At 59.9% G+C, this 44,606-nt stretch carries 49 protein-coding genes and 1 tRNA gene; 32 read left to right on the forward strand and 18 right to left on the reverse strand.

Annotation, left to right across the window (positions count from 1 at the left end; translation table 11 throughout):
* The coding region (araH, locus tag EJD88_RS11190) for an L-arabinose ABC transporter permease AraH (RefSeq protein ID WP_158877960.1) at nt 1-875 on the forward strand (875 nt) is incomplete at its 5' end.
* Nucleotides 876-940: 65 nt separating this feature from the next.
* A complete protein-coding gene (locus EJD88_RS11195; RefSeq protein WP_099582760.1) occupies nt 941-1,744 on the forward strand; it encodes an IclR family transcriptional regulator in 804 nt (267 codons plus the stop codon).
* Here the strand turns inward: EJD88_RS11195 and EJD88_RS11200 are convergent, their stop codons facing one another.
* A complete protein-coding gene (locus EJD88_RS11200; protein ID WP_099582759.1) occupies nt 1,745-2,797 on the reverse strand; it encodes an NAD(P)-dependent alcohol dehydrogenase in 1,053 nt (350 codons plus the stop codon).
* A 182-nt stretch (nt 2,798-2,979) separates the two neighbouring features.
* Here EJD88_RS11200 and EJD88_RS11205 point away from each other — a divergent pair, with 182 nt between their 5' ends.
* The gene (locus EJD88_RS11205; protein WP_099582758.1) at nt 2,980-3,873 is read left to right on the forward strand and encodes an AraC family transcriptional regulator; all 894 of its coding nucleotides are present in this window, start codon (nt 2,980-2,982) and stop codon (nt 3,871-3,873) included.
* Here EJD88_RS11205 and EJD88_RS11210 read toward each other — a convergent pair.
* Nucleotides 3,870-5,261, reverse strand: a complete 1,392-nt coding sequence (locus EJD88_RS11210; RefSeq protein ID WP_112196489.1) for a PLP-dependent aminotransferase family protein — start codon at nt 5,259-5,261, stop codon at nt 3,870-3,872. The genes EJD88_RS11205 and EJD88_RS11210 overlap by 4 nt on opposite strands.
* A gap of 348 nt (nt 5,262-5,609) precedes the next feature.
* Between EJD88_RS11210 and EJD88_RS11215 the strand changes: the two genes are divergently transcribed.
* The 5 genes from EJD88_RS11215 (at nt 5,610) to glyA (ending at nt 11,032) form a co-directional block, all read left to right on the forward strand.
* Complete coding sequence (locus EJD88_RS11215) at nt 5,610-6,815, forward strand: benzoate/H(+) symporter BenE family transporter (protein ID WP_158877961.1); 1,206 nt, start codon at nt 5,610-5,612, stop codon at nt 6,813-6,815.
* Entirely contained in the window at nt 6,812-7,984 is a 1,173-nt protein-coding gene (locus tag EJD88_RS11220) for an FAD-binding oxidoreductase (protein ID WP_158877962.1), read from the forward strand. The genes EJD88_RS11215 and EJD88_RS11220 overlap by 4 nt, the downstream gene beginning before the upstream one ends.
* 30 nt (nt 7,985-8,014) lie before the next feature.
* The gene (locus tag EJD88_RS11225) at nt 8,015-8,446 is read left to right on the forward strand and encodes a Rid family detoxifying hydrolase (protein WP_112196487.1); all 432 of its coding nucleotides are present in this window, start codon (nt 8,015-8,017) and stop codon (nt 8,444-8,446) included.
* Nucleotides 8,447-8,541: 95 nt separating this feature from the next.
* The gene (gene thrC, locus EJD88_RS11230) at nt 8,542-9,783 is read left to right on the forward strand and encodes a threonine synthase (protein ID WP_158877963.1); all 1,242 of its coding nucleotides are present in this window, start codon (nt 8,542-8,544) and stop codon (nt 9,781-9,783) included.
* A 10-nt stretch (nt 9,784-9,793) separates the two neighbouring features.
* Entirely contained in the window at nt 9,794-11,032 is a 1,239-nt protein-coding gene (gene glyA / locus EJD88_RS11235; protein WP_158877964.1) for a serine hydroxymethyltransferase, read from the forward strand.
* Nucleotides 11,033-11,090: 58 nt separating this feature from the next.
* Here the strand turns inward: glyA and EJD88_RS11240 are convergent, their stop codons facing one another.
* On the reverse strand, nt 11,091-12,755 hold the full coding sequence (locus tag EJD88_RS11240; protein ID WP_099582751.1) for an electron transfer flavoprotein-ubiquinone oxidoreductase: 1,665 nt from the start codon (nt 12,753-12,755) through the stop codon (nt 11,091-11,093).
* Nucleotides 12,756-13,261: 506 nt separating this feature from the next.
* Here EJD88_RS11240 and EJD88_RS11245 point away from each other — a divergent pair.
* From EJD88_RS11245 to EJD88_RS11310, 14 genes are all read left to right on the forward strand, one after another.
* Nucleotides 13,262-14,011, forward strand: coding sequence for an electron transfer flavoprotein subunit beta/FixA family protein (locus tag EJD88_RS11245; protein WP_099582750.1), 750 nt, complete (start codon nt 13,262-13,264; stop codon nt 14,009-14,011).
* Between the two features lie 2 nt (nt 14,012-14,013).
* On the forward strand, nt 14,014-14,943 hold the full coding sequence (locus EJD88_RS11250) for an electron transfer flavoprotein subunit alpha/FixB family protein (RefSeq protein ID WP_112196485.1): 930 nt from the start codon (nt 14,014-14,016) through the stop codon (nt 14,941-14,943).
* 84 nt (nt 14,944-15,027) lie between these two features.
* On the forward strand, nt 15,028-15,843 hold the full coding sequence (locus tag EJD88_RS11255; protein WP_158877965.1) for an ABC transporter substrate-binding protein: 816 nt from the start codon (nt 15,028-15,030) through the stop codon (nt 15,841-15,843).
* A 9-nt stretch (nt 15,844-15,852) separates the two neighbouring features.
* Nucleotides 15,853-16,215: a DUF4398 domain-containing protein gene (locus tag EJD88_RS11260; RefSeq protein ID WP_158877966.1), complete on the forward strand. Its 363-nt coding sequence runs from the start codon at nt 15,853-15,855 to the stop codon at nt 16,213-16,215.
* Nucleotides 16,212-17,027 (forward strand): OmpA family protein, encoded by an 816-nt coding sequence (locus EJD88_RS11265; RefSeq protein ID WP_099582746.1) that lies wholly within the window; start codon nt 16,212-16,214, stop codon nt 17,025-17,027. The genes EJD88_RS11260 and EJD88_RS11265 overlap by 4 nt, the downstream gene beginning before the upstream one ends.
* A 160-nt stretch (nt 17,028-17,187) precedes the next feature.
* A complete protein-coding gene (locus EJD88_RS11270; protein WP_158877967.1) occupies nt 17,188-18,627 on the forward strand; it encodes a PLP-dependent aminotransferase family protein in 1,440 nt (479 codons plus the stop codon).
* A 104-nt stretch (nt 18,628-18,731) separates the two neighbouring features.
* Nucleotides 18,732-19,223 carry a translation initiation factor 2 gene (locus EJD88_RS11275; RefSeq protein WP_158877968.1) on the forward strand — a complete coding sequence of 164 codons (492 nt, stop codon included), beginning with the start codon at nt 18,732-18,734 and terminating at the stop codon, nt 19,221-19,223.
* Nucleotides 19,224-19,385: 162 nt separating this feature from the next.
* The gene (locus tag EJD88_RS11280) at nt 19,386-19,640 is read left to right on the forward strand and encodes a YkgJ family cysteine cluster protein (protein WP_032887441.1); all 255 of its coding nucleotides are present in this window, start codon (nt 19,386-19,388) and stop codon (nt 19,638-19,640) included.
* A gap of 41 nt (nt 19,641-19,681) precedes the next feature.
* Nucleotides 19,682-20,287 (forward strand): START domain-containing protein, encoded by a 606-nt coding sequence (locus tag EJD88_RS11285; RefSeq protein WP_158877969.1) that lies wholly within the window; start codon nt 19,682-19,684, stop codon nt 20,285-20,287.
* Between the two features lie 103 nt (nt 20,288-20,390).
* The gene (locus EJD88_RS11290; protein WP_099582742.1) at nt 20,391-20,627 is read left to right on the forward strand and encodes a hypothetical protein; all 237 of its coding nucleotides are present in this window, start codon (nt 20,391-20,393) and stop codon (nt 20,625-20,627) included.
* A 216-nt stretch (nt 20,628-20,843) separates the two neighbouring features.
* Nucleotides 20,844-21,185 (forward strand): ribonuclease E inhibitor RraB, encoded by a 342-nt coding sequence (locus tag EJD88_RS11295; protein ID WP_015885395.1) that lies wholly within the window; start codon nt 20,844-20,846, stop codon nt 21,183-21,185.
* Between the two features lie 455 nt (nt 21,186-21,640).
* Nucleotides 21,641-23,050 carry a circularly permuted type 2 ATP-grasp protein gene (locus tag EJD88_RS11300; RefSeq protein ID WP_158877970.1) on the forward strand — a complete coding sequence of 470 codons (1,410 nt, stop codon included), beginning with the start codon at nt 21,641-21,643 and terminating at the stop codon, nt 23,048-23,050.
* A 5-nt stretch (nt 23,051-23,055) separates the two neighbouring features.
* Nucleotides 23,056-24,006: an alpha-E domain-containing protein gene (locus EJD88_RS11305; protein ID WP_065909369.1), complete on the forward strand. Its 951-nt coding sequence runs from the start codon at nt 23,056-23,058 to the stop codon at nt 24,004-24,006.
* Complete coding sequence (locus tag EJD88_RS11310; RefSeq protein ID WP_099582740.1) at nt 24,003-24,806, forward strand: transglutaminase family protein; 804 nt, start codon at nt 24,003-24,005, stop codon at nt 24,804-24,806. The genes EJD88_RS11305 and EJD88_RS11310 overlap by 4 nt, the downstream gene beginning before the upstream one ends.
* 234 nt (nt 24,807-25,040) lie before the next feature.
* On the opposite strand, the gene EJD88_RS11315 is transcribed toward EJD88_RS11310, so the two are convergent.
* Complete coding sequence (locus tag EJD88_RS11315; RefSeq protein ID WP_158877971.1) at nt 25,041-25,847, reverse strand: cytochrome c; 807 nt, start codon at nt 25,845-25,847, stop codon at nt 25,041-25,043.
* A 641-nt stretch (nt 25,848-26,488) separates the two neighbouring features.
* Here EJD88_RS11315 and EJD88_RS11320 point away from each other — a divergent pair.
* The 3 genes from EJD88_RS11320 to EJD88_RS11330 all read left to right on the forward strand — a co-directional run bounded on the left by EJD88_RS11320 (nt 26,489) and on the right by EJD88_RS11330 (nt 30,656).
* A complete protein-coding gene (locus EJD88_RS11320) occupies nt 26,489-27,694 on the forward strand; it encodes an acetyl-CoA C-acetyltransferase (RefSeq protein WP_158877972.1) in 1,206 nt (401 codons plus the stop codon).
* 16 nt (nt 27,695-27,710) lie between these two features.
* The gene (locus EJD88_RS11325; RefSeq protein WP_158877973.1) at nt 27,711-29,858 is read left to right on the forward strand and encodes a 3-hydroxyacyl-CoA dehydrogenase NAD-binding domain-containing protein; all 2,148 of its coding nucleotides are present in this window, start codon (nt 27,711-27,713) and stop codon (nt 29,856-29,858) included.
* An 84-nt stretch (nt 29,859-29,942) separates the two neighbouring features.
* Nucleotides 29,943-30,656: an amidotransferase gene (locus EJD88_RS11330; RefSeq protein ID WP_158877974.1), complete on the forward strand. Its 714-nt coding sequence runs from the start codon at nt 29,943-29,945 to the stop codon at nt 30,654-30,656.
* On the opposite strand, the gene EJD88_RS11335 is transcribed toward EJD88_RS11330, so the two are convergent.
* The 3 genes from EJD88_RS11335 to EJD88_RS11345 form a co-directional block, all read right to left on the reverse strand.
* Nucleotides 30,653-31,624 carry a magnesium and cobalt transport protein CorA gene (locus tag EJD88_RS11335; RefSeq protein WP_099582735.1) on the reverse strand — a complete coding sequence of 324 codons (972 nt, stop codon included), beginning with the start codon at nt 31,622-31,624 and terminating at the stop codon, nt 30,653-30,655. The two genes, EJD88_RS11330 and EJD88_RS11335, sit on opposite strands and share 4 nt — an antisense overlap.
* Before the next feature lie 141 nt (nt 31,625-31,765).
* Complete coding sequence (locus tag EJD88_RS11340) at nt 31,766-32,488, reverse strand: 1-acylglycerol-3-phosphate O-acyltransferase (protein WP_158877975.1); 723 nt, start codon at nt 32,486-32,488, stop codon at nt 31,766-31,768.
* Nucleotides 32,489-32,700: 212 nt separating this feature from the next.
* The gene (locus tag EJD88_RS11345) at nt 32,701-33,393 is read right to left on the reverse strand and encodes a crotonase/enoyl-CoA hydratase family protein (RefSeq protein WP_032887461.1); all 693 of its coding nucleotides are present in this window, start codon (nt 33,391-33,393) and stop codon (nt 32,701-32,703) included.
* A gap of 319 nt (nt 33,394-33,712) precedes the next feature.
* Between EJD88_RS11345 and EJD88_RS11350 the strand changes: the two genes are divergently transcribed.
* The 5 genes from EJD88_RS11350 (at nt 33,713) to EJD88_RS11370 (ending at nt 35,226) form a co-directional block, all read left to right on the forward strand.
* Nucleotides 33,713-33,802 (forward strand) — tRNA-Ser (locus tag EJD88_RS11350).
* Nucleotides 33,803-34,068: 266 nt separating this feature from the next.
* A complete protein-coding gene (locus EJD88_RS11355) occupies nt 34,069-34,230 on the forward strand; it encodes a hypothetical protein (RefSeq protein ID WP_158877976.1) in 162 nt (53 codons plus the stop codon).
* Nucleotides 34,231-34,331: 101 nt separating this feature from the next.
* Nucleotides 34,332-34,538, forward strand: a complete 207-nt coding sequence (locus EJD88_RS11360) for a hypothetical protein (RefSeq protein WP_158877977.1) — start codon at nt 34,332-34,334, stop codon at nt 34,536-34,538.
* Nucleotides 34,539-34,693: 155 nt separating this feature from the next.
* The gene (locus EJD88_RS11365) at nt 34,694-34,984 is read left to right on the forward strand and encodes a hypothetical protein (RefSeq protein WP_158877978.1); all 291 of its coding nucleotides are present in this window, start codon (nt 34,694-34,696) and stop codon (nt 34,982-34,984) included.
* A gap of 2 nt (nt 34,985-34,986) precedes the next feature.
* On the forward strand, nt 34,987-35,226 hold the full coding sequence (locus tag EJD88_RS11370) for a hypothetical protein (RefSeq protein ID WP_158877979.1): 240 nt from the start codon (nt 34,987-34,989) through the stop codon (nt 35,224-35,226).
* Here EJD88_RS11370 and EJD88_RS11375 read toward each other — a convergent pair.
* The 8 genes from EJD88_RS11375 to EJD88_RS11410 all read right to left on the reverse strand — a co-directional run bounded on the left by EJD88_RS11375 (nt 35,210) and on the right by EJD88_RS11410 (nt 41,482).
* A complete protein-coding gene (locus EJD88_RS11375; RefSeq protein ID WP_158877980.1) occupies nt 35,210-36,394 on the reverse strand; it encodes an Arm DNA-binding domain-containing protein in 1,185 nt (394 codons plus the stop codon). The genes EJD88_RS11370 and EJD88_RS11375 overlap by 17 nt on opposite strands.
* Before the next feature lie 257 nt (nt 36,395-36,651).
* Nucleotides 36,652-36,912 carry a hypothetical protein gene (locus EJD88_RS11380; protein WP_158877981.1) on the reverse strand — a complete coding sequence of 87 codons (261 nt, stop codon included), beginning with the start codon at nt 36,910-36,912 and terminating at the stop codon, nt 36,652-36,654.
* Between the two features lie 66 nt (nt 36,913-36,978).
* Nucleotides 36,979-37,272 (reverse strand): hypothetical protein, encoded by a 294-nt coding sequence (locus tag EJD88_RS11385; protein ID WP_158877982.1) that lies wholly within the window; start codon nt 37,270-37,272, stop codon nt 36,979-36,981.
* Between the two features lie 15 nt (nt 37,273-37,287).
* Nucleotides 37,288-40,086 carry a toprim domain-containing protein gene (locus EJD88_RS11390; RefSeq protein WP_158877983.1) on the reverse strand — a complete coding sequence of 933 codons (2,799 nt, stop codon included), beginning with the start codon at nt 40,084-40,086 and terminating at the stop codon, nt 37,288-37,290.
* Between the two features lie 4 nt (nt 40,087-40,090).
* Entirely contained in the window at nt 40,091-40,324 is a 234-nt protein-coding gene (locus EJD88_RS11395; RefSeq protein WP_158877984.1) for a hypothetical protein, read from the reverse strand.
* Nucleotides 40,325-40,398: 74 nt separating this feature from the next.
* Nucleotides 40,399-40,764: a hypothetical protein gene (locus EJD88_RS11400; protein WP_158877985.1), complete on the reverse strand. Its 366-nt coding sequence runs from the start codon at nt 40,762-40,764 to the stop codon at nt 40,399-40,401.
* Entirely contained in the window at nt 40,761-41,240 is a 480-nt protein-coding gene (locus EJD88_RS11405) for a YmfL family putative regulatory protein (protein ID WP_305982007.1), read from the reverse strand. Before EJD88_RS11405 ends, EJD88_RS11400 begins: the two co-directional genes overlap by 4 nt.
* Before the next feature lie 29 nt (nt 41,241-41,269).
* Complete coding sequence (locus tag EJD88_RS11410) at nt 41,270-41,482, reverse strand: DNA-binding protein (protein WP_158877987.1); 213 nt, start codon at nt 41,480-41,482, stop codon at nt 41,270-41,272.
* Nucleotides 41,483-41,566: 84 nt separating this feature from the next.
* Between EJD88_RS11410 and EJD88_RS11415 the strand changes: the two genes are divergently transcribed.
* Both EJD88_RS11415 and EJD88_RS11420 read left to right on the forward strand, forming a co-directional pair.
* Nucleotides 41,567-41,917 carry a helix-turn-helix domain-containing protein gene (locus EJD88_RS11415; protein WP_158877988.1) on the forward strand — a complete coding sequence of 117 codons (351 nt, stop codon included), beginning with the start codon at nt 41,567-41,569 and terminating at the stop codon, nt 41,915-41,917.
* 75 nt (nt 41,918-41,992) lie between these two features.
* Complete coding sequence (locus tag EJD88_RS11420) at nt 41,993-42,178, forward strand: hypothetical protein (RefSeq protein ID WP_065909405.1); 186 nt, start codon at nt 41,993-41,995, stop codon at nt 42,176-42,178.
* Between the two features lie 38 nt (nt 42,179-42,216).
* On the opposite strand, the gene EJD88_RS11425 is transcribed toward EJD88_RS11420, so the two are convergent.
* The 3 genes from EJD88_RS11425 to EJD88_RS27205 all read right to left on the reverse strand — a co-directional run.
* Entirely contained in the window at nt 42,217-42,474 is a 258-nt protein-coding gene (locus tag EJD88_RS11425) for an ogr/Delta-like zinc finger family protein (protein ID WP_083221499.1), read from the reverse strand.
* Nucleotides 42,475-42,548: 74 nt separating this feature from the next.
* Nucleotides 42,549-43,418, reverse strand: a complete 870-nt coding sequence (locus EJD88_RS11430; RefSeq protein ID WP_256674397.1) for a phage portal protein — start codon at nt 43,416-43,418, stop codon at nt 42,549-42,551.
* The coding region (locus EJD88_RS27205) for a terminase large subunit domain-containing protein (RefSeq protein WP_256673655.1) at nt 43,330-44,606 on the reverse strand (1,277 nt) is incomplete at its 5' end. The genes EJD88_RS27205 and EJD88_RS11430, both read right to left, overlap by 89 nt.

Raw genomic sequence — 44,606 nt, forward strand, 5'->3', positions numbered from 1 at the left:
GCATCTTTGTGCTGTGCGCCTTGCTGATCGACAACTTCCTCTCGCCGCTGAACATGCGCGGCCTGGGCCTGGCGATTTCCACCGTCGGCATCGCCGCCTGCACCATGCTGTTCTGCCTGGCGTCGGGTCACTTTGACTTGTCGGTGGGCTCGGTGATTGCCTGCGCAGGCGTGGTCGCAGCTATCGTCATGCGCGACACCGAGAGCGTGATGCTCGGCATCGGCGCCGCATTGCTGATGGGCCTGATCGTCGGGCTGATCAACGGCATCGTCATCGCCAAGCTGCGGGTCAACGCGCTGATCACCACCTTGGCCACCATGCAGATCGTGCGCGGCCTGGCCTACATCTTTGCCGACGGCAAGGCGGTCGGCGTGTCCCAGGAGCAGTTCTTTGTGTTTGGCAACGGCCAGTGGTTCGGCGTGCCGGTGCCGATCCTGATCACCATCGTGTGCTTCGTGTTTTTCGGTTGGCTGCTCAACTACACCACCTACGGGCGCAACACCATGGCCATCGGCGGCAACCCGGAAGCAGCGCTATTGGCCGGGGTGAACGTTGATCGCACCAAGATCCTGATCTTCGCCGTCCACGGCTTGATCGGCGCACTGGCCGGGGTAATCCTCGCCTCGCGCATGACCTCGGGCCAGCCCATGATCGGCCAGGGTTTTGAACTGACCGTGATCTCGGCATGTGTGCTGGGCGGGGTGTCATTGAGCGGCGGGATCGGCATGATCCGGCATGTGATTGCGGGGGTGCTGATTTTGGCGATCATCGAAAACGCGATGAACCTGAAGAACATCGACACGTTTTACCAGTACGTAATTCGCGGCTCGATCCTGCTGCTGGCCGTCGTCATCGACCGCATGAAACAACGCTGATTTGGATCTCCACTGCATTGAGGTTTTTGCCATAATGCCCGCGCTTTTTTACTTATAGGCCTGATATGCAACAACCTCCCGACAGCCCGAGCAAAGACACCGCCCCCACCGGCACCCAGACCCTGCTGCGTGGCCTTGGCGTGGTGCAGGCAGTGGCGGCCGGAGCACGGGATCTGAAAGAGATCGCCAAGCGCATCGGCACCACCCGCAGCACCACCCATCGCCTGGCCAGTTGCCTGGTGGACGAGCGTTATCTGCGCGTGGTGCCGCAAGTCGGTTACCTGCTGGGGCCGAAGTTGATCGAGCTGGGGTTCCAGGCCCGTGAAGAGCTGCCGTTGGTGAGCCTGGCGGTGCCGTACCTGGACGAGCTGTCGGCACTGACCGGCGACACCATCCACCTGGCGATTCGCGAATACGACGACGTGCTGTACCTGCACAAGAACCCTGGCCGTAACGGCCCGGAAATGCGCTCGCGGGTCGGCCATCGCATGCCGTTGGCGCGCACGGGCGTGGGCAAGGCGATGCTGCTGGATGACACGGTGCAAGAGTGGCAACGCTTGTACGAAACCAGCCTGCCGGCGGGCGGAAAAAACCTGCAGTGGCCGCAGCACCCGGAACAATCCTGGGCACAGTTCGAGCAGCGCATGCATGAATACGTGGTGGGCGGGTATGCGTTCGATCTGGAAGACAACGAACCGTCGATCCGTTGCGTCGCGGCACCGGTGCGCGATGCCAGCCGACGAATCGTCGCCGGCATCAGCATCGCCAGTACCGTGCCCTACATGCCGCTGGAGAAAATGGCCGAGCTGATCCCTGTGATCAAACAGGTCGCAGCGCGGCTGTCAGCGGAGTTGGGCGCGAAGGCCTGATCAGGCCTTCAGGGTCGCCATGTCGATGACAAAGCGGTACTTCACATCACCGGCGATCATGCGGGCGTAGGCCTCGTTGATCTGGCGGATGTCGAGCATTTCGATGTCGCAGGTGATGCCATGCTCGGCGCAGAAATCCAGGACTTCCTGGGTTTCGGCAATGCCACCGATCAGCGAGCCGGCCAGTACCTTACGGCCGAGCACCAGTTTGGCGGCGTTCACCGGCGGGTCTACCGGCTCGATCAAACCGACCAGGATGTGCACGCCATCAAAGCGCAGCACGTCGAGGTAGGGGTTGAGGTCGTGCTGTACCGGGATGGTGTCCAGCAGGAAATCGAAGTGCCCGGCAGCGGCTTTCATCTGCTCGGCGTCGGTGGACACGATCACATGATCGGCGCCCTGGCGACGGCCTTCTTCAGCTTTGCTCGCCGAGCGGGTGAACAGCGTGACTTCTGCGCCCATGGCCTTGGCGAACTTGATGCCCATGTGACCCAGGCCACCCATGCCCAGAATCCCGACTTTATCGCCGGCTTTTACGCCGTAGTGCTTGAGCGGCGAGTAAGTGGTGATGCCGGCGCACAGAATCGGCGCGGCGCTGGCCAGGTCGAGCTTGGCCGGGATCTTCACCACAAAGTGCTCGCTGACCACGATGCTGTCCGAATAGCCGCCCATGGTGTTGCTGCCGTCCACGCGGTCCGGGGTGGCGTAGGTCATGGTCGGGCCTTCGAGGCAGTACTGCTCCAGGTCCGATTGGCACGCTTCACAGTGACGGCACGAATCGACCATGCAGCCCACGCCGACCAGGTCGCCGACTTTATGCGCGGTGACGCTGGCGCCGACGGCAGTGACCTTGCCGACAATCTCGTGGCCCGGCATCAGTGGGTACACGGCAATGCCCCATTCGTTGCGTGCCTGGTGGATGTCGGAGTGGCAGACGCCGCAGTACATAATCTCGATCGCCACGTCATCGGCGCGCGGGCTGCGGCGTTCAAACGACATGGGGGCGAGGGGAGTGGTGGCCGACTGGGCGGCATAACCGATGGCGGTGTACATGATGAAACCTCGCAAAAAGCAGTGACAAGTGAGGCGGGCCATTCTCCCCATCGACCCTCGGGGCAGCCATGGCGATTGCTCCGAGTCTCATGCCTATTCGTCCGGGAGTGCCCCTTGTTTGGATTTATGTGTCGCCAGACCTGCGATGATGTTCACATCCCTTTTTCGCGAAGTTTTTTGCCATGTTGTTGACCCGCCATCTCGACGCCAACGCCACGCTGGTTTCCCTGATTGAGGGGCTTACGCCCTGTGACGGTTTTTCCCCGACCCACCTGCCCGGTGTGAAGGTGCTGCGCGCCAGTTGTGACGTGGCACGTGGGCCGCAGATCTATGAGCCAAGCCTGATGTTCGTGGCCCAGGGCAGCAAACTCGCGTACCTGGGGCCGCGGACCCTGGAGTATGGCGCCGGGCATTACCTGATCCAGGCGATGCCGGTGCCGTTTGAGTGCGAGACATTCGCCATGGCGCCTGGCGCGCCGCTGTTGGGGGTGTCGGTGGGGATCGACCGTGTGGTGCTGGGGGAATTGGTGATGGCCATGGGCATGCAGGCCGGGCCGCCGCCGACCGCGCAAACCCTGGAGTCGATGAGTTCGGTGATACTCGATGACGCCATGCGCGGTTGCGTCGAGCGGCTGTTGCAGTGCCTGCACGATCCGCTGGAAAGCCGGATCATGGGCCCGGCGCGGGTGCGCGAGTTGTTGTTCACCGCGCTGCGCGGGCCGCAGGCGGATGTGCTGCGTGCGCTGGTGGAGCAGCAGGGGCAGTTCTCGCGGATCGCCACTTCACTGAATCACCTGCATGCCCATTTCGCCGAACCGCTGAATATCGAGACGTTGGCCGGGTATGCGCACATGAGTGCGTCGACCTTTCACGAGCACTTCAAGCGCTGCACCTTGCTGTCGCCGGTGCAGTACCTCAAGCGCCTGCGCCTGCTCAAGGCCCAGCAATTGCTGCTGGTCGAAGGCATGGGCGTGGCCCAGGCAGCGCACAATGTGGGCTATCAGAGCACGTCGCAGTTCAGCCGCGAGTACAAGCGCTACTTCGAGCGCAATCCAGGGGAGGAGCGCGCAGCCTAGTAGTAACGTCGCGGGTCGGAATCGATCAGGCTGGCCAATTTGGTCAGGGCGAAACGCAACTCGTCCTGGCTGGTGGGCGACATCAGTACCAGCCGCACACTGCGCGTCACCCCGGAACGTTCGGCCTGGAACTGTGTGCCACTGAGCACCAGCACCCCATTGGCCCGCGCCAGCATGGTGAATTCGTCAGCGGTCCAGGGCTCGGGCAGCGTCAACCACACATGGTAGGAATACGGCTGGGTCTTGAGTTCGTAATTGGCGAAGATCTCCTGGGCAATCGCCTGGCGTCCGGCGGCTTCGTTGCGCTGGATGCGGATCAGTTTTTTGTCCAGGCCTTCGGTGACGACATTGCTGGCCAGTTGCGCCGTCAGTGGCGATGGCATCCACACACTGCTGCGGACCATCGAGGTCAGGCGTGACAGCAGTTTTGGCGGGCTGTACAGGTAGCCGATACGCAGCGCCGGCATCACCGACTTCGACAGGCTGGTCAGGTACACCGAACGGTCCGGGGCAAACGCCGACAGCGGTTTGATGGACGGATCGGTGGCGAGAAAACCATAGATGTCGTCGTCGAGGATGATGAAGTCGAACTCTTCGGCCAGCGCCGCAATTTGCGCCCGGCGCTTTTGCGACATGATCGCCGCCGTCGGGTTCTGGCAGGTTGCCACGCACACCAGCATCGCGGGTTTTTCGCGCTGGCACAGCTCGCGCAATGCTTCGGGAATGATGCCTTCGTCATCCATCGGCACGCCCCGCAGGCGGCGCTCCAGGCCATGGGCCAGGGAGATGATGCCGGGGTAGCAAAGTGCTTCGCAGAGCACCAGGTCGCCGGCGTTGGTCAGGGCGCTCATTGCCACCATCAAACCGTGCTGGGCGCCGGCGGTGATGATCACCTGCTGCCACTGCGCGTCGGGCAATGAATGCCGCAACCACTGTGCACCCGCCTCGCGATGCGCCGGATGGCCGCCATCCGGGGCGTAGTCCAGGGCACGGGCGAAATCGGTGCTCTTGGCCATGCCCACCAGCGCGTCGCGCAGCCAGTATTCCAGGGTTTCGCTGTAGGGCTTGATGATCGACAGGTCGAGCAGTTCGGACTGCCCCAGGTTCAACGGCATCGACGCGCTGTTACTCGCCGGCAACTCCAGTTGCTTCTGATTGAGCACATACGTCCCGCGCCCCACTTCACCCTGCACCAGGCGACGGCGCTGGGCTTCGCTGTACGCGCGGCTGATGGTGCCCGGCGTGACATTCAGGGTCGTGGCCAGCTCCCGCAGGGTCGGCAGGCGATCGCCTTCGTTCAATACACCGTTGCCGATATCGCGTGCCAACGCATCGGCAATCGACAAATACATCGGCTGGCCGAATTCGCTTAGCTGGGGAACCCACATGAATGATCACTGCCCATCGTAGAAATGATGAATATCCGAGCATATCACAGGGAGGTTAGGCAACTAATAAATCGACACAATCGATAAATTGAGTCGATTGATGCCGTGATTGAATCGATGTTGATCGCCAGGTTCAGATATTTTTTGGTTTTTTAATCACCTTATAAATCAATCTATTACCTGCTTGATCGCAGAAAAACCGGCGTCAATGGCAAAAAAACATCTCGTAACAACCTTGTCGCCTATTGAATCAACTCAATTTCTTCAAATACACTCATCTCGAATCGAAGCAATCGACTCAATCTTCCCCCGTTCACCGCCGGCACCGCCGCGCCAAGTCGAGACATCATGGACACACTCAGAAAGGATCTATCCCTGTCAGCCGTCATCGCGGGCTTTATTGCCGTGATCATTTCTTATGCCGGCCCGTTGATCATCGTGTTCCAGGCGGCCAAGGAAGCGCACCTGCCCAATGACGTGGTGTCTTCGTGGATCTGGGCGATTTCCATCGGCAGCGGCATCACCGGCCTGTTTCTCAGTTGGCGCCTGCGGGTTCCGGTGATTACCGCGTGGTCCACACCCGGTGCGGCATTGCTGGTGTCGATGCTGCCGACGGTCACGCTGCCACAAGCCATCGGCGCGTATGTGGTCGCCTCGGTGATCATTGCCGTGGTGGGCTTGTCCGGCGCCTTCGACAAGTTGATGAGTCGTCTGCCCAAGGCCATCGCCGCCGCCATGCTTGCGGGCATCCTGTTCCGCTTCGGCGCCGAGCTGTTCACCTCGATCAAGCTGCAACCCGCGTTGGTGCTGGCGATGATTGCGGCGTACCTGATCTTCAAACGTCTCTCGCCGCGCTACGCGATTCTGTCGGTGCTGATTGTCGGCTGCGCCGTCGCCGCGTCGTTTGGTGAATTGAACAGCGGTGCAATCACCATTGCCGTGGCGCACCCGGTGTTTATCGCGCCAGAGTGGAGCTGGCACGCCATTATCAACATCGGCCTGCCGCTGGCGCTGGTGACGCTGACCGGGCAGTACGTGCCAGGCATGGCCGTGTTGCGCACCTCGGGCTACAACACCCCGGCGCGCTCGATCATTTCGGTGACAGCCATTGGTTCGGTGCTGATGGCGCCGTTCGGCTCCCACGGCTTCAACCTGGCCGCGATCACCGCCGCCATCTGCACCGGCCGTGAAGCCCACGAAGATCGCGACAAGCGCTACATCGCCGGGATCGCCTGCGGGGTGTTCTACATCCTCATGGGCACCTTCGGCGCAACCCTGGCCTCGGTGTTTTCCGCCTTGCCTAAAGAGCTGATTGCGTCCCTCGCCGGGCTGGCACTGTTCGGTGCTATCAGCGCCGGGCTGACCGGCGCGATGGCCGATGAGAAGCAACGGGAAGCCGCGTTGATCACCTTCCTGGTCACCGCCTCGGGCATGAGTTTCCTCGGCCTGGCTGCTGCGTTCTGGGGCTTGATCTTCGGTCTCGTCGCCCACTTCGTGCTGACCTACAGCCGCGAAAGCAAGGCCGTCGCGATGGCGCAGGGCAGCCGACCATGACCGCACGTTACGATTTCATTGTGGTGGGCGGCGGCATCGCTGGCGTTTCTGCGGCGTATGAGCTGGCGGCCCACGGCAGCGTTTGCCTGCTGGAGCAGGAGCAGCAACTGGCCTATCACACCACCGGCCGCTCGGCGGCGATCTCGATGGAAAGCTACGGCAACCAGCAGATCCGCTCGCTGACCTGCGCTTCCCGAGGCTTTTTCGAGAACCCGCCCGAAGGCCTGGCCGAACACCCGCTGTGGTCGCCACGGGGTGCGTTGATCGTGGCGCAAGCAGCGCGAGTGGACAAACTGGCCGCCCGGTTTACCGCCGTACTCGGGCAAGTGCCCACGGCGAGATTCCTCGACGACAAACAGGTGCTCGAACTGGTGCCCTACCTGGCCGAAGGCGCCTGGAGCGCCGGCATCTATGAGCCCAGCGCGTTCGATTTGGATGTGCACGGCATTCATGGCGCCTACCTCGGCGGCCTGCGGGCTCGCGGCGGTGTGGTCAAGCGCGAAGCCGAAGTGCTGCGCGGCGAACACCGCAACGGTCACTGGACCTTGCACACCGCGCACGGCCAACGGCTGGAGGCGGCGATCGTGGTCAATGCGGCCGGGGCCTGGGCTGATGAGTTCGCCCAGCGTTGCGGCGTGCCCAAGGTCGGTGTGCGGCCGCTGCGCCGCACGGTGCTGGCGGTGGACCCACAGTGCGACGTGCACCGCACGCCGTACCTGGGCACCGTGGACGAAGACATTTTCATCAAGCCGGAAGCCGGGCGCCTGATCGTCTCGCCCTGCGATGAAAACCCGTCGTTGCCCTGTGATGCGCTGCCCGTCGAGCTGGACCTGGCGATCACCATGGACCGTCTGCAAAGCACCACGCGCCTGCGGCCACGCTCGATTATCAACAAGTGGGCGGGCCTGCGCACTTTTGTCGCCGACCGCTCCCCGGTGCTCGGCCAGGACCCGCAGCACGAGAGCTTTATCTGGCTCGCTGCCCTCGGTGGCTATGGCATTCAAGCCGCGCCGGCCATCGCCCGGTTGTGCAGCCACGCGGCACTGGGGGTCGCCATGCCGGCGGACCTGGCGGCGCTGCAACTCAACTACCAGCATTTCTCCCCGGCGCGTTGCCGCGACGAGGCGTTTTCCAGCCTGGCCGTCAAACAGGTTGCTGATTTGCACTAACCCTTCACCCACTTCACAAGGAACGTCACCATGCAGACCAACGCTCAACTCCAGTCCGTCGCCAAGCCTTTCCTGGGCGAAGAAAACGTGATCTTCACCGACAAGGCGCCGCTGCCCCTGGGCACGTATTCCCAAGGGATCAAGGTCAGTCACGGGCAAACCATCTACCTGTCGGCACAGACCCCGGTCTCGGCGCTGAACAACGAGGTACTGGCCCATGACTTCGAAGGCCAATTGCGTCAGACCCTGGACAATCTGCAACAAATGGCCGAAGCCGCAGGCGGTACCCTGGCGAACGTGGTCAAGGTCACCGCATTCATCACGGACTTGAGCGAGTTCCCGACCCTCAACCGAGTGATGGAGGAGTACTTCACCCAGCCATACCCGGCGCGCACCACCGCCGGTGCCAGCGCCCTGGCGCGCAATACCCTGGTCGCCATCGACGCCATCATGGTGGTCTGAAGCCCACTCTCCGCGTGCAGTGCCCGTCGGTCCGCAGCAATGGGCCGACGTCGGCAGCAAAAGCACCCGCACCGCGTATTTTCAGGGGCTTGGCCATGAAGCATTCGTACAGCGAATATGTGTTGCAGTGCCTGGTCTGCGATCGCAGCTACCAGCCGCATGAGGTCAGTTACTACTGCCCCCATTGCAAAACCGAAGGTGCCCTCGATGCGCTTTACGATTACTCGACGCTCAAGCGCGAATGGTCCAAGGACAGCCTGGCCCAAGCCCACGCCCGTGGCATGTGGCGCTATGACCGGCTGATGCCGTTGCGTTCGACGCAGTTCATTCCGCCGCTGCTGGTGGGGAACACGCCGCTTTATTCGCGCCCGGAACTGCTCGGCAGGGGCGCGCAGATCAAGGTCTTTATCAAGGATGAATCCCGCCAACCCACCGGCTCGCTGAAAGACCGCGCCAGCGCCCTGGCGGTGGCCCATGCCTTGCAGTCCGGCGCGCGCACCGTGGCGGTGGCCAGTACCGGCAACGCCGCCTCGGCCCTGGCCGGGATGAGTGCGAGCCTGGGCCTGCATAACGTGATTTACCTGCCAAAAAGTGCACCCCGCGAAAAGCTCGCGCAGATGCAAGGCTATGGCGCCGAGATTGTGTTGGTGGACGGCCAATACGACGAAGCCTTCGACCAATGCCTCGACGCCTGCGAAACCCACGGCTGGTACAACCGCACCACCGGGATCAACTCCTACATGAGCGAAGGCAAGAAAACCGTCGCCTTCGAGATGTGCGAGCAACTCAATTGGCAGGTGCCGGACCTGGTGTTCGTGCCGGTCGGCAATGGCTGCATTCTCGGTTCGGTCTACAAGGGGTTCTTCGACCTGCTGCAACTGGGCTGGATCGAGCGCATCCCGCGCTTGATCGGCGTGCAGGCCGAGCACAGCAACTTTATGTACCGGGCCTGGCGCAGTGAGCGGCCGATGCAGCAGATAGAACGCATTGCGCCGACAAGCCTGGCCAGCAGCATCAATGTGGCCTTGCCGCGTGATCGTCTCAAAGCCATGCGCGCCGTCACGGCCAGCGGCGGCGAGTTCATGTGCGTCAGCGACCCGAGCATTGTCGCGGCGGCGTCCCGCTTGGCCGCCAGCACCGGTGTGTTTCCCGAAGCCGGCGCCGCCAGTGCCTTCGCCGGGCTGCTCAAGTACGCCGAAGCCCACCCTGATACCCCGCAGACCGCCGTGATCCTGATCACCGGCAGCGGTTTGAAAGACACCTCGATTTTTCTCTCCAACTCGACCAGGGGCCAGACACGCTTGCAATCCCAGCCCCTGGCCGACCTGCTGACCTAGGAACCTCATCATGAGCCTGCAAAATTTCGACCCCGCCGTTGCCCGCCTGATCGACCGTGAACGCAATCGCCAGGAAACCCACCTGGAGCTGATCGCTTCAGAAAACTATGTGAGCGACGAAGTGCTCCAGGCCCAGGGCTCGGTGCTCACCAACAAGTACGCCGAGGGCTATCCGGGCAAGCGCTATTACGGCGGTTGCAAGGTGGTCGACGAGATTGAAAACCTGGCCATCGAACGCGCCCGCAAGCTGTTCAATTGCGAATACGTCAACGTTCAGCCGCATTCCGGGTCTCAGGCCAACCAGGCGGTGTTCCTTGCGGTGCTGGAGCCTGGAGACACCATTCTGGGGATGTCCCTGGCCCACGGCGGTCACTTGACTCATGGCGCCTCGGTGAATTTTTCGGGCAAGTTCTACCAGGCGTTTTCCTACGGCCTGGACCCGGACACCGAGACCCTGGACTACGCCGAAATGGAAGCCCTGGCCCGGCAACACAAACCGAAGATGATCATCGCCGGGGCCTCCGCCTATTCACGCACCCTCGATTTCCAGCGCTTTCGCAAGATATGCGATGAAGTTGGCGCCTACCTGATGGTGGACATGGCGCACTACGCAGGCTTGATCGCGGCGGGGCTGTACCCATCGCCGGTGGGGATTGCCGACTTCATCACCTCGACCACCCACAAAACCCTGCGCGGCCCGCGGGGTGGGCTGATCCTGGCCAAGGCGCAATACGCGGCGCTGCTTGATAAGACCATCTTCCCGGTCTATCAGGGCGGGCCGCTGATGCATGTCATCGCGGCCAAGGCCGTGGCGTTCAACGAGGCGCTGAGCGAGGGGTTCAAGCATTACCAGCAACGGGTGATCGCTAACGCCCGCACCATGGCCGATATCCTCACCCGCCGTGGTTTGCGCGTGGTCTCCGGGGGCACCGATTGCCATATGTTCCTGCTCGACCTGCGTGCGATGGACATCACCGGCAAGGATGCCGAGGCGTTGCTGGAGAGTGCGCACATCACGCTGAACAAGAATGCGATCCCCAACGACCCACAAAAACCGGCGATCACCAGCGGCATCCGTATCGGCACCCCGGCGCTGACGACGCGGGGTTTTGGGGAGGCTGAGTGTGCGGAAGTCGCGAATTTGATCGCCGACCTGTTGGCGCAACCGAACAACCCGACGCTGCTTGAGAATACCCGGCGCCGGGTGATGCACCTGTGTGAATGCTTTCCGGTTTACCTGCTGAGCTGACGCAAACAAAAAAGCCAACGCGCTGGGGCGTTGGCTTTTTGTGTTTCTGGCAACCGTCTTACATGTTCGGGTAAGTCGGCCCACCTGCGCCTTCCGGCGTGACCCAGGTGATGTTCTGCGAAGGGTCCTTGATGTCACAGGTCTTGCAGTGCACGCAGTTCTGGGCGTTGATCTGGAAGCGTTTCTCGCCGTCTTCCTTGGTGATCACTTCATACACACCGGCCGGGCAGTAGCGCTGCGCCGGTTCATCGTAGAGCGGCAGGTTGGTGCCGATCGGGATGCTCGGGTCCTTGAGCTTCAAGTGGCACGGCTGTTCTTCTTCGTGGTTGGTACCGGAGATGAACACCGAGCTCAGCTTGTCGAAGCTCAGCTTGCCGTCGGGTTTCGGGTAGTCGATCTTCGTGCTGTCCTTGGCCAGCTTGAGGCAGGCGTAGTCCGGCTTGGTGTCGTGCAGGGTGAACGGCATTTTGCCGCCGAGGATGTTCTGGTCGAACCAGTTGAAGCCGGCGCCGATGATCGGGCCGAACTTGTGCATCGCCGGGCCGAAGTTACGGGTGGCGAACAGTTCTTCGTAGAGCCAGCTGGCTTTGAAACCGTCGACGTAGTTGGTCAGTTCGTCACCGCCTTCGGACTCGGCGAACAGGCGCTCGGCCACGGCGTCGGCGGCGAGCATGCCGGACTTCATGGCGGTGTGGCTGCCTTTGATCTTGGCCACGTTCATGGTGCCCAGGTCGCAGCCGATCAGCGCGCCGCCCTTGAAGACCATTTTCGGCAACGAGTTGATGCCGCCCTTGGCCAGCGCACGTGCGCCGTAGCTGATGCGCTTGCCGCCTTCCAGGTACTGGGCCAGCACCGGGTGATGCTTGAGGCGCTGGAACTCATCGAACGGCGACAGGAAGGTGTTGCTGTAGGACAGGTCGACGATCAGGCCCACGACCACCTGGTTGTTTTCCAGGTGATAAAGGAAGGAGCCGCCGGTGTTCTCGTTGCTCATGATGTCCAGCGGCCAACCGGCGGTGTGGACCACCAGGCCTGGCTGGTGCTTGGCCGGGTCGATTTCCCAGATTTCCTTGAGGCCGATGCCGTAGTGCTGTGCGTCGGCGTCGCTGTCCAGGTTGAAGCGCTGGATCAGTTGCTTGCCGATATGGCCACGGCAGCCTTCGGCGAACAGCGTGTACTTGCCACGCAGTTCCATACCGGGGGTGTAGACGCCTTCTTTGGGATTGCCTTCGCGGTCGACGCCGAGGTCACCGGTGATGATCCCGCGCACCACGCCGTTTTCGTCGAACAGCGCTTCCTGGGCGGCGAAGCCTGGGTAGACTTCCACGCCCAGGTTCTCGGCCTGCTGGGCAAGCCAGCGGCACAGGTTGCCGAGGGAGATGATGTAGTTGCCTTCGTTGTGCATGGTCTTGGGCACAAAGAAGTCAGGCACCTTGGTGGAGGCTTCGGGGCTGCGCAGTACATAGATGTCGTCGCGCACCACGGGAGTGTTGAGCGGGGCGCCGAGTGCTTTCCAGTCCGGGAACAGTTCGTTCAGGGCGCGCGGTTCAAACACGGCACCGGAGAGGATGTGTGCGCCGACTTCGGAGCCTTTCTCGACCACGCAGACGCTGATTTCCTTACCGGCTTCGGCGGCCTTCTGCTTCAGTCGGCAGGCGGCGGACAGGCCAGCCGGGCCAGCGCCGACGATGACCACGTCGAATTCCATGTATTCGCGTTCCACAGGCTATCTCCTACTCAAGGCTCAACAGGCTTTTTTTCTAATGGGTGGAGGTTCGGTGTCGTCTTGCGGCAACGGCAAGACTCGCCTTTCTCTCTAGGTGGCGCATTATATATAGACCACTGTCAGCGTCCAATACAAACGTTTGTTTGAATTGCCCGCAGGCTAGGTAAATCAAAGCAACGCGGCTTATGACTGACCATTTTGCCGTATTGACCAGAATAGGCGTTCCGGTCAATATACGGTCGGTTTTGCGCTTACCGTAGGCAGACAGCAGGTTTCAAGAGCACGTCCAAAAGCGAAACAGGTGACGCACGCCCGAGCACCGGCGCGCAGTTTACACGCCGCGATAAAGAATGACCTCTCAGTCACCACTGACGAACGGTCATCATTTCCCGTGAGCAAGGTCATTTGTCCAGGTTTTTGGAGGTGCCCTTGTGTGCCGATGAGCATCAACCGCCAGGTTCGCCTAGGCGACTTTCTTTTCACCGGAGAGTAACGAGGAATCCATGAAGGTTCTTGTAGCTGTCAAACGCGTTGTCGATTACAACGTGAAAGTTCGCGTCAAGGCGGACAATTCCGGCGTCGATCTTGCTAACGTCAAGATGTCGATGAACCCTTTCTGTGAAATCGCCGTGGAAGAAGCCGTACGCCTGAAAGAGAAAGGCGTGGCGACTGAAATCGTCGTGGTTTCCATCGGCCCGACCACTGCCCAGGAGCAACTGCGTACCGCTCTGGCACTGGGCGCCGACCGCGCCGTGCTGGTTGAGTCCGCTGAAGAGCTGACCTCCCTGGCCGTGGCCAAGTTGCTCAAGGCCGTTGTCGACAAGGAACAGCCTTCGCTGGTGATCCTCGGCAAACAAGCCATCGACAGCGACAACAACCAGACTGGCCAGATGCTGGCTGCACTGACCGGTTACGGCCAGGGCACCTTCGCTTCCAAAGTGGAAGTGAGCGGCGACAGCGTTGCCGTGACCCGCGAAATCGACGGCGGTGCACAGACGGTTTCCCTGAAACTGCCGGCCATCGTCACCACCGACCTGCGTTTGAACGAGCCGCGCTACGCGTCCCTGCCAAACATCATGAAAGCCAAGAAGAAGCCTCTTGAAGTGCTGACTCCGGACGCTTTGGGCGTTTCCACCGCCTCTACCAACAAGACCGTCAAAGTCGAAGCGCCGGCTGCACGCAGCGCGGGCATCAAGGTTAAGTCGGTGGCTGAACTGGTCGAGAAACTGAAAAACGAAGCGAAGGTAATCTGATCATGACTATCTTGGTAATCGCCGAACACGACAACAAAGTGCTGGCCCCGGCCACGCTGAACACCGTGGCTGCTGCTGCCAAAATCGGCGGCGACATCCACGTTCTGGTTGCAGGCCAAGGCGCTGGCGCCGTGGCTGAAGCCGCTGCGAAGATTGCTGGTGTGAGCAAAGTCCTGAACGCTGACAACGCCGCTTACGCGCATCAGCTGCCGGAGAATGTTGCGCCATTGGTTGCAGAGCTCGGCGCTGGCTACAGCCACATCCTGGCCGCCGCCACCTCCAACGGCAAAAACATCCTGCCACGCGTTGCCGCGCAGCTGGACGTTGACCAGATCTCCGAGATCGTTTCGGTTGAAAGCGCCGACACCTTCAAGCGCCCGATCTATGCCGGTAACGCCATTGCCACCGTGCAATCGACCGCTGCCATCAAAGTCATCACCGTGCGCGCCACCGGTTTCGATCCGGTTGCCGCTGAAGGTGGTTCGGCTGCCGTTGAAGCCGTCGCTGCTGCACACGACGCTGGCACCTCCAGCTTTGTTGGCGAAGAGCTGGCCAAGTCGGATCGTCCTGAGCTGACCGCTGCCAAGATCGTCGTTTCCGGCGGACGTGGCATGCAGAACGGTGACAACTTCAAGCACCTGTACGCCCTGGCCGACAAGCTGGGCGCTGCGGTCGGCGCTTCCCGCGCTGCCGTCGACGCAGGTTTCGTACCCAACGACATGCAGGTCGGCCAGACCGGCAAAATCGTTGCGCCACAGCTGTACATCGCCGTCGGTATCTCCGGCGCGATCCAGCACTTGGCCGGTATGAAAGATTCCAAAGTGATCGTTGCGATCAACAAGGACGAAGAAGCACCGATCTTCCAGGTGGCTGATTATGGCCTGGTGGCGGACTTGTTCGAAGCCGTACCTGAGTTGGAGAAGCTGGTCTAATCCAGCCGCTTCACTTATAAAGAGCCCGGTCGTGTGACCGGGTTTTTTTTTGCCCGGCTTTTTGTGAATATCGGAGAAATCGCCATGGAACTGCGCCCTTGGGCCGTGCTGCTGGGCCTGTCGTTGCTGCCGAGCCTGACCCTGGCCGCCGGCAAATGTGAGCGCCTGGTCATCACCGGCAGCCCTGACGCACCGCCGTTGCTATGGCGTGACCCCCAAGACCCCACGCACCTGATCGGCGCCACCGCTGACGTGCTGCAATATGTGGCCAAGGACCTCGGGTTGAAAATCGACCTGCTCTATGGCGGCAAACGCTCCCTGGCCCTGGACGAGGTGCGCAGCGGTCGCATGGATATCCTCGCGGATACGCCGCTGAACCTTGGCGAGCTGGACAACCTTGACTACATCCACCCGGCGTTGGTGCAGACCGATTATCTGGTCTGGACGCGCAAGGATTCGGCACTGGTCTACACCACGGCTGCCGACCTGCACGGGCACAAGGGTGCAGTGTCTGAACGTTCACGTTTGAGTGCCGGATTTGAAACCTTTGCCAGCGAGCAACTGACCTTGCAGCGTCTGCCAACGTTGACTCCGGCGTTCCAGAAACTGCTGTTGGGGGAAGTGGACTACGTGCTGGCCGGACGTTACTCCGGCATGGCCATGGCCCAGACACTGGGCATGAGCAACGACCTGATCGCCCGTGATATGCCTGTCGACCAGCCGGGCCTGTACCTGGCGATTTCCCACAACTCGGCCTGCAATGATCCTTGGTTACGCGGACAGCTCACCAAAAAGATGACAGAATTGCCCGGGTCTGGTGTGACGGAAGCCGCGCTGCAGCGCAATCTGGAGCGTTGGAAAGCGCAATTGCAACAACCCGTCGGCACCCCAACAAAGTAGGGATTTTCAGTGACTCTTCGACCTTTTTTAGCGGCCCTCGCCGTTGTCGCTCTGGCGGGATGTGCGGCCGATCCTGCGCCGAATGAACAGATTCGCCTTACCCAGCAAGCCCTGGAGCAAGCCAATGCAGTGGGCGCCAGCGCCGATGAATCCGCCGAACTGAAACTGGCCGAAGACAAATTCGCCCAGGCCAAGGCCGACATGGCCGACGAGTCCTACAAGGACGCGCGCATGCAGGCCGAGCAGGCCGAGTTGGACGCGCGCCTGGCCGAAGCCCAGGTGCTGACCCGCAAAAGCCAGGAGCAACTTAACGTGCTTAACACCCGCATCACGCGCCTGCGCAAGCAATTGCAGTTGGGAGAAGCCCAATGAGCCGGATGATCCGTGGGTTGGGCTGTGCTGTGTTGCTGGGCAGTGCAGTCTTGGGCGGTTGCGCCAGTCATCCGAATGGCGAGCACGCCTTGCAACAGGCCGGCAGCGATTTCCAGAAGGTCAAGGAAGACGCCAACGTGCTGCGCATCGCGCCCAAGGACGTGATTCGTGCCGGTGAGTCCCTGGCTCGCGCCGACCGTTTGTCCAGCTACTGGGGCAGCGGTGCAGACGTGGTGCATTACGCTTACCTGAGCCAGCGCTACAGTGCCATCGCCCGTGAGCACACTGAGCAGACACTCAACGAAGAACGCGCCGCCAAGCTCGAACTGGAACGCCAGCGCCTGCAATTGGCCCTGCGAGAAAGCAAGCTGATCAGCGTGCAGCAACAGGGCAAATGGCTTGAAGAGCAAATCGCCAGCCTGACCACCACTCAGACCGATCGCGGTTTGGTGATGACCTTGGGCGACGTGCTGTTCGATACCGGCGAGGCAGAGCTGAAAAACTCGGCCAACCGCACTGTGCTGAAGATCGTCCAGTTCTTGCAACTGAACCCCAAGCGCGTAGTGCGCATCGAGGGTTATGCGGACAATACCGGCGGCCAGCAGGAAAACCTCAAACTGTCCCGCGACCGTGCGCAATCGGTAGCCGATGTGCTGGTGGACCTGGGGATCGATGAAAAACGCATCCAGGTAGAAGGCTATGGCGACCAGTACCCGGTGGAAGCCAATGCTTCCGAGCGGGGCAGGGCGCAGAATCGTCGCGTTGAAATAGTCTTCTCTGACGAGAAAGGCCAACTGGGCGCCGCGCGCTAAAGCGCTGCACACCCCTGAAAACTCTATCCGCCACCCTTACAGTTTTTACTGTCACTCCCACGCGCGCTCGACTATTGTGGCAACTGTCCCCGTACACTTCTAAACTGTGCCGGTATGTTTCACACAAAAATAAAATACCCGTGAAATCGAGTGCTGCGTCATGACCAATCTGTTGCTTTACCAACGTATCGCCCAGCAACTGGCTGAGGACATCCGACGCGGTGTCTATCAGCCGGGTGAGCGTGTGCCTTCGGTGCGCAAGATGAGCTCCCAGCTCAATGTGAGCCACGCCACGGTCTTGCAGGCTTACGCCAACCTGGAAGACCAGGGGCTGATCCGGGCGCGGCCGCAGTCCGGTTACTACGTGCACCAGACGCCGGCCCTCACGGCGCCGACGCCGGATATTGCACGGGTCGAGCGCCCGGGGTTGGTTACGCGCAGCAGCATCATCCAGCAGGTATTGGGCGAGTCGCGCCGCGAAGGTGTGTTCCCGCTGGGTGCCGCCGTGCCGAGTGTCGACTACTTGCCGGTGCGCGCGCTGCACCAGCAACTGGCCAAGGTCACGCGGTTCCAGAGCCCTCGCGCGTTCAGTTATATGTTCAGCCCCGGGTTTGAACCGCTGCGCCGCCAAGTGGCGATCCGCATGCGTGATGCAGGCGTTGTGGTGGACCCGTCCGAGGTGGTCATCACCCACGGTTGCGTCGATGCTTTGCAGATGTCTTTGCGCGTGCTGACGCGCCCTGGCGATTTGATTGCAGCGGAATCACCGACGTATTACGGCTTGTTGCAACTGACCGACTTGCTGGGTCTCAAAGTCATTGAGATCCCCAGCGATCCGTCCACCGGCATGAGCCTGGAAGCCCTGCAACTCGCAGCCAACCAATGGTCAATCAAGGCGCTGGTGCTGACCACGCGCCTGAGCAACCCATTGGGTGGCACCATGCCCGAGGAGCGGCAGAAACAGTTGCTGCGCCTGGCCTCGGATTTCGACATTCAGATTGTCGAGGACGATATCTACGGCGAGCTGATGTTCGAAATCGGTCGCACCAAGGCCCTCAAGGCCTACGACCGCCTGGACCGGGTCATCTATTGCTCCAGCTTCTCCAAGACGTTGTCGCCGGGTGTGCGCATCGGCTGGATGATCGCCGGCAAGTACCAGCAGGAAATCCAGCGCCTGCAAATGTTCAGCACCCATTCGGCGTGTAGCGTCACCCAGATGGGCGTGGCGGCGTACCTGGAGAACGGCGGTTACGACCGGCACCTGCGCTATATCCGCCAGGAATACCGCAAGAACCTCAGCGCCTTCCAACTGGCGGTGCAGCAGTATTTCCCCGAAGGCACCCAGATGACCCGTCCGACCGGCGGTTTTATCCTGTGGGTCAGTTTGCCCGGCCGGGTCAATACCCAGGAACTGCACGTGCGCGCCCTGCAGCAGGGCATCAGCATTGCGCCGGGGTTGATCTTCAGTAATACCGAACAGTTCAACCACTGTATTCGCCTTAACTGCGGCACGCCGTGGAACCGCGAGGCAGAGCGGGCGCTGATGACGCTGGGGATGTTGGCCAGCCAGTTGTGTCAGGAAACCGCAGCAGGACTTTGAGGCGCAGAAAGGGGACAACTCCGATAGCGGGCTAATCACCGGGCTTGTCATGCCGCGCACAACAAGCGAGCATATGGCCCTCTGCCGTTAATGCTGTAGGCACTATGACCTCGATTGTTCGCGCTGCTTTGGTGATTGGCCTGTTGAGCCTGTGCAACGTCAGCACAGTGCTGGCGGCGGCACCTGTGACTGAAAACAAGCCTTCTGCCACGACCGAGCAGAACACTCCCGCGAAAAAGCCAAGCGCTGCCAAGCCAGCCGCCGCTACCAAGAAGCAAACCGCCACGGCGAAAAAACGTGCCGCGAAGGCGAAGAAATCCAAGTCGGCCCAAGAGGTCGCGCAAACCAAATTGCCACCGGCACAGTTGGACCTGACACTGCCATCGGACATGGTCAGGCACCTGCAACCCCTCGGTACGATGCCCAAGCCCCAGAGCGTGCCGTTGCTGCCGCCGATGTTTGGCGAAAAGCCCACCGACAACAGTGCGTTCCAGATCAACGGCCGTTTGCTCAGTAACGAGATGAAACTGCAACTGCGCAACGAAGAACGCCGTGACGTGGAAGGTGCTGCGCTGGAATTCGAGTTCAAGCAGTAAACTTTTCCCACAGACGTGACGCAGGCCACCGACCATCTGTCGCAGACTGGTCAGTCATGTTTGTTTTGTGCGAAAAACCCCTGTTAGACCATTTTAAAACGGCTGTTTAAGGGCGTAGTCTAGCCCGGCCATCCCCATTGAGTCGTCGAGGACCTGCTGGTCATGAATTGCCGTGAAGGCTGTGGCGCATGCTGCATCGCCCCCTCCATCAGTTCGCCGTTACCCGGAATGCCCCATGGCAAACCGGCGGGCGAACGCTGCCTGCACCTATCGGTCGAACAGCTGTGCCAACTGTTCGGCCAACCGGAGCGTCCGGCGGTGTGCAGTGATTTCAAGGCGGATATCGATGTCTGCGGCACCGACCAGGCCGATGCGATCCGGTTGATCGGCTGGTGGGAGCAGATGACGGCGGCTTGATGGGCTTTACTATCGCAACGTCAACAATAAGGAATACAACAATGGGTTCGCTGAAACGAATGGCTGTGCTGTGCGGGTTTACGGTGTTGTTCGCGGCTACTGCGCAGGCTGAGGATTGGCAAGTCGCCAAGGATGAAGACGGTATCAAGGTGTCGTTAAGCGAAGTCGCTGGCTCCAAGTACAAGGCCTATCGCGGTGTGACGGTGATCAAGGCACCCGTGGCCAAAATCCAGGCCCTGCAGGAAGATGTGGCCGGTGCCTGTTCGTGGATTCACGAGTGCAAATCCCAGAAGCTGGTGGACAAGAAAGGCGATGAGGCTTGGACCTATACTCAATTCAAGGCGCCGTTCCCGGTGACCGATCGCGATTCGTATATCCATGTCACCACCACCAAGAATGCAGATGGCAGCGTAACGCGCACCTTGCAGGGCGTACCGACGTACAAACCGGAAGAAAAAGGCTACGTGCGTGTAGCCCAGGTTGAAGGCTTATGGAAACTGGTGCCCAAAGGCGACAACCAGACCGAAGTTACGTATCAGGTCCACACCGAGCCAGGCGGCAGCGTGCCATCGTGGCTGGCCAACAAGTTCGTGGTGGATGCGCCGTTCAACACCTTGAAAGCCCTCAAGGATCACGCCGAGAAGTAAGCGCAGTTGATCCGGTGCCTGTGACCTTGAGTGGAACGTTTGGCGATCCCTCAAGGTCCAGATAGATGTGAGCCCACACACGGGCTTTATCGAGGAGGCACCGATGCAAACGTGGCAAATTACCTTCGTTGATGATCACGGTGAAACGTCCGTGGAGCAGTTCACCTGCGAACAAAAGCCCAGCCTCGAAGATGCTGCGCACATGATCCGCAGCAAGCTGGTGCCCGTCGCCGCCGAACTCGACCTCAATGACCTTGAGGGCCGCCAGCCCGAGCCTACGGTCAAGATCCTGAAAGACCAGAACAGCATCCAGATCCTCGACATTTCCCCCGCCGCCTGAATATTCCTTGTATGCCATCCAACCGCCTCTGGTGGAGGTGGTAGCTTCGCGCTACTCTGCAAGAGAGATCAGCGAATGAATCGCTAAGGTCTGGTCTTGTCAGCTACATGCTTGTTTTCCCTCAGTGACTTGTTTCATTGCCATAGATTCCGCGCCAGCCAGGCGCGGATTGGGGAAGCACGGAAAGTCTATCCATCGGTTTGAGGAGGACGTTTCATGAGCACAGCCTATCAAGAAGACATCAGCACCAACGTTCTGCGCCGCATGAAAGAAGGCGGCTTCGACTTTTCACGTTTCCACCCCATCGAGTTCTACGCCATTTTCCCGGATGAGGAACGGGCGCGCAGGGCTGCGGGTGAGTTTCGTGGAGAATCCCTGAATGCCCAGGTCAGTGCGCGCGATGATGGCGCCTGGTACCTGGAACTGAGCAAAATCATGTTCGCCACCTACGACGGCATAGGAGACTTCGAGCAAGACTTTGAGGCGGTGGTCGAGCCGTTGGGCGGGATTATCGAAGGATGGGGCGTCAAGCAGGAGGTGCGTGGGTTACCCATGTAGCGAGATTGTATGAGTAACGCAGCGTATCGGCTGACCTTAGGGTCGGCCGATTTTGTGTGCGCTGTATGAAAACTCCCGGAACTTGAGCTGCCTTTTCGTGCACAAAAAAAAAGCCACCCAAAGTGGGTGGCTGAAAGGGAAGACCGAGGAGCCGGTCGGTACACGAGCTGTCACGGTACCGAGTGCGTAAGGGTTAAAGCTGTAGGACACATCCTGTTCAGCTGATGGAGGCGATTATCCGCAGGCTTGGCCGGGCAGTGAAATCAACTCTGACTATGCTGTTGATAGGCAAAGCCTGCATTGCGATGAAGCGTGCAGCAATGCGACGGGCATTCCGCGCACCAGGACGGTGCGGTCAGCTGTTCGCTTATATTTAACTCACTGTTTTTTAAGTGTTTATGCCGCTGGCACGGGCCTTGCGATGGTTCTTGCGTCCGGGTGACAAGGAGTACGGCATGATCCGCACTTATTACGACGAAATGTACGACGGGGCAGGGCAGGTCCGCCCCCATTACCGCGAGTTCGCCCGCTGGTTGGCCGAAACCCCCGCAGAACTGCTGGCCCAGCGCCGGCGTGAAGCCGATTTGCTGTTTCACCGCGCCGGGATCACGTTCACGCTCTATGGGGACGAGCAGGGCACCGAACGCCTGATTCCCTTCGATACCATTCCCCGCAGTATCCCCGCCAGTGAATGGCAAATTGTCGAGCGCGGCTGCATTCAACGGGTCAAGGCGCTGAACATGTTCCTTGCCGACCTGTACCACGAACAACGCATCATCGAGGCCGGCATCATCCCGGCCGAACAGGTATTGGCCAACGAGCAATATCAGTTGGCGATGCAGGGCTTGGACCTGCACCGCGATCTTTATTCCCACGTCTCCGGAGTCGACCTCGTACGCGATGGTGACGGCACCTACTACGTGCTGGAGGACAACCTACGCACACCGAGCGGCGTCAGCTACATGCTCGAAGACCGCAAGATGATGATGCGCCTGTTCCCCGAACTGTTCGCCGCCCAGCGCATTGCGCCCATCGACCATTACCCCAACCTGTTGCTCGACACCCTGAAAAGCTCCAGCCCACTGGATAACCCCAGCGTGGTGGTGCTGACGCCGGGGCGCTTCAACAGTGCGTTCTTTGAACATGCGTTTCTCGCCCGGGAAATGGGCGTAGAGCTGGTAGAAGGTGCCGACCTGTTCGTGCGCGATGACCGCGTCTTCATGCGCACCACCGACGGCCCCAAGGCGGTAGACGTGATCTATCGCCGTCTTGATGACGCGTTCCTCGACCCGCTGGCCTTCAACCCGGACTCCATGCTCGGTGTGCCCGGCCTGCTGGCGGCCTATCGCTGCGGCAACGTGGTGCTGGCCAACGCCATCGGCACTGGGGTGGCGGATGACAAGTCGGTGTACCCCTTCGTCACCGAGATGATCCGTTTTTACCTGGATGAAGAACCCATCCTGAAGAACGTTCCTACGTTCCAGTGCCGCAAGCCTGACGAATTGTCCCACGTGCTGGCTAACCTGCCGGACCTGGTGGTCAAGGAAACCCAAGGCTCGGGCGGCTACGGCATGCTGGTCGGCCCTGCGTCGACGGCGGCGGAAATCGAAGCATTTCGTGCGCGCATCAAGGCCAAGCCCCATGCCTATATCGCCCAGCCGACCCTGTGTTTATCCACCTGCCCGACCTTTGTCGAAAACGGCATCGCCCCGCGCCATATCGACCTGCGCCCGTTTGTATTGTCCGGCAAAGAAACCCGCGTGGTACCCGGCGGCTTGACCCGCGTGGCGCTGCGCGAAGGTTCGCTGGTGGTCAACTCGTCCCAGGGCGGCGGCACCAAAGACACCTGGGTGGTTGAGGACTGAATGCCATGTTGAGTAGAACTGCCTCGGATTTGTATTGGATGTCGCGCTATCTGGAGCGCGCCGAAAACCTCGCGCGCATGCTCGATGTCAGCTATTCGCTGTCGCTGATGCCTCAGGATGGGCGCGGCGATGGCTTGCACGAACTGGCCATGCCGCTGCTGATCACCGGCACCCTGGAGGATTACCGCGAGCGCCACGGTGAATTGCACGCTGAGCACTTGCTGCACTTCTTTGCCCTGGACGCGGCCAACCCGGCGAGCATCTATAGCTGCCTCGGCGCGGCGCGAGCCAGTGCCCACGCGGTGCGTGGGCGAATCACCGCCGACATGTGGGAAAACATCAACGCCACCTGGCTGGATATCCGCGATATCGCCCAGCAAGGCCTGAGTCGCTATGGCATGAGTCGCTTCTGTGAGTGGGTCAAGGAACGCTCCCATCTGTTTCGGGGCGCGACCTACGGCACCATCATGCGTAACGATGCTTTCCGTTTCATTCGGCTGGGCACCTTTATCGAGCGCGCCGACAACACATTGCGGTTACTCGATGCGCGCTATGAAATGGCCGGCGACCGTGCCGAAGCCGTCACCGATGGCACGGCCCACGCTTACTATCAATGGAGCGCCTTGCTGCGGGCGTTGTCGTCGTTCGAGGCCTATACCGAGATTTATCGCGATGCTCCCGGCGCCCGGCAAGTGGCGGAGTTGCTGCTGTTGCGCGCCGATGTGCCGCGCTCACTGCGGGCGTGCAGCGAGGAAATCGACCAGATCCTCGCCAGCCTGCCTGGCCTCAACGGTCGACCGGCCCAGCGCTTGGCCGCCGAGATGGATGCCCGCCTGCGCTTTACGGCCATCGATGAAATCCTTGAGGAAGGCCTGCACGCCTGGCTGACCGACTTTATCCCCTTGGTCCGCCAGTTGGGCGACGCCATCTACAGTTCCTACCTGGAGGCTGCATGAGACTCTCCATCAGTCACGAAACCACCTACCACTATGACGACCAGGTGCGCGCCAGCATCCAGTATCTGCGCCTGACGCCCCATGACAGCGAGCGTCAGCATGTACTCAGTTGGCAACTCGACCTGCCGCGCCCGGTGCGTGCCCAGGTCGACCCCTTCGGCAACATCCTGCATGTGCTGACCCTGGACGAACCCCACGACGCCATCATCATCGGCGCCCGTGGCCAGGTGGATATCGACGAATTACGCGAGGCCGAGCACGAGAGTCAGTCGGCGTTCCCGTTCCTGCGTTGCACCCGCCTGACCGAGCCGGATGAAGCCTTGCGTGGCTTTGCCGCGCAGCATTGTCACCAGCGTCGCGACCGCACGGCGTTGATCGACCTGATGCACGCGCTCCACCAGGCGATGGTCTACACGCCGGGTGTCACCGAAGTCGACACCTGCGCCGCCGAGGCCTTTGCTGGTGCTGCGGGCGTGTGCCAGGACCATACCCACGCGTTCCTGGCCTGCGCGCGCAGCCTGGGGATTCCTGCGCGGTATGTGTCGGGGTATTTGTACACCGAAGACAGCACGCACCTGGCCAGCCACGCCTGGGCCGAAGCCTGGCTGGATGACGCCTGGTACAGCTTCGACGTGACCAACCAACTGGCGCGCCCGGAGCGGCATCTCAAACTGGCGGTCGGCCTGGATTACCTGGATGCGTGCCCGGTTCGAGGCATGCGCCGTGGCGGCGGGCATGAGCAAATGCATGCCAAAGTGTTTGTGGCGCCGACGCCGCTGGTGTCCGTACAGCAGCAGTAAGCGACAAGTTGATAGCGGTTTCGGTGGTGACCAGGCTTTTGTGGTGAACGGGCTTTTGTGGTGAGCGGGCTTGCCCCGCGCTGGGGTGCGAAGCAGCCCCAAAACCATCCGCCGCCTAATGTCTGGCACACCGCATTCTGCTTTTATTGGGGCTGCTTCGCAGCCCAGCGCGGGGCAAGCCCGCTCACCACAGAAGCTCGCTCACCATCAACCTAACCAGCCAATTCACTTGGTTCAGGGCTGCTGCTTACGGCTCGCCATATGCTTCAAATAGCCCACCAATAAATCCAGCTCGCTGTCAGGCAACACGCTGGCAGCGAAAGCTGGCATCTTCGCCTGTGGCCAATGCCTCAAGCTCTGTGGGTCACGGATATAGCGCTTGAGGAAATCTGCGCTGAAATATTCCGTAGGGCTGTAGGGAATATTCAGATCCGGACCCACCTGCGCATCGCCCGCGCCATTGAGGCGGTGACAGGCCAGGCAGTTTTTCTGGAACAGTGCAAAGCCCTGGTTGATGGGATCATTCGCTGCCAGTTTCGGGTCGGGCAACAGCGCCGGAAACCGCTCCGCCACGGTCTTTAATTGTTTGATCGCCGAGACTTGGAACGGCCACTGCTCAGGGCTGATAGGCCCGGCTTGCGGGTCGGTCCACACCAGGTAAAACGGCCCGGCGCTGTGTTTGCCTTCGCCCAGGGCGGGCCACGGTTGGGCGGGGTCTTCCACCGCAAGCCAGGCGCGGGCGCCGTGCTGTTCCAGCAGCGGTGCGGCGCTGAGTTCGGCAGCGAAGCCATCCAGGGCAACCGCTTGCAGATGGCTCTGCGGTGTAAGGCCTGGTAGGAGCACCGCCAGCGGCACTGCACTATAGGTCATGCTGCGTTTGTAGGACACGTCATCGATGATTTGCACCATCTGCGCATCCGGGTGTTTGAGCAAGTCGGCGGTCTGCCAGGTCTTGCGGCTGTGGTCCAACTCGATGGTCAATTGCGCCGCAGCAGCGGGGAGGGCGAGCAGCAAGGCCAGGAGTGCGATGATCGGTTTCAAGACAGAGGCCCCGTGTTAAGTGGCGATAGGGCTCACGATACCGGAAAAACGCCCGTAAAAAGGCAGCCCCTGCAACGGGGTCGCTATGCACGAAGTCCCGGCAGGTGCTGCCAAAAGCTGCAATCCTGATGCAAAAAATGCGGAGGATAAGGAGGTTACCCAATGACCTTGGTCAAGTTGGGCAAGATCAGAATCAGTGTGGTGGCGAAAAGAATAAGTCCCGCCTGACGTACTTTCGAGTGCTTGAACATGGCTGACTGCCTTTTGTTGTTATTCCTGAGCGTCAAATACGTGCCGTTTTATTTCAGTATGGCGCTTTGACGTGTCACTTTTCTTACAGCTGCTCCAGCAAAACCCGGCAGCAACCTCTTACTGATTGAACCTTAGAGCCCTCGTTCTTCGCGGCTTAGATCCATTTCATATCAGCTAATCAGTATTTCTGCTTAAAAGCGCATGAGGCAGAACGCCATCTTGGCGCCAATGCCTTGGCTAGACAGCTAAAACGATTAATCGGCTTCGGCGCTTAGGGACCTACCGTTCGTCCGAGCGTGGGGGTCAAAAGCAATGAGCGCATCCGTCATTGAAACCGTGTCAATCGGGCCTAAGGTAAGGGCACTACTGCGTAATGGTTCGAGGATGTCATGACCCAAGCTTTGATCTTTGATGCGATCCGCACGCCCCGAGGCAAGGGCAAGGCCGACGGCGCCCTGCACAGCGTCAAGCCGGTAAACCTGGTGGCGGGTTTGCTCACGGCGTTGGCGCAACGCAGCGACCTCGATACCCAGCAAGTCGATGACATCGTGCTCGGCTGCGTAACCCCGGTGGGCGACCAAGGCGCGGACATCGCCAAGACGGCCGCTCTGGTGGCGGACTGGGCCGTCAGCGTCGCGGGCGTACAGGTCAACCGTTTCTGCGCCTCGGGCCTGGAAGCAGTCAACCTGGGCGCGATGAAAGTGCGCTCCGGCTTTGAGGATCTGGTCGTGGTCGGCGGTGTGGAGTCCATGTCCCGCGTGCCCATGGGCAGTGATGGCGGTGCCTGGGTGCTGGACCCGCAGACCAATCTGCACAGTCACTTCACGCCCCAAGGCATCGGCGCGGACCTGATCGCCACCTTGGAGGGATTCAGTCGCGAAGACGTCGATACCTTTGCCCTACAGTCCCAGCAGAAAGCGGCCAGGGCCAGTGCCGACGGTTCCTTCAGCAAGTCGCTGATTGCAGTGCAGGACCAGAATGGGATTGTGCTGCTGGGCCATGACGAATTTATCCGTGGCGACTCGACGCTTGAAGGTCTGGGCAAGCTCAAGCCCAGCTTCGAGATGATGGGGCAGATGGGCTTCGACGCTACTGCACTGCGGGTCTACAGCCAGGTAGAGCGCATCAACCACGTACATACTCCAGGTAACAGCTCCGGCATCGTCGATGGCGCCGCACTGATGTTGATCGGCTCCGAAGCGAAGGGCCGCGAGTTGGGCCTGCAACCCCGGGCGCGCATTGTCGCCACGGCGGTCACCGGCACTGACCCCACCATCATGCTCACCGGCCCCGCGCCAGCCACCCGAAAAGCCCTGGCCAAGGCCGGTTTGCGCGTGGAAGACATCGATCTGTTCGAGGTCAACGAAGCCTTTGCCTCAGTGGTGCTCAAGTTCATCAAGGACATGGGCATTGATGCCGCACGGGTCAACGTCAACGGCGGTTCCATCGCCATGGGCCATCCGTTGGGGGCAACGGGCTGCACGATCCTTGGCACCTTGCTCGACGAGCTTGAAGTGCGCCAGCAGCGCTACGGCCTGGCCACCCTGTGTGTTGGCGGTGGCATGGGCATCACCACGATTATCGAACGCCTCTGAGCCTAAGGAATTTCTGATGACCGATGCCATTCGTTACGAAAAAGGCCAGGACCGGATCGTGGTGCTGACCCTCGACATGCCAGGCCAGAGCGCCAACACCATGAACAGTGTTTACCGCGAGGCCATGGCCGCCACGGTCCTGCGCCTGGAGTCGGAAAAGGACCACATTGCCGGTGTAATTATCACCTCGGCCAAGAAGACCTTTTTCGCCGGCGGTGACCTCAATGAACTGATCAAGGTCGACAAGGCCCACGCCAAGGATTTCTACGACAACGTGCAGCTGCTCAAAGCACAACTGCGCCGCCTGGAAACCCTCGGCAAGCCGGTGGTGGCTGCAATCAATGGTGCAGCCCTGGGCGGCGGCTGGGAGATTTGCCTGGCGTGTCATTACCGCGTCGCGCTGGACGACACATCGGTGCAGCTTGGCTTGCCGGAAGTCACCCTGGGCTTGCTGCCGGGCGGCGGTGGCGTGGTGCGTATGGTGCGCATGCTGGGATTGGAAAAAGCCCTGCCGTATTTGCTGGAAGGTAAAAAAGTACGGCCGCAACAGGCGCTGCTGGCCGGGTTGATCAACGAGTTGGCGGTGGGCCGCGATGAGCTGCTGGCCAAGTCCCGCGCCTGGATTCTCGGCAATCCAGAGGCTAAACAACCCTGGGACAATAAGGCGTACCAGATTCCCGGCGGCACACCCTCGAACCCAAAAGTCGCGCAGATGCTGGCGATTGCGCCGTCGATCCTGCGCAGTAAAACCAACGGCTGTTTCCCGGCCCCGGAGAAAATCCTCTGTGCCGCCGTTGAAGGCGCCCAGGTGGACTTCGACACCGCACACCTGATCGAAACCCGTTACTTCACCGAGCTGGTCACCGGGCAAGTGGCGAAAAACATGATCGGCACCTTCTGGTTCCAGCTCAATGACATCAACGCCGGCCGCTCGCGGCCCCAGGGCTTTGCACCTTATGTGACTCGTAAAGTGGGTGTGCTGGGCGCCGGGATGATGGGGGCGGGAATCGCCTATGTCAGCGCCTGCGCAGGGATCGAGGTGGTGCTCAAGGACATCCACCTTGCTGCCGCCGAGAAGGGCAAGGCTCACTCGGCCGCGCTGCTGGACAAGCAGGTTGGCCGTGGGCAATTGACCGCCGAGCAGCGGGAAACCACTTTGGCGCGGATTTATCCTACGGATTCGGATGCTGATTTGGCAGGCTGCGACCTGATCATCGAGGCCGTCTTTGAAGACCGCGAACTCAAGGCCAACGTGTCAGCCGCCGCCCAGAGCGTGGTCGGCGCCGATGCGGTAATCGCCTCCAATACCTCCACCTTGCCCATCAGCGGCCTGGCCAAGGCCGTGCCGGATCAAGGCAGATTTATCGGCCTGCATTTCTTCAGCCCGGTGGACAAGATGCCCCTGGTAGAAATCATCAAGGGCGCGCAGACCTCGGACGAAACCCTGGCCCGAGGGTTCGATTTCGTCATGCAAATCAAGAAGACTCCGATTGTGGTCAACGACAGTCGCGGCTTTTTCACGTCGCGGGTGTTTGGCACGTTCACCAACGAGGGCATCGCCATGCTGGGTGAAGGTGTGGCTGCGCCGATGATTGAGACCGAGGCGCGCAAGGCCGGTATGCCGGTGGGGCCGCTGGCGGTTTCCGATGAAGTATCCCTCAGCCTGATGAGCCATATCCGACAGCAGGCGGCGAAGGATCTGCAAGCCGAAGGTAAGTCGGTGCCTGGGCATCCGGCAACGGCGGTTATCGATCTGTTGGTGAATGAGTACAAGCGCACAGGCAAGGCGGCGGGAGGCGGTTTTTACGAATACCCCGCAGGAGGGCAGAAGTACTTATGGCCTGAGTTGAAACACCGCTTTGAACGGCCCGGCCAGCGGATTTCAGCGCAGGATGTGCGCGACCGATTGCTGTTTATCCAGGCCATCGAAACCGTGCGCTGCGTGGAGGAGGGCGTGTTGATGTCCACGGCTGATGCCAACGTCGGTTCTATCTTTGGGATTGGTTTCGCGGCGTGGAGCGGCGGCGCGTTGCAGTTTATCAATCAGTACGGTTTGAATGATTTCATTGCCAGGGCGCGCTACTTGGCTGAACAGTACGGTGAGCGGTTTGCGCCGCCGGTGTTGTTGCTGGAGAAAGCGGCGAGGGGTGAAGTGTTTCGGTGATCAAGGGAGGGGCTTGCCTTGAAGGGGTGTTTCAAGGCAGGCTCTGGGTGTTCAATATTCCCATCGCCGTGTCAGGTATTTTTTATGTCGCTACGCGTCTGCATCCTGGAAACCGATATCCTGCGTCCAGGTTTGATCGATCAGTACCAAGGTTACGGGCAGATGTTCAAGCGCCTGTTCTCCAAGCAGCCGATTGCCGCCGAGTTTGTGGTCTACAACGTGGTGCAGGGCGAATACCCGTCGGACGACGAGGTGTTTGACGCCTACCTCGTGACGGGCAGCAAGGCCGACTCCTTCGGCGCCGACCCTTGGATCCAGACCCTCAGGACCTACCTGCTGAAGCGCTATGAACGTGGCGACAAATTACTCGGCATCTGCTTCGGCCATCAATTGTTGGCATTGCTGCTGGGCGGCAAGACCGAGCGCGCCAGCAAAGGCTGGGGCATGGGCATTCATGACTACAAACTCGACGCCAAGGCCCCGTGGATGAGCCCTGAAGTGCCCGAGTTGACGCTGCTGATCAGTCATCAGGATCAGGTCACCACCTTGCCGGACAATGCCACGGTGATCGCTTCCAGCGATTTTTGCCCGTTCGCCGCTTACCACATCGGCGACCAGGTGCTGTGCTTCCAGGGCCACCCGGAGTTTATCCACGATTATTCCCGCGAACTGCTGGAGATTCTTCAGACAACCCTGGGTGAAACGGTCTACACGAACGGCGTCGCCAGCCTGGAGCGCGACCACCACGGCGCCACCGTGGCGGAATGGATGATGCGCTTTGTCGCGCACAAAGCCTAAAGCCAGCCCGAGCGTTTGAAACTGGCCCACAGGCTGGTGCACCCCACCGCGATAAACCCGAGTACCGCAAAATAGCCGTAGTGCCATTGCAGCTCGGGCATGTTCTGGAAGTTCATCCCATAAATCCCTGCCACCGCGGTGGGGAATGCCAGGATCGCCGCCCATGCCGCGAACTTGCGCTGTACCACGCTCTGGCGCGACGCCTCCAGCAATACACCGATCTCGATGGTCTGGCTGGCGATGTCGCGCAGGGTGGTGAGGTCCTCCATCTGCCGGGTCACGTGGATCTGCACATCACGGAAGTACGGGCGCATGTTCTTGTCGATAAACGGGAAACTCAGCTTCTGCAACTCCTGGCTGATCTCCACCATCGGCGCCACATGGCGCTTGAGCCGCAGCACATCGCGGCGCAGGCCATGGATCTTCTGGATATCGCGCTCGCTCAATGAGCTGCACAGCACGTTGCGCTCCAGTTCATCGATCTCGGCGTGGATCGCCTCGCTGACCGGCTGGTAGTTTTCGGTGACGAAATCCAGCAACGCATACAGTACGAAATCTTCCCCGTGCTCCAACAACAGTGGCCGTGCCTCACAGCGTTGGCGCACAAAGCCGTAGGACGCCGAATGCCCATTGCGTGCGGTAATGATGTAGCCATTGCCGGCAAAGATATGGGTCTCGATAAACTCCAGCTTGCCGTTCTCGCGCACCGGTGAGTAGGTGACGATAAACAGCGCATCGCCGAAAGTTTCGAGCTTGGGGCGGCTGTGTTTTTCCAGCGCGTCTTCGATGGCCAGTTCATGCAGGTTGAACTGGCGTTGCAGGTTGGCCAGCTCCTGCGCGTCGGGCTCTTCCAGGCCGATCCACACAAAGTGCCCGGGCTTGGCGGCCCAGGCGGCGCCTTCATCAAGGGTGATATCAGTGACTTTCTTACCGGCGCTGTAGACGGCGGCCGCAACAACTCTACCCATGGTGCTGATCACTTCTTGTTAGGAGGACAGATGTTGGGCAGCTTAGCCTGAATGACGTTCCGTTGTAGCCGCCGTTGCGGTGCGCTTTGTGTGGCGAGCGAGCTGGCCCGTGCTGGGGTGCGAAGCGCGCCTCAACGGTGTTCAGGCGGATTGCACTTCGCGATCCATCTGCGAAATACATTCATCCATCTGCGCCTGACACGCCTGCATCAACGCCGGGACGTCATCCACCGTCAGCCCGGCTGTAGGAACTGGCGGCAACGAACGTATGAGCACATCACCACTGTTCCAGCGATTGAGCTTCATATGGACAACATAATTGCTGACGCACACCTGCACGATGGGTACGCCCGCCGCAATCGCCATGTGAAACGCGCCTTTCTTGAAGGGCAGCAGGCCCTTGCCCAGATTGCGCGTGCCTTCCGGGAACACCCAGATCGACGTGTCTTTGTGTTGCAGCGTATGGGTGGTGGTCAACATCGCACGACGCGCCTTGTGCGCATTGCCGCGGTCAATCAACACATTGCCCGCCAGCCAAAACAACTGGCCGAACAACGGCACCCATTTCAGGCTCTTTTTCGCGATACACACCGTGCGGTAGGGCACCACATTGCCGACCACGAACAGGTCATAGTTGGACTGGTGGTTGGCGATCACCACACAGGTGCCGGGCTTGTTGCGCAACGAGTCGACATCGGCCTTCACGTTCAGCCCCAAGATGCGCATTGCGGGCAGTGCATATAAACGCGCGCACAGGCGACTGTTGTCCGGGTTGAACGGCCGGCAGATACCCAGCAGCACCCCCAGCACGCCCGCCACCATAAAGTGCAGGCTCATCAACAACATACGCAGCAGAAAAAGCATCGACACGGCCTATCGGGACAAAAGGTGGCGCAGTGTACGGATGTGCACTGTCTTCGGCAATTAGCCGGGTAGAGGTCGGAGATAGGCGATGTTTAAGTGCATGTTTCAACATGTGCCAACACTGGCTGGCTAGAGCGGTTGAGGGCGTTTCGGATTTACGTGTAAGAAAAAGCCCGACACAAGGTTGGGCTCTGGCACGGCAGGTGTAGGATTTAGCTCAGGTTGTGCCCCTGATCCTGAATAATCGCATCGTCCAAGGCTTCAAGCAGAGCCTTACGCACCTTCAGCTTAGTGTGCTTGTGGGCGTTCATATTGATCTTCTTCAACTGGCGCGCCGCTTCCAGTGCGGCCGCGTGCAACTCTTCAGGCGCCACCACCTTATCGAGGAAACCAGCCTGCAACGCGCCCTGCGGGTCAAACATCTCGGCATTGATCACCGAGCGGTGGAACGCCGATTTGCGCAGGCGATCACGCGCCAGCTCGATCCCGGCGTGGTGCATGGTCATACCGATCGCCACTTCATTCAGGCCGATGCTGAACGGGCCCTCCACACCAATCCGGTAATCCGCCGACAGCAACAGGAACGCGCCCTTGGCCACCGCATGCCCAGGGCACGCCACAATCACCGGGAAGGGGTGCGACAACAGGCGGCGCGCCAACGTCGAGCCCGACGTCACCAGGCCGATGGCCTCTTTAGGACCTGCCGTCATCACCTTCAAATCATAACCACCCGACAAAATCCCCGGCGTCCCGGTGATCACCACCACTGCCCGATCTTTCTCGGCCTGATCCAGCGCCGTATTAAACGCACTGACCACATCCGGAGAAATGGCATTCACCTTGCCGTTGCTCAGGGTCAGGGTCGCAATACCGTCTTCGAGGTGGTAGGCAATCAACTCACTCATGACGCGGTTCCTTGTAGGACTTGTTATAGAAGAATGCAGCAGACGTTACCCACCACGCCCGCCCCGGTAAAGCGCCGTGACTGACTGGCCAGTCAGCCTTTTCCCGCATCCTCGGTCGCAAATGGCCTGCAACAGGGCACAGCACCCAGCCTAGACCATCAAAACCCTGCCCGAGATTGGCACAATCACCGCCCTGTACCGGGACCATTCCTGCATAACTGCCTAACCGCATGAAAATTCTGAAAAAAACCTTTGCCATCAGAAAGGCTTTCGACTACATTAGCGCGCCTCGACAGACTGAACTTGTTTGACGAGATACGGTGAAGTGTCCGAGTGGCTTAAGGAGCACGCCTGGAAAGTGTGTATACAAGAAATTGTATCGAGAGTTCGAATCTCTCCTTCACCGCCAAATTGACAAAACGCAAGCCCCTGATTTTCCTAGAGAAAGTCGGGGGTTTGTGGTTTTTGGCGTCCAAAAAATGCCCCCATGGGACCGCCATGGGACTGGTGCGCTATGTTGGTGCGAAAAGCTGCAGCTTGGGGACCGTGCCTGCATAATTGATTTCACGTCGAATTCGAAAGTCTGAAAGTAAATGGGAAACCCCGCCCAAAGCCTCGCTCAACCCCGCAGTAGAGTGGGCGCTTCGACATCGCTCGCCCAAGGGGGGCACGACCATGGCACTTCCTAAGTTTGACTACAAACCCCAGCTCACGCCCGACGTGGAGAAAGTCCCGGCGCCGGCAGTTCCTCAAGCTCCACCCCAGCCTAAGCCGCACCCGCCGTTTTTGGTGGCGGGACCGATGGGCACTCAGGAATGGGTGTACCCCCAGCACTAAATAGCTAGGCGTGACTCATAACGAACTGAACAGGAAAGGAACCCCCACCGCCTCTGCCGCTGTGCTTACAATAAGCCATCATCCAAGGAGAGGTACGCAGCATGAAATTGCATTACTACTGCTTCACGTTCTATGAGTCATCCGGTGCACAGACGGCGCATGCGTCGGCTTATTATGGCTTTGAGCATCAGCGCGTGACGTTGGTTGATATCGCCGCGGCCAAGCAGGGCGCCCAGGTCAGCCAGCAATCGACGTTGTTGGCCTGTTCGTACCTGGGGCATATGACTACCAAGGAATTCGCAGGGTAGGGCGCGTTACCAATAACACCGCTTATGTTCAATGGCACCCCACAACAAGGCCCGCTCCGGCGGGCTTTTTTGCGCTTGGCGGAAACCAGACCCCGGGAGTCTGGTCTACCATTACCGCTGATAATGGCTGGGCATCACCGCTAAGGACGAGATACGTGTCGCTACCCATCACCGCACGGCAGATGAATGCGCTAAGGGCGCTGCAACGCAAGGACCCAGACCTGGGTGAGCTGGCCACCGCCATCGCGCTGGCCTTCGATGCCACGATGATTGAGAACCCGCAGATGGCGCGGTTGATCCTGGAGAAGACCTGCCGGCGCATGGTCTCTCAGGAACCCGGTAGTCAAGAAGCGATGATCCAGCACCTGGTGACATTCGGTAAGTTGAATTGCCTGACGCCCGCGCAGGTCAGTGACTTTACCGATCGAGTCAGAAAGCACGGTTAATTATGCACAACGGAATTCAAGAAGAAGCGCTGCGCGCCGTGGTCGAGGGCGGCGCGGTACGCGATGCGCTTGTCAGCCGACAAGAGGAGAAGTGGACGCTGGCTATCCGTCTAGGCGGATCCGGCAGCCGTTGGTTGGCTGTACGCTCGCGCCGTGAGGCGCTGCGCACCTGGGCCAGCCTGACGGCTGTAGGACGCTTTGCCGATGCGGTGGGATTACGTGGGTTTAATGTGGAGCTCTGAGAGGGGAAAGCTTCAAGGCCAGCTGCAGCATGCCTACTACGTCCGGCCCGTCTTCGTTGATCCACGTGCCATAGTGCTGACGGATCATATTCCCATTGGTGTGCCCCATCTGTTCGGCGATCCAATCGATTGAGGCAATACCCGTGGTCAGCAACTGACTGGCGTAGGTATGCCGGCACTGACCAGGCCCACGGTATCGAACCCCCGCCGCAAGCAAGTGCGCCTTGAAGAACCGGTCACGTACCACGAAGTCGTTCGCATGCGGCAAGCCGCTTTTCGTGTTCAGGAATACGAAGTGCAGCGTGTGCTTGCGGACCGTCTTGTTGTCGCGCTCAACGATCTCCACGGTTTCCGCTTTTCGCTTTCGCGACAGCGCATCGATCTTGCGTAGCGCGTCCCAGGCGGGAGCTAGTAGACGAACCTTGCGCATCGAACGTCGGGTTTTCGTGACGCGATAGGCGCCGCGTACCTTGGATCGGCGAAAGGTCACCGTGCCTTGTTCCAGGTCGACGTCTTCCCACGCCAACGCGATGGTTTCAGACACACGCGGCCCAGCCCACAACATGAACTGCACCATCAGCAACTCGTGGGTGCGGTTGGTCGGGGTTTCCAGGATCTGCTTGATTTCCGCGCGGGTAAAGGGGTCCGGTGCTTCTGGATCGGGCAGCCGCACCATCAAGCCCTCGGTGGGATCATGGGCGACCTTCATCCGGGTGCGGTAAAGCCGGAATACCTGGCGCACGTTGCTGATGATGTCGCGGATGGTCTTGTTTTTTAGGGTTTTGGACAGCGTGCCCTGAATCCATTCCTGCAGGTCCAGGTGATCGATCGCGTTGATCTGCACCTTGCCCCAGCGCGGCCGCACATGCACCTCGGCCTTGTTGGCGTAGCCGCGATAGCTTGAAGCCGCCACACTGTTGGCCTTGATTCGCAACCACAGGTCCAGGTAGTGACCAAAGGTGTTTTCCACCAGCCTGGCCGAGTTGGGAAAGTGACGGGCGTAGTCAAAGGTGCCGGAATCGATCTCGTATTCGATGATGGCGAGCAAGCGCTTTGCCTGGGCCACCGTGGCCGGTTTGTTGCCTCCTGGTATGGATTCGCGGCATTTTTCGCCGTCGTACTGAAAATAGATTCTCACGGAATTACCGCGAGCTTCGACCCCACTCATGTAAACCCCTAACACTGTGCTCGTGTAACGACAGTTTGACGATCGGAAACAAAAAGGCCCGTTTCCGGGCCAAGTATCTGGTAGCGCATCTTCTGGTGGACGTGGCTTACCGTTTAGGCTTTTGGTTGCGTAGGTGAGCGTTCTGCAGCTGGCGCTGCCGGCTGCATTTCAGGTGGTTGCCCTGGGCTCGCCATCGGCCGCATTGGTCACAAAGGCTGGTGTAGTCGATGTTCCAGGGAAAGCGCCGCGCCGGCGTCCTATCGAAGCGGTTGGACATGATGCGTGCCCCCCCGGGTTTGTGGGTTGGCGAGCAGGCGGGCAACCACGGCCGCATCGGTTGCACTCAGTTCGCCCAGGGTGCTGGCCATCTGGCTGAGGCTTTCGAGGCGGGTGCGTGCCTCAGGGGTTTTGTGCACCAGGTAGCCGATGACGGCCGCGCCGATAATCGCGGTGGCCACCAGGTGTCGCGCCGGTGTGGTAGCCTTCGTGCCGCTGCTGCTTTGGGTCTGTGCTTGCATGCTTTAGTCCTCAGTAGTGGTCGGGTGTCGGGGAGCTGCAACTCCTCGACACTGCTTTTTAAAAGGTCAGTCCTTACGCGCCAGGTGGATCACCAGGCCTTCAAAATTCGGCTCATGTTCACTGCATGACTGCCATTCCAAAACCCTCAAAATCTGTTGCCGGCTGCAGTCGTCCACCAGGATTTCACGCTGGCCACCGGCGGCCCGAACTTCCAGAATTTCCAGCAAGCCATCTTCCCCATAGGCACCTGCCTGAATGATCGGTGCGCTCACGCCTACGAAGTCCAGGCGGTCCTGCACGGCCTGCAGCTTGCTGGTACTGCCGTCGCCGGCACTGCCCATAAACACTTGGATTTGCATTGGTCTTGCTCTCCTTTACGCCTTGAATGTCCAGCACTTCACTGTGGTCGGCCGGGGTTGTGAACACGGGTTGCGGTTGTTGAATGCGGCACGTACAGCGCTGTGAACGGCCTTGTTGCTGTCGAGAAACTTGTGGGAACGCGACTCTTTGAGCAGGTCGCGCAAGGTGGCCACGTCGGCCAACTTCTGCTTGTGTTCGGCGGCACGCTCGCAAAACTCATTGAGGTTGATGGCGATCACTGCAGGGTCGGTGCTGTGGTCAACCACTGGGTCTTCGCTCAAGGATTCGAGGTAGTCGTAGACTTCCCAAAACTCGGCCACGGCGGCATGGTCAGAGCTGATCGACGCCTGGCGCTCGATGGCCATCCGCACGATTTGGCGCTGGGTGGCAGCGACCTGGGGGTCACTCAATTTCAGCACCAGGCGAATAGCGTCCAGGAGCGAGAGCATTTGCGCGTGGTTCTTGCTGATGCGCTCCACGCGGATGTAGCCGCGCAGGTCATAGCCGCAGCTGGCGCAGTTGCCCTGATCGCTGGTATAGGCCGTGCCGCAGGCGAAGCAATGGGTGTGCAAACGTCGCAGCTTCGATTCGTGTTCGGGCATACGCTGGGCGAACAGCTCAAGCACCGCGGATTCTTTGCTCACGGCCCGCAACAGGAAGTGGCTGAGGGTGCCGCCGTCCAGGGCGTTGAGTTGATCAGCCGCTGCGCGGCTCTCCGGTGTGACGATAGGGCGTACAAAGTGCAGCTTCACGATGCGCGTCATGATTGCTTCGTGGGCCACCACGGCCGCGTTCTGGCTGATTGCGATCGTTCCCCGGAAGGGTGGCTCGTACGTCTCGTTACCTGCCGTCTTGACCCCTTTCGTGGCCAGGGTGCCGCCGCCGAAGAAGTCTTTTAGCTCGTCCCATTCGAAGGTTTTGGCGTGGGCCCGATCATCGCCGTGGCGATCGGCTTCCAGGAACACCACAGGCATGCCGGAAACCTGCCCCATCAGTCGAGAGCGCCCAGCCTTTGTGGATTTCATCGGGTCGAAGCCTTCATAGCCTTCGCGGCCGAGTAGTTTCCAAAGGAGGTTCAAAAGGGTAGTTTTGCCGGCGCCGGCCTCGCCTGTGGCTTCTAGAAAAGGGAAGGACTGATAGCGGGCGCGGATCTGTTCGCAGAACAGCGAACCAAAAAAGAACACCAGCGCGACGAAGCCCTGGGCGCCGAAGCATGTCCACAGCAACTGCACCCACTTCTCGTCAAAGCCTTTCGCTTCGCGCTGTAGTTTGATCGGGACGCCTTTCTGCAAGGTCTTCAGGCGCAGCTTGCCGAACTCGAAATAGTCTTCGCTATTGACCTTGTAGGTGGTGCCGTCCTTGATCGCGATGTCACCGTAGACGTAGCAGGCGTATTCCTTGCTGTATCCCACGTAGTCGATCGTTGAGACTGTTTTGATGCCGTACAGCTGGTCTTTCATGAGTTTGTCGAGCTGCTGGCCACTGCCTGTGAACATGGCGCCTGCCGCCATTCCGAGCAGTCGCTTTTTGAACTCGCTCGCGGCCGACAACTGGCCGCTGGTGAAGGTGTTTTTCACGCTTTCGGAGTCGTGGGGGAAGTCCACTCGTATGTAGTACCAGGACTCGTCTGTGACTTCGTTACGTTGGAAGTACAGCGCCTGGGGATAGCAGTTGGCGATCTCCACGACGCTGCCGGATTGCTGCAGCGCTTTTTCTCGCTGTTGGGCCTGGTTCAGCAACTGATCGTCGTGGTTCTCGCTGTCCTCGATGTCAGACATGGCTCGGTTGAATTTCTCCATGTCCAACTTGAACCAGTACAGGCGGCTGCCGAAGCCCAGGTGGAATTCCCCGCGCTTGTTCCAGTCGTACATGAGCAAGGCCTTTTCCGCCGCGCTTTCGGCCAGCAGCAGCGCCCCCTGGTGGCGGGCCTGCTTTAGGTCGGTGGCGATCTGGTCGGCGCGTTTGGTTTCGTCCTGGATGAAGCTCCAGCGCTGATGAAGGTCGTTCCAATCTGACTTGCGACCGTCGCGTTGCGGGATCTGCGCTGACTCGCAGACGAAGCCCAGGGCACGTGCTTCGCGAACCCAACGCCTGGTGTAGGCGTTTGCGCTTGGCTCGTTATCCAAAGCCCAAACCAGCTTGGGCAGCTTCCCGCCTTCCCGGGTTTTAATCAGTGCCTTGAGCGAGTCCCCAGGGAATGCGTTGGAGGACATTGCAGACACGGCTGCGATGTCGTGGTGCACCAGGGCGATGGCGTCGAAGATCCCTTCGACAATCCAGATCTCCTTGGCTTCAAGCAGATCGATGCAAGGCGGACACCACCAGACGCCGCGATAGCTGTCCTTCGATTTGAAGCGGGCCTTCATCTTGCCAAAGCGGTGCGGCTGATCGATCAGACGTTCCCACCAGCCACCTTTCTCCAGGGCGAACCGCACGGTGGCGCTGCCGGCGTTGTGCTCAACGGAATAGAACGTCTCCTGGGTGAACCATCCCTGAATCAGCTCAAACCGAAAGCCTCGGGCGAACTCCAGGTAAGCGCGTGCAGTGGCGTTGGGATGTTGGTCTGTTGCCGGCGCACGTTTGCTCCAATCTTCAAACAGATCGTCGTACAGCTCTTTCACGTGCAGGGTGTGGCCACACTTTTCAGGGCGACCACAAATAACCATCCATGGCGTGTCAAAACGGGAATACAGCTCTTTCTTTTTGCACTTGGGGCAGGTGCCGCCGCGCATGTAGTCGGTGCCCGTGCGGTGCTTGAGCCCGAAGTCGGACTGGAGGCGTTGCAACACGTCGTGGCGAAGATCTTCTTTCATGGGGTTACTTCACTGCTTTGAGGCTGTAGGACAGGGCTGCCATGAGGCGTTTTTGCGCAGCCATTACCGGGACATGGGCGAGAATTGCGCCGTGGCGCAGACCGTCCGCAACAAAGCGGAATTGGTCGTCATACCAGTGCTCGTTGAGGCTTAAGCGATACTGTTCGCGCAGGTTGGCCAGCAACGCTTCGGCCTCGGCCGGGGGCAGTTGGGTGGTGACAATTACGGCGTTTGTCATCGTTAAACCTCGATTTCGGGCGCAGCTCACCCAAACCCACGGGACGTGGGGCCGGCGATTGGTTGGGTTGGGTGTTACGAGTTGGCGGAGCGCAAACGCATGTTGTCAGGGGCGTTCAGGATGCGTTCATAGATGAGGCTGACGGGGACGGACCAGCAAAATCCTTTGATTGGATCCTTGATCACCACAACGGTATCGCTGCTGTAGTCCAGATCGAGGCGCTGGCGAAGGGCGATTTCCACCAACTCGATATGGGCAAGGGAGACCAGTTTGATTGCAACCGATTCCGTCACGTCGAGGCTGGTAACCAGGTGTTGAATGGTTCTGTTGAGAAGCGTCGACAGGTCGCCCAGGTGTTCGGCTTGATGGCGCTCAAGGAAAGCCAGCGCGGCGTTCTGCATGCATTCCTGATAGTCCAGGGTGTTGGTTTGAGCATTCATTTTGCTTTCCCTGATTTGGCGCGGTAGAGATCAATGGCTGCATAGACTTCAGCGGTCCGTGCCGCCAAGTGCAGTGTGTGAGCGCTCTGTATCAGCTCGGCTTCGGCGTCGGTGATCACACCGTCCTCGAGCGCCTGCGCAATGGCCTGATCGACCGTTCCCTGTTTGGCCGAACTCTGCATAGCCCGTGCATACATCTCCACGTTGTCCAGGTTCTCAGGATGAGCCATCGGCACGAACATGCCGCCGTACATTGCCGCTACGTAGTTGGCGAAGTGCTGGGTGCCGGTGACTTGCTCAAGCTGGCAGATCTGCACATCGGTCAATGGACGGCAGTTGTTGTTCTCATAGGCGTGGTTATCAAACTTCTTGAGCGGCAGACCGATCCTGGCGGCGGCGCGTTCGCGGCCACCTTCGAAGGTGCAGATAATTGCACTGACAACTTCGCGACGTGTTTTTAGAACCTGGCTTTCCATTTTCTGCTGTTCCCTCAGTGTGCCGGCCATTACTGTGCAATCACGCCGTCTTTGATGCCGAGCAGAACGGCGGCGCGATGTGCCTCCCCACGTCGACATTGGCTTTGGCCGCTCAGCACCGCGTACACGGTACTGGGGTTCAGATCGTGTTCCGTCGCAAAGTCTTTTGCTGACTGGCCACGTTTTTCTAATGCTTCCCGCGCCTGTATGCGTGCTTGCTCGGTGATGCGTGTGTTCGGCATAGTGCAGATCCGTGCAGTTTCATGTGGTGTGAGATGCACAATGATGCACTTAAGTGCACTTGTAAAGAGTAGGGATGAAAATAAGTGCATCTTTCTGAAGAGATAGGTTCTCGGCTGCAAGAAGAACGGAAGCGGTGCGGCATGACACAAAATCAACTTGCGGAAGCGTTGGGTATTTCTAAGCGGACGCAGGCGAACTATGAATCTGGATCGAGTGACGCTACGGCTTCGTATCTGAGCAATGTTGCTGTTCAGTTCAATTTCGACGTGCCATACATCCTCACGGGTCAGCGCACTACATTGGCGCTGGATTCGCTGGATGAAGTGGAGGACAGGATCCTTCAGCAGTACCGCAGCATCCCGGCGGATGATCAGCGAGCCATTCGACGCTTTGTAAAAGCCATGGCGGATGAGGCGGTGAAAGGGTCGTCTTGAGCACGTTGTTTCAGTCATGCCTTTGGCTTGCCCCCATATCAATGCGTCAGCAATGCATTTTATGGAGTGGTAAGCATGTTGGATCGCACAAACGCCGAAGCCGGTTACGTTGAAATTGCAGCTTCGGCGTGCCATGAGCTTTCGCATATCGAACGTCGCCTGATCGGCTTCTATCGCCAGTTGAGCCCCCGTGACCAGGAACAATTGCGCCGGCTGACCGAAGCGCTGATAAGCAACCCGGACCAGTCCGACGACGATTGATTTCTGGGCCGCCGGCATAGTGTTGTCGGCGGTTTGCATCATGCGACTGCCTGCGATCCAAGTTTTTCAAACAGCTCCCGCTGTTGTGCCCTGGGCATGTCTCGAAGCCGATCAATCAGCAGCCTGTCGAACGTCTGTGCTGACGGGCTGAGCGTGTGTGAGAACGTGAGATTTGCCACCCAACTGTGCCCACACTTTGCGTCGAGGCACTGGCAATACAGTTTCGCGAAATCGGCAGATAGCACCTCACGTGATGCAATTCGGCCTTTGTGTCCGCATTTACAAGTAACTCTCATATTCCCTCCCCAGGGTGCAGCAAACTGCCACTATGTTCGCATGTGGTGCAGGATTTTTCTCTATCTTTGAAATATCAGTTAGCGCTTTCCGCTGCTAAGGTCGGCTCTCTCCAGTTGATTTGCCTGTCTCTCCGAAGGGCGTCATTCACCTGGTTGAACAACTGGCAAATCGGCCTGATCTCGTTGCTGGTGTACACGCGATCGATCTTCTCGATGTCGCCAAACCCCCCGTTGTTTTCCGGGATGATTCCGGCCAGGGCAGGGTTCATTCGCCAAGCGGCGATCACGTCGTTTCGGGTGATGTTCTTCACCTTCTCCAGCTCGTCCTTGGCCTGGAAGTCCCCCACGGGAATGATCTGGATCGCGTTTTCCTTACCGTTGGGAATGTTGACGAACATCGAACGGAAGTTGCCCACGCCCTTGCTGGCACTGATCTGTGCGCGCAAGTTGTCCTCGTCTTCCTCGGTCAAGTCCGGGTCGTTGGTGTAGAAGATGTATCCCGCGTGCGCGCCGTTGCTGTAGTAGCGACGGCGGAACAGGGTCGCGGCTTCGTTGAGCAATAGCGCCTGCAGGCCGCCCAGGTAGTCGGGTACGCCGTAGATGTTCTGTTCTACGTCGTAGTCCAGGACGTGTTCGATTTCGTCCTGGTTGAAGTCCATGAACTTGCTGTCCGGCAGCAGCATCCGAAACCCGCCGTCGACCTTCACCCGCATGTTGATGGCCGGCAGGTGCTGCATCTCCAGCACTTCACCGAAGGCATTGGTGTCGCGGTAAAAATACGCCTCTCCAAACACCATGTAGTCGAGGCTGGCCCGGCCCATTGTCTGGGTGCTGCAGCCCTCGGACGGGATGAATTCACGCAGCAGCAGGTTGCGTTTGAACTTGGGAATGGCGCCGTGGTGCGCGTTGGCGCGCAGCAGCTTGGCCAGGCCTGCCCGCGACACCGGCGGCTTGTAGATTTCGCCGTCGTCGCTGAGGAACACCCCCAGGTACTCGCCGATGTTGCCGGACAGCACCTGTTCGGGTTCCCCGAAGGTGAACGCCCGCATGGGCTGCGGCTGTCGCGCTTGTTGGCTGGCTTGGGGCTTTTTGTGTCGAGGCTTGGGCATTGGTTCCGCTCGTGACGTAGCGGCTACGGCGCCGCTTGTTGGTGTTGAGGGGTTCATTGAACAGGGCGTGCATGATCGACCAGGCAATATCGGCGTGACCGGTGGCGTCGGTGCGCGAAGCGCTATAGGTCACTTGGCCGCTGGTGGTGGTGCCGCGCTTGATGGTCAGGAACGCCTGGGCGATGTCGGTCCAACCGGCGTCCCATTCGATGCGGCTTCCCTGGATCGTGTCCTGGGCCTTGAGGACCAGCAGGTTTTTGGTCTCAAGGCTGTAATGGATCGGCGTGGCTTTCGGGTAAAAGTCGCGCACCAGGTCGAACACGCCATAGCCCACGCCGGTGATGTCGATACCGATGTGCTGGACGTTGAAACGCTCGGTGAGCTTTTTGACCTGGGCGGCCTGGTAGTTGAACGAATGCCCCCGCCAGCTGTGCTTCTCCAGGATGCGGAATTTCGCCCCAGGTTCCAGTGGCGGGGCGACCACCACGCACGTGGCGTCGTCGCGGGTGCGGCTCGGATCGTAGCCAAGCCACACCGGACTGTTGCCGAAAGGCCGGTCCAGTTCGGGGTTGTAGTCCTCCCACAACGACAGGTCGGAGTAGCAGCGCTCCAGGTCCTTGAGGCCGAACGCGCTCTGGCTGCTGTCGATGAACTTGCAGTAGAACAGCTGCTGGAATTTGTCTTCGTCGTACTCCAGCTGCAGCTGCTCGATGTCGAACAGATCGCAGCCGCCATCGATCGCGTCCTGGATGGTAATGGTCTTGCGCCATTGGCCATCGGGGCACAGCGCGCCCTGGGTGTAGGACGCCTCGGTGGGCCAGGTGCCGCCGGCTTTCTTGCCGCGCTTGCTGTTGCGGAATTCCTCGCCCGACCAGAATGGGTACGCCTGGTGCGACACCGCGCTGGGCGTCGAGAAGTAGGTTTTGCGCCACTTCTTGTGGGTGCCCATGGCGCTGGCCACGGTGCTGAGTTTTTCGAAGTCGCGGATCCAGAAGTACTCATCCACGTACACATGGCCATGGT

Source organism: Pseudomonas sp. PB105, assembly GCF_009764655.1.
GTDB classification, from domain to species: domain Bacteria; phylum Pseudomonadota; class Gammaproteobacteria; order Pseudomonadales; family Pseudomonadaceae; genus Aquipseudomonas; species Aquipseudomonas cyclaminis.

Bases quoted from the DNA above. Each gene is read 5' to 3' on its own strand.
- EJD88_RS11280 (WP_032887441.1), top strand. From the start codon at position 19,386: ATGAATTGCCGTGAAGGCTGTGGCGCATGCTGCATCGCCCCCTCCATC.
- EJD88_RS11195 (WP_099582760.1), top strand. From the start codon at position 941: ATGCAACAACCTCCCGACAGCCCGAGCAAAGACACCGCCCCCACCGGC.
- EJD88_RS11380 (WP_158877981.1), bottom strand. From the start codon at position 36,912: ATGCAAGCACAGACCCAAAGCAGCAGCGGCACGAAGGCTACCACACCG.
- EJD88_RS11325 (WP_158877973.1), top strand. From the start codon at position 27,711: ATGACCGATGCCATTCGTTACGAAAAAGGCCAGGACCGGATCGTGGTG.
- EJD88_RS11425 (WP_083221499.1), bottom strand. From the start codon at position 42,474: ATGAGAGTTACTTGTAAATGCGGACACAAAGGCCGAATTGCATCACGT.
- EJD88_RS11200 (WP_099582759.1), bottom strand. From the start codon at position 2,797: ATGTACACCGCCATCGGTTATGCCGCCCAGTCGGCCACCACTCCCCTC.
- EJD88_RS11290 (WP_099582742.1), top strand. From the start codon at position 20,391: ATGCAAACGTGGCAAATTACCTTCGTTGATGATCACGGTGAAACGTCC.
- EJD88_RS11375 (WP_158877980.1), bottom strand. From the start codon at position 36,394: ATGAGTGGGGTCGAAGCTCGCGGTAATTCCGTGAGAATCTATTTTCAG.
- EJD88_RS11420 (WP_065909405.1), top strand. From the start codon at position 41,993: ATGTTGGATCGCACAAACGCCGAAGCCGGTTACGTTGAAATTGCAGCT.
- EJD88_RS11390 (WP_158877983.1), bottom strand. From the start codon at position 40,086: ATGAAAGAAGATCTTCGCCACGACGTGTTGCAACGCCTCCAGTCCGAC.
- EJD88_RS11285 (WP_158877969.1), top strand. From the start codon at position 19,682: ATGGGTTCGCTGAAACGAATGGCTGTGCTGTGCGGGTTTACGGTGTTG.
- EJD88_RS11255 (WP_158877965.1), top strand. From the start codon at position 15,028: ATGGAACTGCGCCCTTGGGCCGTGCTGCTGGGCCTGTCGTTGCTGCCG.
- EJD88_RS11395 (WP_158877984.1), bottom strand. From the start codon at position 40,324: ATGACAAACGCCGTAATTGTCACCACCCAACTGCCCCCGGCCGAGGCC.
- EJD88_RS11250 (WP_112196485.1), top strand. From the start codon at position 14,014: ATGACTATCTTGGTAATCGCCGAACACGACAACAAAGTGCTGGCCCCG.
- EJD88_RS11225 (WP_112196487.1), top strand. From the start codon at position 8,015: ATGCAGACCAACGCTCAACTCCAGTCCGTCGCCAAGCCTTTCCTGGGC.
- glyA (WP_158877964.1), top strand. From the start codon at position 9,794: ATGAGCCTGCAAAATTTCGACCCCGCCGTTGCCCGCCTGATCGACCGT.
- EJD88_RS11355 (WP_158877976.1), top strand. From the start codon at position 34,069: ATGGCACTTCCTAAGTTTGACTACAAACCCCAGCTCACGCCCGACGTG.
- EJD88_RS11335 (WP_099582735.1), bottom strand. From the start codon at position 31,624: ATGGGTAGAGTTGTTGCGGCCGCCGTCTACAGCGCCGGTAAGAAAGTC.
- EJD88_RS11385 (WP_158877982.1), bottom strand. From the start codon at position 37,272: ATGCAAATCCAAGTGTTTATGGGCAGTGCCGGCGACGGCAGTACCAGC.
- EJD88_RS11270 (WP_158877967.1), top strand. From the start codon at position 17,188: ATGACCAATCTGTTGCTTTACCAACGTATCGCCCAGCAACTGGCTGAG.
- EJD88_RS11295 (WP_015885395.1), top strand. From the start codon at position 20,844: ATGAGCACAGCCTATCAAGAAGACATCAGCACCAACGTTCTGCGCCGC.
- EJD88_RS11220 (WP_158877962.1), top strand. From the start codon at position 6,812: ATGACCGCACGTTACGATTTCATTGTGGTGGGCGGCGGCATCGCTGGC.
- EJD88_RS11370 (WP_158877979.1), top strand. From the start codon at position 34,987: ATGCACAACGGAATTCAAGAAGAAGCGCTGCGCGCCGTGGTCGAGGGC.
- EJD88_RS11345 (WP_032887461.1), bottom strand. From the start codon at position 33,393: ATGAGTGAGTTGATTGCCTACCACCTCGAAGACGGTATTGCGACCCTG.
- EJD88_RS11410 (WP_158877987.1), bottom strand. From the start codon at position 41,482: ATGCCGAACACACGCATCACCGAGCAAGCACGCATACAGGCGCGGGAA.
- EJD88_RS11245 (WP_099582750.1), top strand. From the start codon at position 13,262: ATGAAGGTTCTTGTAGCTGTCAAACGCGTTGTCGATTACAACGTGAAA.
- EJD88_RS11400 (WP_158877985.1), bottom strand. From the start codon at position 40,764: ATGAATGCTCAAACCAACACCCTGGACTATCAGGAATGCATGCAGAAC.
- EJD88_RS11330 (WP_158877974.1), top strand. From the start codon at position 29,943: ATGTCGCTACGCGTCTGCATCCTGGAAACCGATATCCTGCGTCCAGGT.
- EJD88_RS11265 (WP_099582746.1), top strand. From the start codon at position 16,212: ATGAGCCGGATGATCCGTGGGTTGGGCTGTGCTGTGTTGCTGGGCAGT.
- EJD88_RS11305 (WP_065909369.1), top strand. From the start codon at position 23,056: ATGTTGAGTAGAACTGCCTCGGATTTGTATTGGATGTCGCGCTATCTG.
- EJD88_RS11300 (WP_158877970.1), top strand. From the start codon at position 21,641: ATGATCCGCACTTATTACGACGAAATGTACGACGGGGCAGGGCAGGTC.
- EJD88_RS11340 (WP_158877975.1), bottom strand. From the start codon at position 32,488: ATGCTTTTTCTGCTGCGTATGTTGTTGATGAGCCTGCACTTTATGGTG.
- EJD88_RS11215 (WP_158877961.1), top strand. From the start codon at position 5,610: ATGGACACACTCAGAAAGGATCTATCCCTGTCAGCCGTCATCGCGGGC.
- thrC (WP_158877963.1), top strand. From the start codon at position 8,542: ATGAAGCATTCGTACAGCGAATATGTGTTGCAGTGCCTGGTCTGCGAT.
- EJD88_RS11405 (WP_305982007.1), bottom strand. From the start codon at position 41,240: ATGGAAAGCCAGGTTCTAAAAACACGTCGCGAAGTTGTCAGTGCAATT.
- EJD88_RS11310 (WP_099582740.1), top strand. From the start codon at position 24,003: ATGAGACTCTCCATCAGTCACGAAACCACCTACCACTATGACGACCAG.
- EJD88_RS11210 (WP_112196489.1), bottom strand. From the start codon at position 5,261: ATGTGGGTTCCCCAGCTAAGCGAATTCGGCCAGCCGATGTATTTGTCG.
- EJD88_RS11320 (WP_158877972.1), top strand. From the start codon at position 26,489: ATGACCCAAGCTTTGATCTTTGATGCGATCCGCACGCCCCGAGGCAAG.
- EJD88_RS11360 (WP_158877977.1), top strand. From the start codon at position 34,332: ATGAAATTGCATTACTACTGCTTCACGTTCTATGAGTCATCCGGTGCA.
- EJD88_RS11205 (WP_099582758.1), top strand. From the start codon at position 2,980: ATGTTGTTGACCCGCCATCTCGACGCCAACGCCACGCTGGTTTCCCTG.
- EJD88_RS11275 (WP_158877968.1), top strand. From the start codon at position 18,732: ATGACCTCGATTGTTCGCGCTGCTTTGGTGATTGGCCTGTTGAGCCTG.